The following is a 57,671-nucleotide window of genomic DNA, read 5'->3' on the forward strand; positions in this document are numbered from 1 at the left end:
CACATAAAAATATTTCATACCTTTTCGTCCAGTGTTTTGTGGGCCTGTGCCACCACAGCGGCCCCATCCACCGACGCCTCCTGATTTTTCAGACCTTTCTGCATATGTACCAGATATTCGATATTTCCTTCCGGCCCCTTGATGGGAGAAAAATCCAGATTTCGAATTCCGAATCCCAGCTCTTCTGCTGCTGCCAGAACTTTTTCAATCACTTCTTCCTGCACCTTCGGGTCCCGGACCACGCCCTTTTTCCCGACTTTTTCTCTTCCTGCTTCAAACTGCGGTTTAATCAGGCATACCAGTTCTCCCTGGTCTCTCAGCAGCTCCCTGACCGGAGGAAGGACTTTGGTAAGAGAAATAAACGAAACATCTACTGACGCAAAATCCAGTATATCTTCGATATCCTCCGGCGTCACATAGCGGATATTTGTTTTTTCCATACAGACCACCCGCGCATCCTGCCGCAGTTTCCAGGCAAACTGTCCATATCCCACGTCCACCGCATACACTTTTGCGGCCCCGTTCTGCAGCATACAGTCTGTAAATCCGCCGGTGGATGCTCCGATATCCATACAGATTTTATCTGTGAGGCTGATTTGAAACTGCTGCATGGCCTTTTCCAGCTTCAGCCCGCCCCGGCTTACATATTTCAGAGTGTTTCCCCGCACTTCAATTTCTGTTTTTACATCAAATGAAGTGCCTGCTTTGTCTTCTCTCTGGCCTGCCACAAATACGTTTCCTTCCATTATCATGGCCCTGGCCTTTTCTCTGGAGGGTGCAAGTCCGCGCTGTACCAGCAGTAAATCCAGTCTCTCTTTCATACTTATCTTCTCTCTTTCCCGTTACAGCCTTTCTGCCTGTGCAATGATTCTTCCGGTAACTGAATCAGCGTCAATGCCCAGTTCCTGCCGCAGAAGTTCCACATTTCCATGTTCCACATATACATCCTTTATGGCAATGTTCAGGATTTTCGGCAAATGCTCCGGCCCTCTTTCTGTTTGCAGATAATGGGCCGCATGTTCCCCAAAGCCTCCGCTCAGAACGTTTTCTTCCATGGTCACCAGCAGGCGGTGGGATGCTGCCAGCCTGTCCAAAAGCTCCGTGTCCAGAGGTTTTACAAAACGCACATTCACCAGCGTACACCCATACCCCTGGTTTTTCAGGTTTTCCCGTACCTGACAGGCTGTTTTTACCATACTTCCCACCGCCAGCAGTGCAATCTGGTTTTCTTCATAAATCACTTCGCTTTTTCCCCGGACAATTTCGGCCCGGTATTCTTTCATCTCTGCCCAGGCTTCGCCTCTGGGATAACGGATGGCAATGGGATGTCCGTAATTGACTGCAAATTTCACCATATCCGAAAGTTCCCATTTGTTTTTGGGTGCCATGATACTCATATTTGGAATGGATGAAAGCCAGGACAAATCAAAAATTCCCTGATGGGTTTCTCCGTCACTGCCCACAAGCCCTGCCCGGTCTATGGCAAAAGTCACCGGCAAATCCTGAATGCACACATCATGGAGTATCTGGTCATAGGCTCTCTGCAGAAAAGAAGAATACACTGCCACCACGGGTTTCATCCCGGCTGCTGCCAGCCCTGCCCCGAAAGTCACCGCATGTTCTTCTGCAATTCCCACATCAAAAAAACGCTCCGGAAACAGGTTGTGAAACCGTTTCAGTCCCGTTCCGTCTTCCATGGCCGCTGTAATGGCAGTCACTTTCTCATCGCGTTCTCCCAGTTTACGCATAACCGTGGAAAAAATGTCCGTATAGTTGGCTCTGGTTCTTTTTTTCAGGGGCAGCCCAGTCTCAATATGGAAGGGCTCCGTCCCATGAAATCTTGCCGGATGGCGTTCTGCCGGAACGTATCCTTTCCCTTTCTGGGTAAGCACATGAACCACCACAGCTCCGTCTACCCTGGAAGCGTCCCGAAATACCCGCAGCATTCCGCCAATGTCATGTCCGTCCACCGGTCCCAGATAAGTGATTCCCATATTTTCAAACAGCATTCCCGGTATCAGAAGCTGCTTGATTCCGCTTTTGGTCCTGCGAATCTGTTCCACCATGCGCTCTCCGTACACAGGTATTTTGTTCAGGGAATTGGTTACTCCGTTTTTCAGTCCCTGATAGGCGTCCGCAGTGCGCAGATTGCTGAGATGTCTGGAAAGGCCTCCCACATTTTCTGATATGGACATTTTGTTATCGTTCAGCACAATGATGAAATTTGTCTTTAGCCGCGAAGCATTATTTAAGGCTTCATAGGCCATTCCTCCGGTCAGAGCTCCGTCTCCGATAACGGAAATGACACGATAACTGTCTCCGGTCAGCTCTTTTGCCGCTGCGTAGCCCAGTCCTGCTGAAATGGAAGTGGAACTGTGTCCGGTATCAAAGCTGTCGCATCTGCTCTCTTTCCGTTTGGGAAATCCGCTCATGCCGCCAAACTGCCGCAGGCTGTCAAACCCCTCTTTTCGACCTGTCAGCAGCTTATGAGTATAGGATTGATGCCCCACATCCCAGATTATTTTGTCCTCTGGCAACCGGAAAAAAAGATGAAGGGCCATCGTAAGCTCCACCACCCCAAGATTGGATGCCAGATGGCCGCCGTGCTCCGCAACCTGTTGAATCAGAAATTCTCTGATTTCCTCTGCCAGTACCGGCAGTTCTGATTCCTCCAGTTTCTTTATATCGTTGGGTTCCTCTATTTTCTCCAATACCATAGATAATCCCCTTCCTTCTCCTGTATTGTTGCTCACTGCCTGTATCCCAGGTCATTTTTCCCGTTGTATCAGTTCCAGCATCAGACTGGTCAGAAATTCATTTTTCACCACCAGTGTACTGATTAATTCCACACTGTGTCTGGAAAGCCTTTCTACCTCCTCTTTCGCTTTCTCAATCCCCCAAAGCGTCACATAAGTCGTCTTATGATTCTTTTCGTCGCTGCCTGTGGGCTTGCCCAGAATCTCCGTGGTACTGGTCACGTCCAGAATATCGTCCTGTATCTGAAAAGCAAGGCCCAGTTCTGCGGCTGCCTGCTCCACCTGCCGCTGCTCGCTTCCGGTGGCTCCGGCCAGTATGGCCCCGATCTGCATGGAGCTTTCCAGCAGAGCTCCGGTTTTCAGCCGGTATATAAACTGCAGCATTTCTTCTGTCACAGGCCTGCCCTCCGCTTCCACATCCACGCACTGGCCGCCCAGCATTCCGTGAATACCGGATTTTTTGGCCAGAACCTGAAAAGCCTTGCCGATACGGGCATTTCCCGGCTCTGTGTCAAAGGCTTTCCCGGCAGTTTCAAAGGCATAGTTCAAAAGCCCGTCGCCGGCCAGAATTCCCATGGCTTCCCCAAACTGCGCATGGGTGGTCTTTTTCCCGCGCCGGTATTCGTCGTTATCCATGGCAGGCAGATCATCATGTACCAGAGAGTAGGTATGTATCATCTCTATTGCCGCCATAAAAGGCTCAACCACTTTGGACCTGCCGCCGAACATCCGGTATGTTTCCTGCATCAGCATGGGACGCAGTCGTTTTCCGCCTGCCAGCACGCTGTAATTCATGGCTGATATCACCGTTTTCTGCAGACCTTCCTCTTTGGGAAGATACGCTCTGATTACAGTTTCAATCTGTTCCGTCCGGACTGCAATTTCTGCTTTTATATCCATATCTGTCCTGTCCTTTCTGAAAATCCTTCCGCCACAGCCTTCCCGTCCTGAAACAGGTTTCATGGCCGTCTGTGCTTTCTTTCACAGTTCCTGTGTACTGCCTGTCTCCTGCCCAGGCCCGTCCAGAGGCCTCAGCTCTCCCTGTTCATCCAGGACAAGCATTTTCTTTTCCACATAATCTATTTTTTCATTGCAGTACCGCAGTTTATGGATACCCTGCTCATAGAGAGCAAAAGATTCCTCCAGCGTCACTTCCCGGTCCTGCATTTTTTCTATGATCTGTTCCAGTTCCTGAAAAGTTTCTTCCAGGGATGTTTCTTTTTTCTCTGTCCTGCTCATATGCCCTCCCGTTCAATTTCCATTACTTTTGCTGTTGCCTTTCCGTTCAGCATGTGAATATGCAGCATATCCCCTGGATTCAGCCTGCCTGCATCAGAAATTCCCCGGCCTGTTTCATCCGCCACAAAAGAATAACCCTGGCTTAATTTTTTCACCGGAGACAGTGCTTCCAGACGTTCCGCCGAAAGCTCCAGTTCATGTTTTTTCTGCATCAGAACATGCTCCATTCTCATGCGGAGCCTGTCCTCCAGGTCTGCCGCTGTCTGCCGCTTTTCATTCAGACGTCTCTGGGGACTCAGCAGACGGATTCTGTTTTCATACTGTCTCAGACGCTCCTTCGTCCGTTCCAGCCTGTCTGTAATTCCCCGGTTCAGCTCCAGCCGCAGAGACAGCATCATCCCTTCTAGCTCGCGGATATCGTAAACAGCCAGCTCCGCCGCTGCCGAGGGCGTGGGTGCGCGCAAATCCGCCGCATAATCTGCAATGGTGGTATCTGTCTCATGTCCCACTGCCGAAATAACAGGAACGGTACATTCAAATATGGCCCTTGCCACAATCTCTTCATTGAAAGCCCACAAATCTTCCATGGAGCCGCCGCCTCTGCCTGCAATAATCACATCCACTCCCAGCTGTTCCAGTGCATGGATGCCCTTTACAATACTGGCAGCTGCTCCCTCTCCCTGCACCTGTGCCGGATAGAGAATGGTCTGTACACAGGGATTCCTCCGGCTGCTGATATTCTGAATATCCCGAATGGCCGCTCCGGTGGGCGCTGTCACAATTCCCAAAGTCCGGATATACTTTGGAATGGGCTGCTTATACTCCGGAGCAAACATGCCCATTTCCTCCAGTTCCTGTTTGAGCTGTTCAAAACGCCGGTACAGCAGTCCCTCTCCATCCGGCAGGATTTCCCGTGCGTAAAGCTGATATTTTCCGTCCCGCTCGTAAACAGAAACAGACCCCAGCGCAATCACATTGTCCCCGTTTTTCATGGTAAACCCAAGGCCTTTCCGGTTTCCGGCAAACAGTACCCCGTTGATGGCTCCCGTATGGTCTTTCAGGGTAAAATAAATATGCCCTGACGTGTGATATTTGCAGTTGGAAACTTCCCCTTTCACATAAATCCGGTTCAGCATAAAATCCTGGTCGAACATATTTTTGATGTAGGCGTTCACCTGTCCTACGGTATACACATGTTTCGTCATACTAATTTTGCAAGAATTCCATTGACAAAGGAAGCTGAATCATCGGTGCCGTAGCTTTTGGCCAGCTCCACAGCTTCGTTGATCGCCACTCCCACAGGAACATCCTCCTCATATTTCATCTCATACACCGCAAGGCGGATTAAGGTCAGATCCACTTTTCCCATGCGGCTGGTTTTCCAGCCCTGGGCCACTTCATTGATCATCTCATCAATCCGGGATAAATGAGCCAGAATCTGTTCAAATTTATCCTGAATGTAAAGAGTATCTTTTTCTTCTTTTCTGTCCGGTTCTTCCAAAAACAACTGTAACTGCTCCGGCAGTTCTTCCGCTTCATAAAATTCTGCCCGGAACAACAGCTTAAATATCTGCTCTCTTATCTCTCTTCGGCTCATATGCTTCCTTTCACAAAACCTGCCGCCGCTGCCAGATGGCAGACTGACGGTTTCTTCAGGGCTGTACCCACGAAAAGGGTGTCTAATGACACCCTTATGATATTATATGTCTTCCTTCACTTTTCATGCAGGAACCCCGGAGGGTTCCCGCTGCCCTTTTACTGTTTCTGTTTTTCCATATTGACACTGGCAATGCGCACATTTACATGACTCACTTCCAGTCCCGTCATATTCTCAACCGCAGATTTCACCCGCTCCTGAACCTTGGTGGAAACTTCCGGAATAGCATATCCAAACCGGATATTCAGTGCAACATCCACTTTCACCACATTTTCTTTTACTTCCACCTTAATACCTCTGGAGAGGTTCTTCATGCCCAGTTTGCTTACCAGCTCATTGGTAATATTTCCGGCCATGGAACTTACGCCTTCCACCTCAGTGGCTGCCAGTCCTGCAATAATTGCAACTACTTCGTCTGCAATACGCACCTCGCCCAGATTATCGTCTTTTATCATATATGCCTTTCTGTCTTCAGCCATCATTCACGCCTCCTAAACTTATTCATTTTTTTATTATAGCAGAGTTTCCCTGTTTTGCAAAGATATTCTGCCTCTTTTATTCTTTCTTAATACTTTCGGGCACTGAAGTATACTCATAAGGTGTTGCCTGGTAGACATAATAATTCAGCCAGTTGGTATACAGGGTGTTGGCATGGGCCCGCCACTGGAGACTGGGTCGTATGGTACAGTCGTCTCCCCTGTAGTAATTCCTGGGAACCTGAATATCCAGTCCTTTGTCTCTGTCCCGTATGTACTCTGTATGGAGGGTGATTCTGTCGTACTCCGGATGTCCCATTACAAATACTTTCTTTCCTGTGGTATCCATAATCAGGAAGACGCCTGCTTCTTCCGATTCTGCCAGAATGGTAAGGTCAGGCTCTTTTTCAATGTCTTCCCGGCGCACCTGGGTATGTCTGGAATGGGGCGCCAGAAAATAATCATCAAATCCTCTGACCAGAGGAATTTTCCGGTTCCGCACCTTATGCTCAAAAAGGCCGAACATTTTCTGTTTCAGCATTTCTTTCTGAATGCCGTAGTGATAATAAAGGCCGGCCTGGGCTCCCCAGCACAGGTGCATGGTAGATGTTACGTTGGTTTCCGTCCAGGCACAGATTCTCTTAAATTCTTCCCAGTAGTCCACGTCTTCATACTCAATCTGCTCCACCGGCGCACCGGTAATGATAAATCCGTCAAATTTCCGTTCCCGGATTTCTTCAAAGGTATGATAAAATTTATTCAGATGGCTGCTGGAAGTATTGCGGGATTCATGGCTTCCCGTCATTACAAAGGTTACGTCCACCTGCAGAGGCGTATTGGAAAGTTCCCTCAGAATCTGCAGTTCTGTCTCTTCTTTTAAGGGCATTAAATTCAGGATTCCCACTTCAATGGGACGGATATCCTGATGAATGGCCCGGTTTTCATCCATGGTAAAAACATTTTCCCGCTCCAGTGTTTCTTTTGCCGGCAGGTCGCTTTGCACTTTGATTGGCATAATTTTTCCTTCTTTCTGTATTGTCCCTTTTTTGTATTCCCTGAATTATTCTGACAACATGGCAAGAAATTCTTCTTCTGATATGACTTTTATCCCCAGCTCCTGAGCTTTTGTCAGCTTGCTTCCTGCCTTTTCTCCGGCCAGCACCATGCTGGTCTTTCCGGAAACAGAGCCTGATACTTTTCCGCCCTGCTGTTCAATCAGGGCTGCGGCTTCTTTCCGCTCAAGGCCGGGCAGGGTGCCTGTAACCACAAAGGTCATGCCCTGGAACCGGCTGCCTGTTGTCTGCTGGCCTGATTCCATATTTACCCCATACTGTTCCATCCGTTCTGTAATCCGGCGGTTTGTTTCATCCCTGAAAAAATCCAGAATACAGTTTGCACTCACTTCTCCGATATCATTCACCTGCTGCAGGGATTCTTTATCTGCTTTGCCAAGTTCCTGAATGCTCTTAAATTCCTTTAAAATAGATTTTGCCGCGGCTTTTCCCACATTTGGAATACCGAATCCGGTCAGAAGCTGATACGCCTCATTTTTTTTGGATTTTTCAATGGCGTCCAGCAGCTTGTCCGTATTTTTTTCTTTTCCGATAATTCCCTGTTCAATCAGTTCTTCCCTGTGTTCTTTTAAGGTATAAATATCTGCCACATCTTTCAGGTATCCAAGACGCACCAGTTCTTCCACATATACCGTTCCGAATCCCTTAATGTCCATGGCGTCTCTGCCCACAAAATTGATAATACGCCGCTCAAGCTGGGCCGGACAGTTAGGAGACGTACATTTTATGTCTGCCGTATCTTTTTCCCGCTGAGTTTTTGCTCCGCATACGGGACAGACTTCCGGCAGACGATAAGGCTCCGTATTCTGAGGCCGTTTTTCTTTCAGCACCTTCCGGACTTTCGGAATAATTTCTCCGGATTTATATACCAGAATCCGGTCTCCAATCCGGATATCCAGTTCATCAATAAAGTCCTGATTGTGAAGGGTGGCACGGGATACCGTAGTTCCGCACAGCCGCACCGGTTCAAAAATCCCGGTGGGAGTGATTCTTCCGGTGCGTCCCACAGACAGCTCCACATTAAGAAGCGTCGTTTCTTTTTCCTCCGGAGGATACTTGTAGGCAACGGCCCAGCGGGGCACTTTGGAGGTGGCTCCCAGCTTCTCCCTGCCTGCCAGAGAATTTAATTTCACCACAGCTCCGTCAATATCATATCCCAGATTTCCCCGGTTTTCTCCAATTGCACAGATGGCTTCCCAGACTTCTTCCTTCGTCCGGCAGACACGATAGTCGTCTATTACCGGAATTTTGTTCTGTTTCAGATATTCGTATCCCTGGGTGTGGGTGGTAAGCTCCATGCCCCGGATTTGCTGAATATTAAACACAAACATGGACAGGCCCCGTTCTCTGGTAACCTTGCTGTCTAACTGGCGCAATGTACCTGCCGCACAGTTTCTGGGATTGGCAAAGGGCTTCTTTCCGTTCAGTTCCTGCATTTCATTGACTTTCTCAAAAGCCGCATTTTTCATATATACTTCGCCCCGGATTTCCAGATATTCCACGGGAACCTTTAATTTTTTCTTCACATCGGAAATGACTCCGGCATTGACTGTCACATCTTCTCCGAAATTGATGCCGTCTCCTCTGGTTACCGCCAGCTTTAATATCCCTTCTTCATAGCGCAGCGCCATGGAAAGACCGTCAATTTTATACTCCACCACAAATTCCGGATTTTCCAGCTGCTCCTGCATTTCTCCCACAAATTCTTCCACTTCTTCTCTGGAAAATACATCCTGCAGACTCAACATAGGTACATTGTGTTTCACCAGTACCCCTGCTTCCCGTTTTGCAGTCCCTCCTACTTTCTGGGTGGGAGAATCTTTGGTAACCAGATCCGGAAATTCCTGTTCCAGCCCTCTCAGTTCCCGCATCATATTGTCATATTCCTGGTCAGTGATTTCCGGACTGTCCATATTATAATAACGGTTGCTGTGATATTCCAGACATTTTCGGAGTTCCTGTACTTTTATTTCTGCCTGTGTTCTCTCCATCTTTCCCTGTCCTTTCCCTGTTTTTCCTGAGATACTGTCCCTATAAATTCCATATCGCCGCCCTGTAAGCAGGTATCACCCCGACAGCCCCTGGCCATGTTCCGCTTTTCCGTAAAAAGCCAGTTCCTGCAATTTCTCCCATTCTTCTCCGGTAACGGCCCGGTAAGCCCCTTCCTTCAAATCTCCCAGCCGAATGTTCATAATCCGTACCCGTTTCAGGTCCACAACCCGATACTGAAACTTTTCACACATTCTGCGTATCTGCCTGTTCAGTCCCTGAGTCAGAATAATCCGAAAGGTCCGCTTTCCCACCTTTTCCACCTGACAGGGCCTTGTGGTGGTATCAAGTTCTTTCAGAAAAACGCCCTGAGACATTTTCCGGATAAAATCATCTGTAACTTCCCGGTTCACTTTCACAATATATTCTTTTTCATGGAAATTCCTGCCCCGCATAATTGCATCGGCCAGTTCTCCCTGATTTGTCATCAGAATCAGACCATGGGAATTCTTATCCAGTCTGCCGATGGGATAAATCCGGGTGGGATAACCCACATAGTCCACAATGTTATCTTTTTCCCGTTTTTCCGAAGTACACACAATCCCGCCGGGCTTGTTCACCGCCAGGAGCACCGGCTCTTCTTCCGCGGATACCTTACGGGTTCCGTACATGACCTGGTCTCCCGGACAGACTTTATCGCCCATTACAGCTGTTCTGCCGTTGATGGTAACATTCCCTTTTTCTATCTGACGGTCTGCCTCTCTTCTGGAACAGATTCCCGCCTCACTGAGATATTTATTAATTCTGACTGGTTCTGACATTGATAATCCCCACACCTTTATAAAAATCTTTTTAACCGCTCTATATTTGCTTCCTCAAAATCCATCAGTTCTTCGGCCAGTTCATTGGCAAAACTTCCGGTATTTTTATTGTTATGTTTCACTTTCAGCAATTCTGCAATTCCTCTTGTATTCCCCTGTATCATCATGTCTGCCACATGAGGCGTGCTGATATTCAGCATGGTATTGGCCTGTATGGCGCCCCACAGCATTGCTTTTTCCAGACCGGACTCCCGGGGCGTCAGTCCGTGTTCCCATAATCCCGCCTCCGCTTTCCTCTCAAAATCCTGAAAACGGTTTCTCTGGGATGTCAGCTCATAGGCAAACTCCTGATTGTAAATTTTTCCCATCAGTACATCAATGGCGTTTATGGCCATGGCCGCATTCTTTCTGGTCTCTTTCAAAACATTTATCTCCTGATAATTACGCATAGTTTCCTCCTGGTCCGCTGTAACAGCCTGATATCTTCTGTTACGCTGCTTTTCCTATTAGATTGAAACATTTTGCTTTTTTTATACAGGGTTTTATTTTGTTATGAGAAGTTATGAGAAAAAAATCCTGCTTTGCAGGATTCTCCGCCTGCGGCGGGTTCCTTTGCGACACCATTCTTTTCCGCCGCAGTGCGATAATTCTTTTTTACCTTACAGGACATCCAAAGGAATTTCCTGTAAGGTAAAAAAGAGAATTACCCTTTCAGGCAATTCTCTCTGTTTTCTGTATAGTTGGTGATTGAAAATCGCCGACCCTGCCGGACATGAACATTTAATTATTCAACAGCAAATCTGTTCGGATATATCCGGTCTTTTCATTCCATTCCACCTTGGTCCAGCCTTCCGCATAACTCAGAATTACTTTGATACTGTCACCAATAGCTGTGGTTCCAACCAGTTCAGCAGACTCATTCATGGACACACGGACATTGTAACTGTTGTTGGCAGTAAGAACCGTTCCCTCCGGCACATAATTAATCTCAGGTGTGCTATCCTCCTGAGGAGCTTCCGGCTCCTGGGTATCTTCCTGAGGCGCTTCCGGTGTTTCTTCCGGCTGGCTCTCTGCAGGTGCATTTTCCTGATCTGTACCGTCAGCTTCCGCCGGTGTTTCCCCTTCCGGCTGCTCATTATTTTCTTCCGTTGCAACCTCTGTCTGGTTTTCATCCGGGTTATAGGAATCTTTCCATCCTTTGATTGCTTCTGAAACTGTTCCTGCCATTGTCTTCAGATTTTCATCTGCCTCTATGGCTGCATCATACTTGCCCTGGAATTCTGTACGGAGCTTCTGTACATCTGCTCCGCTCTCAAATTCACTGATTAACGCATCAATTTCACTTTCTGTCTCCTGTTCCTCCATCTGACGGTTGAAAGAACAGTACCGGCTGTCAATGTAACGTCTGCCATCCTCACCGGTTCTGATATAGAAGAAATCCATACCGGGAAGTCCGCCCTCTACGTTATGGAAATTCATATTAAAGGTAACAGATACCATATTGGAACCTTCATCCAGTCCCTCTTTGCTGTAACAGGTAATCTCACTGTAGCTTTCCACATACTCATTCATCATTTTAATATAGCTTTTTTCCATATCGGAAAGATTCTGTGTGACAGACTGAAGCTGTTCAATATCTCCTGCCGCATAGGCATTGTAATAAGTGGACACCAGCTCTTTTACTTCCGGCTGCACGTCCACTGTATACTCGTCTGTTTTTTCTTCCTCTCCTTCCGGAGTCTTCTCTACTTCCTCCTGCTGTACCTTCGCAGGCTCTTCCTTTCTTTCTTTTCCTTTGTTCCCGTTCAGCATTGTGACTCCTACTACTACACCCAGTGCAATTACCACTGCTCCCACGGAAATCAGTTTGCCATTTTTTTTCAGAAAATCACTTTTATTTTCAACTCCGTTTTCGGACTGTTCATTACCATCTTTATTTAAAAAATCGCTCATATCTGCTCCTTTATTTCTTATCTATATGATTCGGCTGCATTCTGTAGGAATCACAAAATGCAGCGACTAAAAGTTTCAGTGCACCCAGAGGGAATCGAACCCCCAGCCCCAGAACCGGAATCTGGTATTTTATCCGTTAAACTATGGGTGCTTTTCAGTTATTTTTCGGAACTCTGATATTGTAACACACTTTTTCTCAAAAATCAAAAGAAATTTTTCCATTTTTCAAAATTTTATTAATTTCCCCGGAAATCTCCTCCGGAGTCCTGTCGTCTGTGGTTATTATTACCTCTCCTGCCCTTTCATAATAAGGTCTTCTTTTCTCAAGCAGCTCTTCCACATATTCCACACTCATATTTTTATTCAGCACCGGACGGTCTGTTCCCTGGCATACTCTGGAAAATATGGTACGGGAGCAGGCAGTCAGCAGCACAACAACACCACTTTCTTTCATTAACCGGACATTTTCCTCCCGAAGTACCATTCCGCCTCCGCAGGATACGATTTTTCCTCTCACTGTTCCAAGTTCTCTCAGCAGTTCTGTTTCCAGATTGCGGAAATATCCTTCCCCCTGGGATTCAAATATTTCATTTATGGATTTTTTCTGCTGTCCTGCAATCTCCTGGTCCGTATCTACCAGTTCAAACCCTGTCTGTTCTGCCAGCAAACGGGAAACAGTGGTTTTTCCCGTACCCATAAATCCGATGATATATATATTCCCTTTCATGCTTTCACTCCAGATTTTCTGCTATTTTGTCAAGTATCGCGGTCAGGTCTTCCAGAGGAATCTGACCAGGTGCAGAGGTTTTCCCCAGGGTTCCAAAGGTAACACAGGAACCACTTATCTGTCCTCCAATCCGGGAGAGAATTCCTTCCTTCCCCATGGCCATGGTTATCAGAGGATAAGAGGGATATCGTTCCTTCACATGCATGGTTGCTTCCATTAAATGTAATACGTCCGTATTCTTCCGGGGCATTACCGCCAGCTTGGCCCCATCGGCTCCCAGCTCTTTCATGGCATACAGCTCCCGTTCCATTTCCTCTGTTCCCGGCGTATGAAAAAAATAATGCTGAGACGCCAGGACACGGACGGAAAACCTGTGAAGCTCCCGGATGACCTCCTCCGGAGCAGACAGTTCAGCTGTTTCCACATCCAGCACATCTCCATAACCGCTCTTTCCAATCTGATACAGCAGACGGATATATTCTTCTTCTGTAAGTTCCATCTGTCCGCCCTGTTTTTTACTGCGGAAAGTACATACCAGAATCATATCCCCGCAGATTTCAGAAAGTTCCCTGAGAATCCCTTCTGCCTCATGCCAGTCCAGAACTGCTTTTTCGTACCAGTCCAGACGCCATTCCACCATGTCTGCGCCTTTTTCTCCAATCATCCTGGCTGACGCCAGAATCTCTTCTCTGCTCTGTTCCACAATGGGGATGCAGACCAGAGGCCTTCCTTTGGGGGAAATCTCCTTTTTCTTCCTGCTTTCCTGCTGTTTTCTCATAACCGGCTCCTCTTTCTGATTACTCCGAACCTAAGTATACCCCACAAAAACAAAAGGTGCAAGTCATTGACATATTTTTTATTATCCATTAAGATACTTAATGTTACAGTTCAACTGTCCGAACCTTTTTAATATGAAATAACAGGTGATACCATGAATATGAATTATGAAATAACAGGAGCCACAAAACTGACCGCCCTTCTGGGCAGCCCGGTGGCCCACAGCATTTCTCCCCAGATGCACAATGAAGCCTTCCGGCAGCTTGGCCTTGATTATGTATATCTTGCCTTTGACGTAAAACCGGAAGATTTGAAAACCACCGTCGAGGGACTGAACGCAGCAGGAATCTGCGGGTTTAATCTGACCATGCCATTAAAAGTACATATTCTGCCTCTGTTAGACGAACTGACTCCGGCAGCCCGTCTGGCCGGTGCAGTCAACACAGTAATCGTAAAAAATCACCGCCTTACGGGCCACACCACAGACGGTGCAGGCTATATGCGTTCCATTTCTGATGAAGGCCACAATATAATCGGGAAAAAAATGACTTTGCTGGGCGCAGGAGGCGCTGCCACCGCCATCTGTGTACAGGCAGCGCTGGATGGCGTGTCTGCCATTGACATGTTCAAACGAAAAAACGACTCCTGGGACAAAACAGAAGAATTCTGCTCCCGGACAGCAGCCGAAACAGGCTGTACCATCCGGCTCAGGGATATCGGCAGGGATTACCTGCTGGCAGAAAGCATTTCTGAAAGCGCCATTCTTACCAATGCCACCAGCGTGGGCATGGCCCCGGACTGTACTTCCAGTCCCATTCCGGATGCTTCCATGCTCCGCAGGGATTTAATCGTATCAGATATCATTTACAATCCCAGAGAAACACTGTTGCTCAAACAGGCCAGAGCACAGGGCTGTACCTGCCTGAACGGCCTGTACATGCTGCTGTATCAGGGAGCTGAATCATTTCAGTGCTGGACCGGACAGAAAATGCCGGTGGAATTAATTAAGGAAAAATATTTTTCCCAGGAACCATAACATCAAAAACATGATAAAGGAGAGTACACCTATGAGTTTTACATTTTTAAAAGAGCTTCCGGCTCCCGAAGAAATCAAACAGGAATACGCTTTATCCCAACGGGCCGCTGAGGCAAAGCAGAACCGTGACCGGATGGTTCGTGATATTATCACCGGAGAATCTGATAAATTTCTGGTGATAATCGGGCCATGTTCCGCCGATAATGAAGATTCTGTCTGCGACTATATCAGTCGTCTTGGCCGGGTACAGGAAAAAGTGGCAGACCGGCTTGTTATTGTCCCCCGGATTTACACCAACAAGCCCCGAACCACCGGAGAAGGCTATAAGGGAATCGCTCACCAGCCGGACCCGGAAAAAAGACCGGATATGCTTGCCGGCCTGATTGCCATGCGTAAAATGCATATCCGCGCATTGGAAGAAAGCGGCCTTTCCTCCGCAGATGAAATGCTCTATCCGGAAAACTGGCCATATGTGGAAGATCTGCTGTCCTATGTGGCTATCGGCGCCCGTTCTGTGGAAGACCAGCATCACCGTCTGACTGTCAGCGGTTTTGATGTACCTGCCGGCATGAAAAATCCCACCAGCGGCGATTTTTCCGTAATGCTCAATTCCGTATATGCCGGCCAGCATCCCCATCACTTTGTATTCCGGGGCTATGAGGTAAGCACCACCGGAAACCCCCTCACCCATGTGGTCCTGCGGGGAGCTGTCAATAAAAGGGGCGTCTGCATTCCCAATTACCACTACGAAGATCTGGAGCGACTGATTCAGATGTATGACCAGATGGAACTCCTGTATCCCGCCGCTATCATTGACGCCAACCACTCCAATTCCAACAAACAGTATGAGCAGCAGATTCGAATTGTTAAAGAAATCATGCACAACCGCAGGATCTCTCCTGAAATCAAAAAAATGGTGAAAGGCGTTATGATTGAAAGCTACCTTGAACCCGGCTGTCAGAAGGTGGGAGAACATATTTACGGAAAATCCATTACAGATCCCTGTCTTGGATGGGAAGAATCAGAAGACCTGATTTATCAGATTGCAGAAATGAATGTATAACTGAGGGAAAAAATTTCCCATAAAAGAATCGAACCCCGTCAGCCTGCTGCGGGGTTCTCCTGTTTTCTCTATCCTCTGGGATGTGTCCTGGCATATACCTCCCGGACACGGTTCTGTGTCATACGTGCGTACATCTGTGTGGTTGAAATATCTGAATGCCCCAGCATTTCTTTCACCGAATGAAGGTCAGCGCCATTGCTGACCAGGTGAACTGCAAAGGAATGACGCAGGGTATGGGGTGTCAATTCCCCGGTAATACCGGCCTTTCTTCCGTATGCCTTCACCAGCTTCCAGAACCCCTGACGGCTCATGGCCTGCCCGGAGCAATTGGTAAACAGATACGTTCCGCCCGTTTCCGCCATGGCCGGACGCCCCTCCTGCAGATATTGTTCCAATGCCAGTTTTGCCACTGCTCCAAAAGGAACAATACGCTCTCTGCTTCCATCCCGGCAGGTAATATATTCCATCTGCATATTTACATCCGTAACCTTCAGGGATATCAGCTCTGATACCCGAATCCCGGTGGCATACAGCAGTTCTAACATTGCACTGTCCCGAAGTTCCTTGGGGCTTTTTCCCTTTGCTTCTTCCAGTAACCGAACCGTTTCTTCTCTTGTCAGTACAGCCGGCGCCTTTTTCTCCACTTTGGGAGCTTTTAAATCTTCGGCTATATCTTCTTCCATATATCCTTCTTTCTGCAAATAGTGAAAAAATGCTTTCAGGGCTGTCACACTTCTGGAAACAGTAGAAGGCTTTCTCCCCATCTTCTCCTGAAACAGAATATAGGAATTCAGTCCTGTAGCAGTAATCTGGCTTACCTGCTCAATGCCCTGCTCCTGAAAAAACTGATTCATTTTTCTTAAATCACGCTCATAGGAAACCACCGTGTTGTCAGAAGTTTTCCGAATCTCTCTCATATACTGAACAAATTTTTGAATCTCACATGTCATACCTTGCTACCTCGTCTTATGGCTTCTTATGGGCAGTTGCTTTCCTATTATAATCATATTCTGACGGAAAATCAATTCCCATTTTTTCGGATTTTTTCCCCTTTTCAGAAGCAGTACAAGATATCGTTTTTCCCTTTTTGAGGGCTTCAATATGTAGTAAAACTTCTTCAGAAAATTTTCAGAATCTGCCTGAGAATCATGGGATTCACATAGCTTTCCAGAAAAATCCCTGTCAGAAACACTGCCAGCAGTGCTCCGATAACCAGCAGTACCATTCCGTACATCAGTTTACGCTCCGGCAGGCCGCCTTCGTTTTCTCTGTAAAAGCGCCGGCGTACAAAAACCGCCGTACAGAAACAGAACCCATAAACAGGAATATAAAAAAGATACTGAGGAAAAAGCCCTCCCAAAACCAGAAGAATTCCTTTTACACCATACTTCGCAATTCCTGCAGAGAGCATAAAACCAATGGAAAATCCCTGCCAGCCCAGCACAGCCATCCCTCCTGCCATTCCAAGAGAGGTAAACAGCAGGACAAAGAGCAAAAACAGCAGCGGAAGCCGCCTTCCCACAATATAGAAAAAAAGATTTTCCCCGTTTACCTGAGCATAACGGAACTTTTCAATAAAATAGTCATTCAATACTCCTGCATTGGAAATCGTTTCATTCCCCATCAGATTTGCAGCAAAAATCCCCGCCACAAAAGACACCAGCAATGCTATTTTCATGATTTTTATCCACAGAGACTCATGTTCTGAAAGTCCTCTCTGCTGCCAGGACATACGCCACAGTTTTTTCATATACTTTCCATTCTTTTTACCGTCTTACCCTTATTTTATGCAAGTCCCTGGAAAAAAAGTATCGGCAATATACGGTTTCAGAACAGCAAGTCCCTGAAAGAATGAAAATTCACCTTCGGTATTTATTTTTATAAGCCATAATTCCCGCCACTGTCTTGCCATCCTGTATTACGCCCTGGTAAATCAGCTCACACAGTTCTTCCAGCAAATGAGGCTCCAGATCTATAAATTCCCCTTCATCCAGATGCTGTCTGGAGGGTATCAGGTTTTCCGCTACATAGACATCCACCAGTTCATTACAGAATGCCACGGTAGTCTTAAGAGACAGCAAAAATTCCAGATTATCGCAGCGATACCCTGTCTCCTCCTCCAGCTCTCTGGCAGCACATTCTATGGTTGGCTCCGTTCTGGAATCTCTGGCTCCTGCCGGTATTTCCAGGGTAAAACGCTCCAGGGCATTCCGGTACTGGCGAACCATCAGAATTCTGCCGTCAGGCAATACCGGCACTACCGCAGCAGCTCCGTTCCGATGCTCCACATAATCCCATTTTTCCACTCTGCCGTCGGGCAGCTCCATATAATCAGAATATATATCCAGAATTGCTCCCTTATGTTCCAGTACCCTTTTCTTTCTTTTTAACAATGGCTGTTTCATAAATATTATCCTCCTCGATTCAGATAAACGTCAGGTTGTATGTGAAATATCAGTTTTCAGAAACAGGATTCTCCCCTTTTCGGATGAAAAAGGACTGCATGTTTCGTTTTACATTAGAACAAAGCGGACAGGTCCGCATCAGCTCCCTGAATCCCTCATTCATGAGGGACCTGGACGGTTTGCTGCGCCGAGTGCAGTCGCTTTAGCGACTAATACCTGTTGCACGAGTGCGCATGTTACTTTTATCTTATAGGAAGGTACTTTCATACTTTAACGTGGCAAGGTCTTTCCTATAAGATAAAAAAGAATGCACTATGCGCATTCTCCGCGCGCGAGCGGATTGCGCAGCAATAAACATCACCCCCGCGAGCTGCGCATCATTTTTTTGTTCTTCTATAGGAAATCCAGAGGAATTTCCTATAGAAGAACAAAAAAGACCGCCAACAAAATGTTGACGGTCTGTATATTCAAGCTACCGGACAGCTAAACACTCCGGCTTCCGGAATCGGAAACCCTGGGGCCTGTCCCTTTACAGTAAAGTCGGGCTGTTGTAAGTTTGTCCGCCTTTGAACATTGTGTAGCTTTTATTTCGCGTAATCAGTTACACGGGATTCACGAATTACATTGACTTTAATCTGTCCCGGATATTCCAGTTCATTTTCAATCTGCCTTGAAATATCACGCGCTAACAAAATCATATCCGCATCATTGATCTGATCAGGAACTACCATAATCCGAATCTCTCTGCCTGCCTGAATAGCAAAAGACTTATCAACACCTTTAAAACCATTAGCAATATCTTCTAACTGTTTCAGTCTGTTTGAATATGTTTCCAATGTTTCTCTTCTTGCGCCCGGCCTTGCCGCTGAAATCGCATCGGCTGCCTGTACCAGACACGCAATCAAAGATTCTGCCTCCACATCTCCGTGGTGAGCTTCCACTGCATTAATCACGATTGGACTTTCCTTGTATTTTCTACATAAATCCACACCAATCTGAATATGTGAACCTTCCATTTCATGGTCAACAGATTTTCCGATATCATGGAGCAGACCGGCTCTTTTCGCCACTCTCACATCCACACCGATTTCTGCTGCCAACAATCCGGACAGCTGGGCTACTTCAATGGAATGCTTCAGTGCATTCTGTCCGTAGCTTGTACGGAACTTCATCTTTCCGAGAAGTCTTACAAGTTCCGGATGAATTCCATGCACACCAACTTCCAGTGTCGCTGCCTCCCCTTCCTCCCGAATCATGGTCTCCACTTCTTTCTGAGCTTTCTCAACCATTTCTTCGATTCTCGCAGGATGAATCCGTCCATCCACAATCAGTTTTTCCAAAGCAATACGGGCTACTTCACGCCGAACCGGGTCAAACCCGGACAGAATGACTGCCTCCGGCGTATCATCAATAATCAGATCCACGCCTGTCATTGTCTCCAGCGTCCGAATATTTCTTCCTTCCCGGCCGATGATTCTTCCTTTCATCTCATCGTTCGGAAGCTGAACTACTGAAATCGTAGTTTCTGCCACATGGTCTGCAGCACATTTCTGAATGGCTGTCACCACATATTCCTTCGCCTTCTTACCTGCTTCTTCTTTTGCCTTGATTTCCATTTCCTTGATTAATTTTGCAGTATCAAGCTTCACATCATCTTCAATCATTTTTAAAAGATAATCTTTCGCCTGTTCAGAGGTTAATCCAGAGATTCTCTCCAGTTCCTGTACGCGTTCTTCGTGCAGCCTTGTAACTTCTGCTTTCTGTCTGTTAATTTCTTCTTCCTTTGCTGCAAACCCCGATTCCTTTTTCTCGATGGCTTCTAACTTTTTATCCAGATTTTCTTCCTTCTGAATAATCCGCCGCTCGTTGCGTTGAATCTCATTTCTTCGCTCTTTGATTTCCTTATCAAGGTCATTCTTTGTCCGAATAGACTCTTCCTTGATCTCCAGCAAAGATTCACGCTTTTTGGTCTCCGCAGTTTTTACAGCTTCATCTATTATTTCTCTTGCCTTTTCTTCCGCGCTTCCGATTTTGGACTCTACTACACGCTTACGGTAGGAAATCGTCGAAAAGTAAGTAACAGGTACTGCAAAAATTAACGTAACTACTACAGCGATTAAAACTTGTGGCACAGGAGCACCTCCTTATTAAATTTTCATTGTACATATAGTAAACTTTCTTCCGTTTCTAATATGTCATATACAATAAATTACAGGAATCTTCTGCAATCTATGAACATGAATTACAACATATTGATTTTATACTTTTTTCGGCCTTATGTCAAGTAGTCTAATACATGCAAAATGTCATCCGAATGAAAACCTTTACGCATCAGAAACTGATACATCCTCTGTTTCTCTTTCAAATCTGCCTGTTCACCGGAATAGTGCTTCTTTTCCACCCATTTTAAAATCAGATCCCGTTCTGTTTCCTGCCGGTATTCTTCTTCCAGCGCCTGTTCCACCAACTCCCTGTCAATGCCCTTCCCTGCCAGCTCTGCCTGGATTTTTCTGCGGCTCTTCCTGTCCCTCTGACTGCGCACATAGTTCCTGGCATATCTGGCGTCATCCAGGTAGTGAAAACTTTTCACATACTCGATGGCATTGTCAATCAGTTCTTCTCCATACAGCCCCTGCCGGAGTTTCATTCTGAGCTGGGCTTCCGTCCGGTCCATCTTCTCCAGCAGATGCAGCGTTCTTCTTCTGGCTCTTTTCACCAGAATCTCATGGTATATCTCTTCATACTGCTCCTGGGAAAGTTCTGCTTCCTCTCTTATGTCATACCTTTTCCCTTCCCCCTTATACAGTACAAAATTCACTCCGTCTTCCAGAACAACCTGTATACGCTTTTTATCCAGCTCAGTTACCTGCAAGATCTGCATCCTGACTGTCCTTTCCCGCATCCGGCTTTTCTTCCTTCACTGTCTTTGCGCCATCCGGCTTTTCTTCTTTCACCGTCTTTCCTGTCTTTCCCGCCTTCTTCTCGTCCTTTTCCCCTTTTTCTTCCTGTTCTTCTTCCCTGGTCAGTATCTGTTCTCTCACCTTTATCTCAACTTCCCGGCAGACTTCTTCATGTTCCCGCAGATACTGCTTGGCATTTTCCCGTCCCTGCCCGATTTTCGCTCCATTATAGGCGAACCATGCACCGGATTTGTTGATAATTCCACAGTCTACGGCAATATCCAGAATATCCCCTTCTTTTGATATGCCCTGACCGAACATGATATCAAACTCTGCCTCTTTAAAGGGAGGTGCAACCTTATTCTTTACCACCTTGATTCTGGTCCGGTTGCCGATAAATTCTCCGGCCTGCTTCAAAGCCTCCACCCTTCTCACATCCAGACGAATGGAAGAATAGAACTTCAGCGCCCGGCCGCCTGTGGTGGTTTCCGGACTTCCAAACATTACGCCTACCTTCTCACGGAGCTGATTGATAAAAATGACAATACAGTTCGACTTGCTGATAACGGCCGTAAGTTTACGGAGGGCCTGGGACATCAGCCTGGCCTGCAGGCCCACATGGGAGTCTCCCATATCCCCGTCAATTTCAGCCTTGGGCACCAGAGCAGCCACGGAGTCCACAATTACAATATCCACTGCCCCGGAACGCACCATGGTCTCTGTAATCTCCAGAGCCTGCTCCCCGTTATCCGGCTGAGAAATATACAGGTTATCAATATCCACTCCTATATTTCCCGCATATACCGGGTCCAGCGCATGTTCCGCATCAATAAATCCTGCTATGCCCCCCTGTTTCTGTACTTCTGCCACCATATGTAAAGCCACTGTTGTCTTACCGCTGGATTCCGGCCCGTATACTTCAATAATTCTTCCTCTTGGTACGCCCCCTACTCCCAGGGCCAGATCCAGGCTGAGACATCCGGTAGGAACAGATTCCACATTCATATTGGCCACCGATTCCCCCAGCTTCATAATGGAACCTTTTCCGTAATCCTTCTCAATCTTCGCAATCGCAGCGTCCAGCGCCTTTAATTTATCCTCTTTTTTATCTTCTTTCGCCATTTTCATTCTCCTTCTTCACGAACTTATGTTCGTTCGATTACATAATAGTATAGTTTTTGAAAGTTGTCAACTGTTTTCCGGAAATTTTATGCTTTCATGGCTGATTTGCATCTCTGACAGGGATTATGCAGGCCACCCTGCATTTCCTGAAGAAAAAAGAACAGTTACCGTCTGTAACTGTCCTTTATTATAAGATTTATTTTTCTTTCCGTCAACCCAGGATTTTTCTGATTTCTTCCAGAGAATGGAATCCCACCGCTTTTTTTTCAATCTGTCCTTCTTTAAAGAAAATAAGGGTGGGAATACTCATAACGCCATACTTCCGGGCCAGTTCTCCCTGCTCGTCCACATTCAGCTTGCCCATCTTTACTTCCGGAAATTCTTCTGCCGCCTGTTCGATAACGGGGCCCTGCATCTGACAGGGGCCGCACCAGGTAGCCCAGAAATCCACCAATACCGGTACATCGCTGTTTAATACTTCCTTTTCAAAATTATCTGCTGTAAGTTCCAATACTGCCATCTTTTCTTCCTCCTGAATATTATTTTTTGGTAACTGTTAAAACCCCATGGAAAATAAAAACCGTGAGCCTGTTATGTTATTCTACCACACTTTTCCTGACGGCTCATCCACTTTTTGCTAAAAAACCGTTAAAAAAATTTTTCCTCCTTGAATACTTTCCCGCTTCATGTTACAGTAAATGACAAATAATATATCAAATCCAGAATAATCGAGGTTACCAGATGAATAAGAATATCAAGAGACAACTGTTCCACGATTTTGCTGTTACCATCGGACTTCTGTTTTTCACCACCGGGCTGACGTTTTTTCTGTTTTATTTCGTCTCTGAGAACCCGGCAAATATCGCCCTGTTTTATATTGTTGGAATTATCTCTGTTGCACGGTATACAAACGGGTATTTTTATGGCATTTTTGCATCTTTCCTCAGTATTATTTTTATCAATTGTTTCTTTTCCTATCCATATTTCCGGATAGATTTTACGCTTCAGGATTACCCTTTTACATTTATGTGCATGCTGACGCTTTCTTCTATTACCAGTATCACCACAACCCACCTGAAACAGCAGACAAAAATCCTTGCATTTCATGAAAAACAGCTGATGGAAGCCGAAAAAGAAAAAATGCGAGCCAATCTCCTCCGTGCTGTTTCCCATGATCTGCGTACCCCGCTGACCAGCATTCTGGGTTCTATTTCATCCATTGAGGCAGAGGGAGACAAACCCGACCCGGAGGAATGGCAGGAACTCATCCGCAATATTCACGATGATGCGGGCTGGCTCCTGAACATGGTGGAGAATCTTCTGTCTGTGACCAGGATTCAGACCGGTACTTCCCGCCTGAATACTTTTCCGGAAATTGTGGACGAAGTGGTAGCTGAGTCCGTAACCCGCATACAGAAACGATTTCCTGATGCTGAAATTGATGTAACCGTCCCTTCAGAAATCCTTATGGTTTCCATGGATGCCATGCTGATTGAACAGGTTCTGCTCAATCTCCTCGAAAATGCCATTACTCATTCCGGAAGCAGCAAACCGGTCCGCCTGATTGTGGAAAATCATCCACGGACTGTCTGTTTCCGCATTATTGATTATGGAGTAGGCCTGCAGGAAAACCAGCTGGAACATATTTTTGACGGCACTTATTCCGAAGGTTCTTCCTCAGACATACGAAAAGGTATGGGTATCGGTCTGTCTATCTGCAAGACAGTCGTTACCGCACATAAAGGCAGCATTTCTGCTGAAAATCACGCAGAAGGTGCTGAATTTCTTTTCACACTACCAAAGGAGGAAATGTAATGCACAAATTTACCGTACTTCTCATCGAAGATGAAAAAAGTATCAGCGATTTTACATCCAGGACACTGACTTCTCATAATTATCGTGTTGTCTGTGCATCCACCGGAGCAGAAGCTCTTTCCCTTGCTTCCTCTCTCTGTCCTGACATTTTTCTGCTTGACCTGGGACTGCCGGATATGGACGGTATGGAGATTATCCGCAGTCTTCGCACCTGGTCCGGCTCTCCTATTATTGTAGTTTCCGCCCGTACACTGGAAGATGACAAGGTAAGGGCTCTGGACGCCGGCGCCGATGACTATCTCACCAAACCCTTCGGCACCTCCGAACTGCTGGCCAGAATCCGCACTTCGTTGCGGCATAGCAACAAGGTGAACAGCGATAACGGACTCCCCCAGCATCCCTATCAGGCCAAAGGCCTGAAAATTGACTTTTTCAAACGCACCATTACCATCCATGAGGAAGCCGTTCATCTCACGCCCATTGAATACAAAATTGTGGCATTCCTGGCTCAGAACTCCGGCAAGGTTATGACCTATTCCGCAGTTATGAACAATGTATGGGGGCCCTATGCCGAATCTGACAACAAAATTTTAAGAGTAAATATGGCTAATATACGCCGCAAACTGGAGAAAAACCCGGCTCAGCCGGTTTATATTTTTACAGAGGTGGGCGTAGGCTACCGGATGGCCGATGATGAAGAAATTTCATAAGGTAACTCAGGTGCCGAATCACCTCTGGCCCTGCACTTCATACCATAATCAAATTAAGAAATTCTCAATTGTTTTTTTTCCGGCAATTGTATACAATAGACTTGTTATCAGTTAAAATAAAACTGGTCAGAGCCCTGCCCCGTAACGGGGCAAAAGCCAATTTTTAAAAGAAAGGCAGAGAAATATTTTATGCAGAAAAGAAGAAAGAGACGCAGGAGAAGGAGAAATCAGGAACTCCGCCTCCTCACCTGCGTAGTTGCGGTAGTCGTAATACTTGCTGTTATTGTGGGCGTCACCGGCGCTGTAAAATCCGCAAATGAGCGGGAACAGCAGAAACAGGAAGAACAGGCCCGCAAAGAACAGGAGAAAAAAGAGGCCGCTGAAAAAGAAAAAAAGAAAAAAGAAGCCGCTGAAAAGAAGGACGACCTTTCTGAGCATCCGGAAAGTGAAAGCCAGGACGAACAGGACGAACCTTTTACACTGGCTGATCTGGATAACCCGGAAGGATTTGACACCAGGCCCACGGAAAAGGGAATTGTACTGCAGAATACGCAGCTTGACCTGAACGGACTGGACACTGCCTGCCTGGACTGGGGACAGGGCGGAGACAAAGACCAGTGGAACCGGCCTGCAGGCTGTATGCAGTATCAGGAGAAATACGGAAAGTGCAATGCTCACTTTATCGTGGATGAACCGGAGAAAAAGGTAATTTACCTCACCATTGATGAGGGTTACGAATATGGCTGTTCTCCGCGGATTCTGGATACATTGAAAGAAAAAAATGTACATGCTGTCTTTTTTGTAACCAAATCTTTTGCATCCCAGAATCCTGACCTGGTTCAGCGGATGATTGACGAAGGACATGAAGTAGGCAATCACAGCGTTACTCACCCGGCCGCAGGCCTGCCCTCTCAGACCATTGAGCAGCAGACGGAAGAAGTTACCGGCAATCATAGTTATATCAAAGAACAGTTTGACTATGACATGCACCTCTTCCGCTATCCTGCCGGCAAATTCAGCGAACAGTCCGCAGCGCTTTTAAATAACCTGAATTATAAAAGCATATTCTGGAGTTTCGCCTACCTGGATTATGATGTAAATAATCAGCCTGACCCAGGAGAAAGCCTTCAGAAACTTATGGACTGCCTGCACCCCGGCGCCATTTACCTGCTGCACGCCGAGTCAGAAACAAATACACAGATACTGGGGGATTTCATCGACCAGACCAGAGCTCAGGGCTATGAATTTAAATTATTCCAGTAGGCTGTCACTGAACACAATTTTTGGGACAGCATCAGGATACCATAGCAGCGGAAAATAAAACTCAGGGCTGCGGCACACAGCCTGTATACCATATACGGATAAGACCCGTTCGGTCTGTACCATATGCTGTATACAGCAACTGTTTTGCCGCAGCCCTTTCTGTTTCCTTTTAATTTCGTCCGAATTCTGACAGTATCAGTCCCTCATTTCGATCCAGCGTCATTCCCACACTCCAGCTGTTTACAAACAGCAGCAGAGGATTCCCCTTCAGATCCTGAATTTTTTTCATATCGGAAGTTCCCGTGAGTTTTTCCATATCAATCTCTTTATTTTCAATCCAGCGGATATGTTCATAGGGAAGATTTTCCAGACGGATATCCACATTGTATTCATTTTCCAGACGGTATTTCAGCACATCAAACTGCAGAACGCCCACCACGCCCACAATAATTTCCTCCATTCCCGTATGGTATTCCTGAAAAATCTGAATGGCTCCTTCCTGAGCAATCTGGGTAATGCCTTTTACAAACTGTTTGCGCTTCATGGTGTCTAACTGCCGTACTCTGGCAAAATGCTCCGGTGCAAACGTAGGGATCCCCTCAAATTCAAACTTATTTCCTCCGGTGAGAATGGTGTCTCCAATGGAAAAAATACCAGGGTCGAACACGCCGATAATATCTCCCGCACAGGCCTCTTCCACGATTTTTCGTTCCTGGGCCATCATCTGCTGGGGCTGAGAAAGACGCATTTTTTTATTTCCCTGTACATGAAATACCTCCATGCCCGCCTCAAATTTCCCGGAACAGATTCGCATAAAGGCAATCCTGTCTCTGTGGGCCTTATTCATATTTGCCTGAATCTTGAATACAAAAGCGGAAAAATCCTGTGAAAAAGGATTGATTTCTCCCGTATCCGCTTTTCTGGGCAGGGGGGAACTGGTCATCTGCAGAAAATGCTGTAAAAAGGTTTCCACACCGAAATTGGTCAGAGCAGAACCGAAAAACACCGGAGAAAGTTCTCCTTTTGACACCAGTTCCATATCAAATTCTGCACTGGCCCCGTCCAGCAGTTCAATTTCTTCTTCCAGCACTGCCTTATAGTCCTCCCCAATCTCTGCTGCCAGAACGGGATCGTCCAGGGCAATATCCTTTTCCACTCCTTCTTTTGTACCTTTTAAGGTATCTGCAAAAGTCATGACTTTTCTGGTGTTTCTGTCAAATACTCCTTTGAAATTCTTTCCGGAGCCTATGGGCCAGTTTATGGGACAGGTGGCAATTCCCAGCTCTTTTTCAATTTCATCTAACAGTTCAAAGGTATCGTTGGCATCCCGGTCCATTTTATTGATAAAGGTAAAAATGGGAATATGCCGCATCACGCATACCTTAAACAGTTTTCTGGTCTGGGCCTCCACACCTTTGGAACCGTCAATCACCATCACAGCAGAATCAGCCGCCATCAATGTACGGTAAGTATCCTCCGAGAAATCCTGATGGCCCGGCGTATCCAGAATATTGATACAGTAACCATCGTAATTAAACTGCAGTACGGAAGAAGTGACGGAAATACCCCTCTCCTTTTCTATCTCCATCCAGTCAGATACTGCATGGCGGGCAGTGGCCTTTCCTTTCACGGAACCTGCAAGATTAATGGCTCCTCCATACAGAAGAAACTTCTCTGTCAGAGTGGTTTTTCCCGCATCCGGATGGGAAATAATGGCAAAAGTCCTGCGCTTCTCTATCTCTTTTTCTAAATCTGACAAAACAGTTCCTCCATTTCTCCAATCAGTTCACCAAAAGTTTTCAGCGCTTCCCGTATGGGTTCTTTGGTGGTCATATCCACACCGGCGTCCTTTAAAAGGTCGATGGGGGATTTACTGCATCCGCCGCTTAAAAACTTCAGATAACGTTCCACTGCCGGCTGTCCTTCCTCCAGAATCTTTTTGCTGAGAGCCATGGACGCTGCAAAGCTGGTGGCATACTGATACACATAAAAATTATAATAGAAGTGTGGAATTCTCGCCCACTCAATGGCTATTTCCTCATCGACGGTCATGTCATTTCCGTAATACTGCACATTCAGATCATAATAGAGCTTTTTCAGTGCTTCCGCTGTCAGGGCTTTTCCCTTTTCCACCATCTCATGAGTCAGAAGCTCAAATTCCGCAAACATGGTCTGACGGTACAGCGTGGTTCGGAACTGCTCCAGAAAATAATTGATAAGATAAGCCTTTTTCTTTTTATCTGTGGTATGATTCAGCAGATGGTTCATCAGCAGCGCCTCATTGCAGGTGGAAGCCACCTCTGCCACAAATATTTTATAATTACTGTCAAACACATTGTTATATTTTGCAGAATACCAGGAATGCAGTGCATGTCCCATTTCATGGGCAAGGGTAAATTCTGAATCCATATTATTCTGATAATTCATCAGTACATAGGGATGGACTCCATAACAGCCTGCTGAATAAGCTCCGCCTCTCTTATTTTCATTTTCATATTTGTCAATCCAACGGTTTTCAAATCCCTGTCTCAGCACACTTACATAATCTTCTCCCAGAACCTGCAATGCCTCCAGAATTTCCTCCTGAGCCTGTTCAAAAGAAACATGTTCTGTTTCCGGAGCCACAATGGGCGCATAGATATCATACATGTGGAGTTCTTCCACGCCCATGAGTTTTTTGCGCAGCGCCATATAATCGTGCATATAATGGATGTTTTCATGAACAGCTTCAATCAGATTGTAATACACTTCCTTCGGAACATTATTGGCGTCTACTGCTGCTTCCATGGAAGAATCATACTTTCTTGCCTTCGCATAAAAATAATTGCCTTTGGCTTTGCCTTCGTAAAGGGAGGCAAAGGTATTCTTATACTGCTCATACCGGGCATAATAAGACTGAAAGGTATCTCTGCGCACCCGTACGTCCTGACTTTCCAGCAGGGGAATAAACCGTCCGGTACTGACTTTCACCAGTTCCCCGTCTGCATCTTTTACCGACGGATTTTCAAAATCCGCATTGGTCAGAAGACCGTAGGATTTCTCCACAGCGCTGCCCATTTCCCCTGAGGCTGCCAGCAGTTCCTCCAGTTCCGGCGACAGGGTATGGTCTTTTAACCTGCGCAGATCCTCAATGGTCACTCTGTAATTGCAAAGCTCCGGTGTTTCCTGGTAAAACTGCTGAATCTTTTCTTCTTCCATCGACACGATCCAGGTATCTATGGGTGCGGTCACTGTTCCGTATTTGTGATAAATTCCCATCATTTTCCCGCTTAAGGCCTGGAAATTGTCGTCAGCTGTATCCACATCCTTATTCCGCTCTGACCAGCAGAGGCCTTTCTCCAGCAGAACTTCGGCCTCCTCCAGCTTTTTAAAATATTCCAGCAGATGTTCTCCTTTTTCTGTCAGATAATCCTCTGTAAAATCCTTTAATTCTTCCACCATCTGTTCCAGCCGGCCGGCGTCTTCCAGAAACAGTTCCGCTGAACCGTATAATTCTTCTACCGCCCAGGTATCTTCCTGTGCCACCTGACTTCTTTTTAATAATTCTTTTGCCATAATATATGATCCTCCATTTCTGTTTCAGAACCGATTATATCACATTTCCAACAATTTTTACACCCTTTGGCAATTTCCTGTAAATACATGGTCCAGATACTTTCCTGCTGCCTCCGCCAGACGGTATATCTGCTGTTCGGAAACCGCCCTTCGGTCTGACATCTGATAACGGGGGAAAAACCGGGTCACATGAAGGGGAATTTTCCTGTCTGCGGAAGCTATCCAGCGGGCTTCTTCCTCCATCTCCGCCACGCTGTCGTTCTGTCCCGGAACAATCAGTGTGGTCAGTTCCACGTGACAGGAGGCAGCCGCCTGCAAAATAAACTGCTGCACCGTATCCAGATCTCCGCCCAGCTTCCGATAAGTTTCTCTGCGAAAAGATTTCAGATCAATATTCATGGCATCCATGAACAAAAGCAGCTCCTGCAGCACATCAGGGGAGGCTGTCCCATTGGTGACCAGTACATTCTTCATGCCGGCCGCCCTGCTGAGTCTGGCTGCGTCCCGCACATACTCCCAGCCCACCAACGGCTCATTATAGGTAAATGCCAGACCCAAATTTCCTTCCCTCTGACAGGATTTTGCTCTTTTTACCAAAGCCTGCGGAGAAAGAAATACTGTCTCTGCTTCTCCTGCCCCCGCCATGGAAATCCGATGATTCTGGCAGAAGGGACATCTTAAATTACAGCCAAAACTGCCCACCGAAAGAATCATGGCACCCGGATGGAACATTTTCAGAGGCTTTTTTTCAATGGGGTCCAGTGCCAGAGAAGTAATCTGTCCGTAATTCCCACAGACAATTTTCCCATTTTCATTTTTCCTTGCACCGCACATTCCCCATTGTCCGGGCTTCAGCCGACAGCCATGGATGCACACCTGACATACCGCCTCTTTCATAAAACGGACTCCTCCTTCTTACACATGGCGTACCACTTCAAACCGCTCCAGTTCCACCTTTTCATCACTTCCAATGCCTGCCTTTCCCATGGCAATGGCCACCTGCTGCTCCACCGTATCCACACCTTCCAGATTGGGCAGTAAAAGTCCCCGGCGCCGGCCCTTTGTCACAACCAGGCCATACCGTTTCACATCCAGCTGCCCCAGGGAAGCAACCGGCTCCAGTTCTCCAAGTACGTCCACACTGATGGAAAGCTGCGCCAGTTCTTCCTCTCTGACCGGAGTAAACCTGGGGTCATGAACGGAGGCGCTGACGGCATTTTCCACGATTTCCTCCGCTATGGAACCGCGCACTGCCTGAATGGTTCCAATACATCCCCGGAGCTGTCCTGCCTTTTTTATCGAAACAAAAACACCCGCCCTGCCATGACGCATTTCCTCCGGCAGCCCTGCGGGCAGCTCAGGCTTTTTTCCCGTACGGACATAAGTTTCAATCACTTTCCGGGCAAGCCTTACATATTCATCTTCCTGTAATCTCTGTTCTCTCATTTCTTCACCTCATATGCGCAAATACCATACCCCACCCCAAAAGGCCCCTCATAAGAAAGGCGCTGAGGCGTAATTTCTTCCTGCTCCAGTGCTCCTGCCATTATGACAAAGGAACGATGACCGCATTCCCCTGCCCGCTCACAGAAAGACTCGTCGAATTTCAGCAATTCCTGAAACTTTCCTTTTCCCATGGCCTCCATCACACGACGGTCATATTCCGGCCCCTCCTTCTGATATCCGTAAGGCCCGTCCGGTTTCAGCCTGTGGGAGAGGTCTCCACTGGCAATCAGCACCATCCGCCTGTCCAGGGCTTCTGCCGTCTCCCGCAGTTTCTGTCCCAACTGATAATGCAGGGAAAAAGAAAGGCCGGACAGCCCCATCCGAACCAGCCGGTACGACCTCCAATACTGGTTCACGAAATACAATGGCACCATGGTTCCATGATCCAGCCGGCTGGTCTGCTCTCCCTCTGTGCCTGCAGGCAGTCCTGCCTTTCCTGCCTTTCTGCACAGCTGCTCCACAAATTCCGTATCATAAGCCACTTCTGTTTTCACCTGTCCTGCCTGAAACCGGCCAAAATCCCCTCTTGCACCTGTTCCCGGGGATATATGAAAATAATCTGCATACATGGTCTGATGCGGGGAAATCAGAACAATAACTTCCGGTTTTAACCGGCCGATTCTGCGCCCCACTTCATGATATGCGTCTATGGTACTCTGAATATTCCTTTCCTGTCCTCTGCCCACTTCCGGTACTATCAGCGGCGGGTGAGGAACCATAAATGCCCCTGCAATCATATCTTTCCCTCCTGAAGACTGAACAGCTTCTTTCGTATCAAAATGTAACAAACCATATGGACTGCCCCGGTCAGTACCCAGGATACCGGATAGGAAATATACAGCACCCACAGACTGCGGTGACTCTGAAATACCGTAAAAATCCAGAGAATCCGGAACCCGCAGGCTCCCAGCAGCGATACAATCATGGGCAAAACCGCATAGCCCAGCCCCCGCAGCTCTCCCACCATCACATCCATAATTCCGCACAGACAATAGGCGGTACAGATCACGGAAAGCCGCAGCAGGCCCACCTCAATGACTTTCGGGTCCGAAGAATAAATACCCAGAAGCCGGCCGCCGCACAGATATGCGCTCCAGCCCATTACAAGTCCCACAACCGTTACCATGGCCAGGCATTCCATCAGTACTTTTCCAATTCGTCTGTAATTTCCTGCTCCAAAATTCTGACTGGTAAAGCTCAGGGCAGTCTGATGGCAGGCATTCATGGACATGTAAATAAAACCTTCTATATTCTGAGCTGCTGTATTGCCCGCCATGGCCACGGAACCAAAAGAATTGACTGAGGACTGTATCAGCACATTGGACAGGGAAAATACCGTTCCCTGCAGTCCTGCCGGAAGACCGATGCGCACTATCTGCATCACCTTTTCCTTTTTCATCCGCATTTTCTGCCATTCTACCCGGCATCCCCCTTTCATACGGGTCAGACAGCGGAAAACCAGGCCTGCCGATATCACCTGGGAAATCACGGTGGCCAGCGCAACTCCGGCCACGCCCAGGTGAAATCCAATCACAAAAATCAGGTTCAGTACAACATTAATAACGCCTGCTCCGGACAGATAATACAAAGGCCGCCGGGTATCACCCACCGCCCTTAAAATGGAACTTCCGAAATTGTACAGTAAAATCACCGGCATTCCTGCAAAATAAATCCGGATATACAAAACTGCCTGGCTCAGAACGTCTCCCGGGGTTCCCATAACCACCAGAATCCGGGGCGCCACCGCCATGCCAAATACCATCAGTCCCAGGCCGCTGACCAGACTCAGCACCACGGCACTGTGGACTGTTTCACTGATATCCTGCTCTTTTCCGGCCCCGTAAAATCTTGCAACCAGCACATTTGCTCCCACAGAAAACCCGATAAACAGATTGGTCAGCAGATTAATCAGGGAAGCATTGGCCCCCACCGCCGCCAGTGCGGTACTTCCCGCAAATCTTCCCACCACCACCATATCTGCCGCATTGAATAAAAGCTGCAAAATACTGGATATCATCAGCGGGATGGCAAACAGCAGGATTTTTGAAAACAGGGGGCCGTTGCACATATCTATTTCATAAGATTTTCGTTTCATTCAGGCTTCCTCACTTCCGGATGGAAAATCTTACTGTCTTTACATTGCCTGCTTTGTCAGTAATTTTTAATACATGAGAGCCTTTTTTCGTCACAACGGTTCCGTTTTTGATTTTCTTTCCGTCCAGAACAGCCTTTTTCACACCGGAGTTTTCGTCCCGGAAGGTAATTTTTACTTTCTTTTTGTATTTTTTAGATCTGATATTTGTAGTGGGCTTTGTCTTGTCAATGGTAAATTTCACCTTCCGGGTAGCTCCTGAAAGCATTTTTACCCGCACCCGGTAAGTCCCTTCCCGGACAGCGCGGTACTCGTTGACCGGCAGACTCTCACCATTTACGCTGAAACTGATAATTACCCCGTCAGATGTGGCTTTTACCACCTTGTCTTTCCGGTAAAAACCTCCGTCTTCCACACCGCTGATGGTGCATGTCCGGATACGCGCAACCCTTTTGCTGCCCACCGCAAACAGCCTCTCATAATCTTCCAGTTCATCCAGGCAGAACTGAACGGTACGTCCATCCTCCATCACATCGCCATTTGTTACCGCAACCACAAAGGGACAGGTAATGTTCAAATCATTTTGCAGTATACGGATACCGTCCGAGGTGTAAACATATCCATCCAGATCGTCATCCGCAAAGTCATCCTGTGTATACTCTTCAAACTGTTCCTGCATTTCTGCCAGCTCTCCTGCCCACATCACCGCCTGACTGTTATTCACAACAGCAAAATCATTTGCGGTTTCCGCTGCAGACCTGTTCATCACAAGCTGGTATACATTATGCTCCTCGCTGTACAGTTCCTCTTTTCCGGCACTGACAAAACCGGCTCCTTCCATCATCTGCTGATAAGTGACGCCTTCCAGCTCCTGTGAAATCATCACTTCTTCCTCATCGGTTGTGTAAGACTTCAAAGTAATACTGGAAGAAAGATCCGGATTAATCACGATGTTTTCCTCCATTCCGCAGCCGGAACATAACAGAAAAAACATAAAAGCCGGCACCATCCGCATCATAAGTTTCTTTTTCATTTTATTTTCCTCCTTTTCTGAACATTTTCCTCCTTTTCTGAACAGTTTCTTTAAGGGCAGACCCTGCTGTCAAAACTTAACAGGCTCTCCCCCTGGATTCTCTTTTCCGTACCATTTATTCCAAAACAGGAAAGAACGGTTGCTCCGATATCGGCAAAGGTGCTCCTGGTGCCGAAATTTTTTCCTGCCGGAACGTTGGCTCCATACATTACCAGAGGTGTATATTCTCTGGAATGGTCCGTAGAAGGGGTAGACGGGTCGCAGCCATGGTCTGCTGTAATCATCAGAATATCATCTTTCCGCAGCCTGCTCAGAAGTTCCGGCAGCCGCTCGTCAAAATAGGTCAGGGCCCTGGCATATCCGTCCACATCATTTCGATGGCCGTAAAGCATATCGTAATCCACCAGATTCACAAAGCACAGCCCTTCAAATTCCCGCTCCATCCATTTAAGGGTTTTCTCAATTCCATCGGCATTTCCTGTGGTTCTCACGGAATCTGTCACACTTTTTCCGGCAAAAATATCAAAAATTTTCCCTATGCCCAGCACTTCCCGGCCTGTCTCTTTCAGCTGGTCTAACATGGTAACAGCCGGAGGTTCCAGAGAAAAATCGTGGCGCCTTACGGTACGCCGGAAATTTCCCGGTTCTCCTTCAAAAGGTCTTGCAATCACCCTTCCCACTCCGTGAACTCCCGTCAGCAGTTCTCTGGCTGTCTGACAGTATTCATACAATGTTTCCACCGGAACCACAGCTTCATGGGCCGCCACCTGAAAAACGGAATCAGCAGAAGTATATACAATCAGATTTCCCGTTTTCATGTGCTCTTCTCCGTAATCTCTGATAACTTCCGTGCCGGAATAAGGCTGGTTGCAGAGTACGCCTCTCCCTGTCCTCCTCGAAAATTCTTCTGTGATTTCCGCAGGAAACCCCTCCGGATAGGTGGGCAGGGGCTGCCGGGAAATCACGCCTGCAATCTCCCAGTGCCCGATGGTGGTATCTTTTCCTCTGGAAGCCTCTGCCATTCTGGCAAAAGCACCCAGGGGAGCCTTAACCGGCTCCCCAATGTCTGCTCCATCAATATTAAATAATCCCAGTCCGGCCATATTGGGCATGGAAAAATACCGGCTTTTGGAAGCTGCTTTCAGCGTATTGCTTCCTTCGTCCCCAAACGCCGCCGCGTCCGGCATTTCTCCGATCCCCACACTGTCCAGTACAATCAAAAAAATTCGTTTTCTTAATTCTTTCTCTGACACATTATCACCTGCTCTCCTTTGTTTTCTGCAGAATCAGGACATTGCAAACACTTTTCTGACAATATTACTGTAAGTATTATAACAAATTACCCTGCAAAGTGCAAAGGCTTTCCTGGCAGTCTGCCGAAATATCTCCGAAAAACGTTACTGTTCACAGGTACTCTGTGCCCGTAATTATTCCTCTCCCGCCGGCTCCTGCGTGCTTCCTTCCGGAGTCTCTGCTCCTGCTCCTTCCGTCTGGCCTGTTCCGGCATCTGTGCCTGCACCGTCCCCTGACTCTGCTGATGTTCCTGTTCCTGTGGAAGAATTCTGAATGGGCGTGATAATAATATTTTCCGCTTCCACATTGGTTTTACGTTTTACGATATCTTCCACCTGAGCCCGCTTTGCATCCGTTACTTCTCCCATGTTCAGAACCACATCTGCTTTACCGTCGGTGATACTTACCACCACATCTGTAAATCCCTTTGCTTCCAGCAGCATTTCCGCAGCCGCCTCACGCTCTGCAATATCTGTCATGTTAATCATGGCATTGATGGCTTCCTGCTTCTGTTCTTCGCCGATGGCTGCATTATTGATGATTTCCAGAAGAGACGCTTTATTCTGGGAACGCACCTGTTCCCGGTTCAGCTTTACTTCGGAAGCAAAATTCACATTATTCACACCGCTGCTGGTCAGTACCGCCTCACCGGGATTATCCACATTGTCGCTCTGTCCGTTTGCCTTTGCAATATCCTCTCCGGTCTGAATCCCCAGAGCCGCATCCTGTGCGTCTGCAGAAGTTTCCTCGCTGGCCTCTGTGTCCGTAAAAATATCCTCTGCACTGTACATATCTTCGTCGGATATTTCATATGTAGTTTCTTTTGTGTCCGCACTGGCCTCTTTGGCCACGTCGCTGTCGCTCTGACTTCCGGTATACTGCAGATAGCCCGCTACCGCAATCATAAGAGCCAGAGCTGTAATGATAATCTGGTTCTTTTTAAATACTTTCTTCAAAACTGATACCCTCCTGTCAATTCATCTTAACTACCTTAATTTTATGTACTTCCACCGGAAATAATGCTAAAACTGCATCGGAAATATTTTTCGCCACTTTTCCGTTCCCGCCTCCCTCTGCCACTACCAGCACCCCCTCCACCGCCGGCACAGATTCCTTTGCAATGAAGGGCTGTCCCTCGTTTCCTGATTCTTTCACAAATACTGTCTCCTCCTGATACTGGCTTTCATATGTGTTTCGTTTTACTTCTCCTTCTTCGGTGACTTCCTGGCTGTTCCGGGATATATCTTTTTCCAGAACCTGCTCCCCATTATCCTGCAGGGTAATCATAACCTCCACTTTCCCGACCCCTTCCATGGCCGTCAGAATTTCCTCCAGCTTCCGCTCCAGCTCCTTTTCATAACCGCTGTAATTTGCGGCCGGCTGTTCCACTCCGCTTTCCTTTCCCTGAGAAAGTTCCGTTTCCTGCTGTTTTTTCTGTTCTGTGGGCAGCGCAATAACCAGAAGAAGCACTCCCGCCAGACCCCCGATTAAAAGCTGATTTTTGGGGATTCCCTTTAATTTTTCCGGAGAAAACCACTCTTTTTTCTTCATTCTTTTCATCCTCCCTGCAGGGCAATTTCAATCTGCCCCTCTTCTAACTGATAAAATTCCATCAGTTCTTTCCGGAATTCCTGTACCTTTGCACTGTCTTCTGCTTCCGTCCCGGAACTCTTTTCTCCCAGAGAAAACTCATCTTCCCGGTCATGCTTAAGCTCCATGGTGACGGACTCCACCTGATATTCTCCGGACAGATGTACCTCCGTCCGCAGGGAATTTAACTGTTTTCTGGCCGCCATCCCGTTAATATCCATGGCAATGGCCCGCTCATATTCCCGCATATAGATCTTTTTCTGACTCTGTTCCAGATATTGCGTATCCATTTTCAGATTGTCAAGTTCCTGAAAAAATCTGGTCTGACTGATTTTCTGCAGAATCAGTTCTTCTTTTCCAAGCAGGGACAGTACCGGATTCATCACCAGTATGACCAGCAGCATACCGGTAAAAAAACGCACATATTTCCGATAATTTTCCTTTGGAAGCAGGTGAAGTATAACTGTAATAAAAATATAAAAGCATATGATATTTTTTATCCATCCGTAAATAATATCCATAGCATGTTCCTTTCCGTAAACATATCCGTCTCAATGGCTGCAGCTAATAGCGGAACGTCGTGGCCGCCGTAATCATGGCCACAGCTACCAGAAACATCATGGTAGTGGTCACCACCACTTTTCCCAGCAGCCTGCCGCTCTCTCCCGCACTGCTGATACAGCCTGTCATCCGCCTGTCCGACACCGGCTGCATTACAGCTGCCAGCAGTTTATACAGAAAAGTCATGACGCCCACTTTAATCAGAGGCCCGGCACAGAGTACCAGCAGCACCAGCACGGCCGCCAGTCCGATCCCGTTTTTGATGATAATTCCGGAACCTACCATAATTTCCGTCACCGCATTGACGGAAGCCCCAAGGCCCGGCAGCATTCCTGCTGTTTTGGCAATCAGGTTGCTTTTAAACGTGTCAATCACCGGGGTCAGCAGATTCTGCACCACATTGATCCCAACCACAACAGTAAACAGCAGTTTCATCACCCAGACAATACCGGACTTTAAGAGTTCTGTCATCCGGGAAAGAAAATCTTCCTCCGTAAGGTAATTCATCAGCTCCAGCACCATATAAATCTGTACCGCCGGAAGTATCATTACCCGCAGCAGCCATTCCATTGCGTAAATCAGCAGAAAAGTCATGTCATAAAATCCTGCTGCAGTGGTAATCTGGCCGGAAAATGTCATGCTCATGGTAAACGTGGGGATCATCACTTTCAGAAAAACCATCATTTCATCAATGACCTGGGCAGACACATCCCGGAGAATAAAAAACGATTTCATCAGAAGGACAAACAGCAGCATATAGACCAGATAAAAGCTGAGTTCTGTGACCGCGGGATTTTCAAATACGTCTGCGAAATTACAGAGAATGGCAAATACAAAACACAGCAGCATAATCTGAACCAGTGTGCCCCGAAAGGCTGCAACTTCCGCAAATACCGCTTCTGCAATCTCTTTCAGTATCCATCCCCTGTCCGGTTCTTCCCCGTCAGTCAGCTTCCGGACCAGTTCCTGAAAATCCAGATGCCGGGTGCTCTCCTGCCCCTTCAATACGGAGTCTATCTCTGAAAAATCCAGTTCCGCAAGGTAAGAATCCAGTGTATCCTCCAGTTCCTGCGCCTCCTTTCCTGTCTCTTCATGATAAAATTCCTCCGATTCTTCCTGTCTTTTTGCTCCGTAAGCATCTTCCTGTTCCATATTGTAAAATCCTTTCGTCTCTTCCGTCTTCTGCGCACCGTAAACCTCCCCGCAGGCCAGAAAAAACCACCAGAAAAAGCAGAGAATACACAGCCATACTTTTTTTCCCAATCTCATCACCCAAACCTTTTCAACTTAAAAACTCCCCGATGGTCTCCAGCAGCACCAGAAGCACCGGCATACTGATTACCAGAATGGACAGTTTTCCAAACATCTCAATCTGGCCTGCCACTGTCTGATACCCCGCATCTTTGCAGAGGTTGGAGGAAAACTCCGCCACATAGGTAATTCCAATCATTTTGATCAGGATTGCCAGATAGCCTGAATCCAGTTTCACATAATCCTGCATCCGGCTGATTACGGACAGCACCAGTTCCAGTTTAGACATGATAAAATAAAAAATGCACAGTGACACGCCCAGAGTGGCAAACAGCTCATATTCTTTTTTCTGCTCTTTCAGCATAATTCCCAGCAAAGTTCCCACAATACCAAGAACTGCAATTTTTAAAATATCCATTTTCTGCTCCCGCACCTTTTTGCATTTCCGTATTTTTGATACGTTCTGCTTCCTGTTTCACAGGGCAAACAGATTCTTCATGGTTTCAAATAACTCATAGATATAAGGCACAATCCAGAACAGCACAATCAAAAGTCCTGCCAGGCTGGTCAGAAAGGCATGTTCTTCCCTTCCGCTGTGCTTTAACACCTGACTCAGCACAGTAACCAGTATTCCAACCGCTGCAATTTTAAAAATCAAACTTATACTCATAGTTTCCTCCGCACCGCTAAATCAGCAGAATTACCAGAAACAGGCCGCAGGTCAGGCTTAAGATTCTGGCTACCTTCTGCCTGTCCTCCAGTTCTTTTTGGGCTTTCCGGAGCAGTCCTTCGGTCTGCTCCATATAAAGTTCCAGATTCTTTAACTGCATCCGGGTATCCAGATATCCAAAATTCTCCCCTGCCCGTTTGAAAAGCCCAAGTTCTTCTCTGGTAAAATAAAAGTTACCTGCCTCCTGGTCCACCAGCCTGCTCCAGAATGTTCCCATGCTGTCCTCTGTCCCGTCCAGTCCCTCCGCCGCTTTCAGCAGAAAGGAAGAAAAGGGTTCTTTTCCCTGGGAAGCCACCTGCCGAAATGCTTCTTTCAAAGGTGTTCTGGCATAGGAAATTTCTCCCCGGAGCATCAGCAGCATTTCCTTCATGCCTGCCAGCTGTACCACATGCTCCCGAAGTTCTTCATTCAATTTCCATCCATACAAAAAAGATGCTGCAATTACCAGAAGGCTTCCTGCCAGTTTTAACATAATTTTTCAAGTTTTCCATTGTATACGGAAAACCTTCTCTCCCCTTTCTCTCCCGGACTTAAAAACACAAAACGCTCAAAAAATTCCCGCTCCAGCCACTGGGAAAAATACATTTTTTCCCTCAGTTCTCCCATGCTGCCCACATGCATGGTACCCAGAATCCGACAGCCGCAATGAAGAGCTTCTTCCACCGCCAGGCAGTCCTCCCTGCTGCCCAGCTCATCCACTGCGAGAATCCTGGGAGACATGCTGCGTACCAGAAGTCGCATCCCCTCTGCCTTTGGGCAGGCATCCAGCACATCTGTCCGCATTCCCAGATCATTCTGAGGCATTCCCAGAAAACTGGCTGCCAGTTCGCTTCGCTCGTCCACCACTCCCACTTTCTGTCCCGGAAGCTGCGGCGTCCCCTCTGACAACAATCGGATACAGTCCCGGAGCATGGTGGTCTTCCCCACTCCAGGCGGTGACAGTATCAGTGTATTGTAAATACTTCCCTCCTGTACCAGCCATGGAATTATTCTGGCGGCACATCCTTTTTTCTGTCTTGCCACACGGACATTCAGGCTGTATATATTGCGGATGGTAAGGATTTTTCCATGTTCACAGACCGTTTTCCCCACCACGCCAATTCTGTGCCCGCCCTCTATGGTGAAAAATCCGCTGCGGATTTCTTCTTCCAGCGCATACATGGAATACTGGCTCATCCTGGCCAGTGTTTCTTTCATATCCTGCTTCGTCCAGATATAGCTGTTTTTGGAACATCTCTGAATTGTCTGTCCGTCTCTGCCCCAGTACCACTCTCCGCCCTGGTCCAGCACCATCACAGGCTGTCCCGTACGCAGCCGGAATTCTTCCGGCTCTCTGCCTTCCTCAAAACTTCTCCGGCAGAGTTCTTTCAATGGTCCGGGAACCACACTGATAATCTCCTCCATAAGTTGTCCTCCTCGCTTCCTGATTTCATATATATGTACAGGCCTGGGGAAATATGACTGTGACCTGATATAACAAAATCTTTCTGCAAAAGAAAAAATAATGCGCATAGCGCATTCTCCGCGCGCGAGCGGATTGCGCAGCAATAAACATCGCCCCCGCGAGCTTCGCATCATTGTTTTTTCTTCTACAGGAAATCCAGAGGAATTTCCTGTAGAAGAAAAAACCAGCAGAAAAACCCTGACTGGTTTTCCTGCTGATTTCTTAATTGCTGCTTTTCTGTTTATATGCGGTTCCCCACTCCATCATGGCATCCAGAACCGGCTTCAGGCTGTAACCTGTTTCCGTAAGAGTGTATTCCACCCGCGGCGGCACTTCTGGAAATACCTTTCGCGTAAGCAGGCCGCATTCTTCCATGGAGCGCAGGTTTGCTGTTAAAACTTTCTGAGATATATCTCCAACAGATTTCTTCAATTCCCCAAATCGTTTTGTACCGTCCAGCAAATCACGGATAATCAGCACCTTCCATCGGTCACTGATAAGCATTAAGGTAGTTTCCACCGGACAGGCAGGTAAATTTTTTCCCATACAAATCCCCATTTCTTCACAATCGTTTCTTTCCGGTAACTATGGCACATAAAAGTGCGTACTTTACCTTTTGTCCCTACGGCACTATTATAATCCTGCAGGCGGGAAAAGACAATCTGCAAAAATAAAAATCAGGAGGACCAAAATTATGAAAATCGCAGTAATCTGTGCAAATGGAAAAGTTGGAAAATTACTCGTAAAAGAAGCCGCTGCAAGGGGGATTGACGTCACCGCAGTTGTGCGCGGGGAAAATCAGTCAGCAGCCTCTCATGTTATCAGAAAAGACCTGTTTCACCTGACCCCTTCCGATCTGGAGGACTTCGACGTGGTCATTGATGCCTTCGGAACATGGACACCGGAAACTCTTCCGCAGCACAGCACTTCTCTGAAGCATCTCTGTGATCTGGTAAAGGACAGAGAAACAAGGCTTCTTGTAGTCGGCGGTGCAGGCAGCCTGTATACAAACCCGGAACATACCATGCAGGTAATGGACAAAGCTGACTTTCCGGAAATATTCCGTCCCCTGGCTTCCAGCATGGGTCAGGCACTTGATGAACTTCGCACCAGAACAGACGTAAAATGGACTTACCTCAGTCCCGCCGGAGATTTTCAGCCGGAAGGCCCCCGAACCGGAAAATACATTCTGAGCGGTGAAGAACTGACCTTAAACTCCAGAGGTGAAAGCGTTATCAGCTACGCTGACTATGCCATTGCCATGATTGATGAAGCATTAAACGGAATTCATATTCAGCAGAGAATTTCTGTTGTGACCGAATAATTTTCCCAACCGCACTAAAATCTTTATGATATCGGCAGGAATCTTTTGGAGGTGACTTTTCATGGATGTCAAAAATGCAGTAATAACATCTGCTCACAGAGACCCGGAATATATGCTGGAAATCAAAAATCTCAGGCAGAAAATCCAACATGCTGAGGCCATTCTGATTGGGGCCGGAGCAGGACTGTCTGCATCTGCAGGTTTTACTTATTCCGGAAAACGTTTTGAGGATCATTTTTCAGACTTCATGGAAACTTATGGTTTTCAGGACATGTATTCGGCAGGCTTCTATCCCTATGAGACACCGGAGGAATACTGGGCATACTGGAGCCGCTATGTATATATCAACCGTTACCGGAATCCACCGGAAACTGTTTATCATGATTTATACAGTCTGATACAGCACAAAGATTACTTTGTTCTGACCACAAACGTGGACCATTGTTTTCAAAAATCCGGTTTTGATAAGCAGAGACTGTTTTATACTCAGGGTGATTATGGACTGTGGCAGTGTTCCAGGCCCTGCCACAATAAAACATACGACAATGAAATCATCATCAGTAGAATGGTTTCTCTGCAGCAGAACATGCGCGTTCCATCTGAATTAATCCCCCACTGTCCCTTCTGCGGCGCACCCATGTCCATGAACCTGCGATCCGACAGCACCTTTGTGGAAGATGAAGGCTGGCATGACGCGGCAGGCCGGTATCAGGACTTTTTACACCGCCAGGAAAACAGAAACATTCTGTATCTGGAACTGGGCGTTGGAAATAATACACCTGGAATTATCAAATATCCATTCTGGCAGATGACATACCACAATCCCAATGCCTTTTATATATGCATCAATCTGGCAGAGACCTGCGTTCCGGCAGAAATTAAGAAGCAGTCCATTTGTATTGCCCTTGATGCCGGAACCATCCTGAAACAGCTGGCAGCAGACACTTTCACTCCTTAGTGTGACAGTATACTTCCTGTAAAAAACAATAAAAGAACTCCATGCATCTGTTACCAGATACATGGAGTTCTTTTTAATTCTTAATTATATTTACGCTTTCTTGCCGCTTCGGATTTCTTCTTGCGTCTTACGCTTGGCTTTTCGTAATGTTCTCTCTTACGAATTTCCTGCTGAATACCAGCTTTTGCACAGTTTCTTTTGAATCTGCGTAAAGCGCTATCCAAAGTCTCGTTTTCTTTTACGATTACATTTGACATAGTCTCACACCTAACCTCCCTCCAGTTGCGTATTGTGCATATTCAACTGTTTGGGTCATTTTATTGCACTGCTATTAATTATAACAGATATTTTATGGAAGTCAACTGTTTTATGGAAAACTTTGTTACTAAAAATATTCGGATTTCTTTCCACATCATTACGATGGGTATCCCGGCTTATTTTCCATAACAGCAATGCTGTTATACCTGACCCTCCAGAACAGTTTTCACTTCTGCTATGGCATCCGGGATTCCAGATGGGTTCTTTCCTCCCGCCTGAGCCATATTGGGACGTCCGCCTCCGCCTCCGCCTACTTTTCCTGCAATAGCCTTAATCAGATTTCCTGCATGGGCTCCCTGCTTCATGGCTCCGTCTGTAGCCATGGCAATCAGGCTCACTCTGCCTTCTTTTTCAGAAGCAAGAACCACCACGCCTTCGCCCAGTTTTTCCTTCAACTGGTCGCCCAGGTCACGCAGCCCGTTCATATCCACGCCGGAAACACTGGCTGCAAGGAGTTTCACGCCTTTTACGTCCACTACCTGGTCCATAACATCGCCCAGAGCGTCCCTGGCTGCCTGGCTCTTTAAGGATTCATTTTCACTTTGCAGCCCTTTCAGCTCCGCCATTAAATGTTCCAGTTTTTCCACCAGCCCTGACGGACTGGCTTTTACTGTTTTTGCAGCCGCATAAAGGGTTTCTTCCATTCTGTCATAGTATTCAAATACTGCTTTGGAAGTCAGTGCCTCAATTCGGCGCACTCCGGCTGCCACTCCGGATTCAGAAACAATTTTAAAAGCACTGATACTGCTGGTATTTTCCACATGGGTTCCGCCGCACAGTTCCACGGAAAACTCTCCCATTTTCACTACCCGGACGGAGTCACCATACTTCTCACCGAACAGTGCCATGGCGCCTGTCTGTTTGGCTTCCTCAAGGCTCATCACCTCTGTCACCACTGGCAGAGCAGAAGCTATTTTCTCATTTACAACAGCTTCTGTCCGGGCAATTTCCTCCGGCGTCATGGCTGCAAAATGAGAAAAATCGAAGCGAAGCCTGTCCGCATTTACATCTGAACCATGCTGCTCCACATGGGTTCCCAGCACTTCCCGGAGTGCTTTCTGAAGCAAATGGGTTGCACTGTGGTTTCTGCGGATCAGTCCACGTTTTTCTGAATCCACAGACAGTTCCACCCTGTCTCCTCTCTTAAACATTCCGACAGTTACCACGCCCACATGGCCGATTCTGCCGCCCCGCAGATGAATGGTATCTTCCACACGGAATTCATTTTCTCCTGCACGGATGATACCTGTATCCGCATTCTGTCCGCCCATGGTGGCATAGAAAGGAGTCTCTTTTACAATTATGGTTCCCTGGTCACCGTCTGACAGTGCTTCTGTCAGTTCCGTCTCTGTGGTGAGCACCGTAATCTCAGAATGGTGTACCAGGCGGTCATATCCCACAAATTCAGAGGTGACGGAAACATCAATTTCATCGTACACAGTGGCATCCGCACCCATATAATTCGTTTCTTTTCTCGCATTTCTGGCCTTGCTGCGCTGCTCTTCCATACAGGTCCGAAAACCTTCTTCATCAATGGAAAATCCTTTTTCTTCCAGAATTTCCTGCGTCAGATCCAGCGGAAATCCGTAGGTGTCATACAGTTTAAACGCATGTTCTCCCGACAGTACCGTGGTTCCGGCACCTTTCATTTCTTCCTGCATTTCTGACAGAATGCTTAACCCCTGATCAATGGTTTTGTCAAATTTTTCTTCTTCCTGAGTCAGCACCTTAAAGATAAATTCTTTCTTCTCTTCCAGTTCCGGATAACCGTCTTTGCTCTCATCAATCACGGTTGCGCTCAATGTGGCAAGAAATCTGCCGCTGATGCCGAGAAGTCTGCCATGGCGGGCTGCCCGCCGGATCAGACGCCGCAGTACATAACCGCGTCCTTCATTAGAAGGCATAATTCCATCAGAAATCATAAAGGTCGCAGAACGCATATGATCTGTAATCAGACGAACAGACACGTCATCCATGGCGTCTGTCTGATATGTCTTACCGGACACTTCACATACTTTGTCCCGGATAGCTTTCATGGTATCAATGTCAAACACGGAATTCACATCCTGTACCACTACTGCAAGACGCTCCAGTCCCATGCCTGTATCAATATTTTTAGTGGCCAGTTCTTCATAATTGCCATGACCGTCACCGTCAAACTGGGTAAACACGTTATTCCATACTTCCATGAAACGGTCGCATTCACAGCCTACTTTGCAGTCCGGGCTGCCGCAGCCATAATTTTCTCCCCGGTCATAATAAATCTCAGAACATGGTCCGCAGGGTCCTGCCCCGTGCTCCCAGAAATTATCGCATTTTCCATTTTCATCACGGTAAAAACGGGTAATCTTCTCTGCCGGAACCCCCACTTCTTTCGTCCAGATATCAAATGCCTCATCATCTTCCCCGTAAATGGAAGGATACAGACGCTCCGGCTCCATGCCAATCACTTCCGTCAGAAATTCCCAGCTCCAGGCAATGGCTTCATGCTTAAAATAGTCTCCAAAGGAAAAATTTCCCAGCATTTCAAAAAAAGTAAGATGTCTTGCTGTTTTTCCTACATTTTCAATATCTCCGGTCCGGATACATTTCTGGCAGGTGGTCACCCGTTTCCGGGGTGGAATTTCCTGTCCTGTAAAATACGGCTTTAAGGGCGCCATTCCCGCATTGATCAGCAGCAGGCTGTTGTCATTGTGGGGTACCAGGGAAAAACTTTTCATTGCCAGATGTTCCTTGCTCTCAAAAAATTCCAGATACATCCTGCGCAGTTCATTTACTCCATACTTCTTCACAACCAATTTCCTCCACTGTCTATTTCTCTTTCGCTGTCAGCTCTTCTGCCGCAGTTTTCACATCTTTTCTGTCACGCAGTTTTTTTCCAAAAAAGATCCCGCATCCGGCTACTGCCGTCATCAGAATAAATTTTACTGCTGTCTGTATAAAACTGGCTATAAATGCCATAAGAACACCTCCTGTCAATCTGCCATATACCTTTCACCCTCAGGCGCCTGTTCACACAGCCGCCTGCAGCGGGCTGTGTTCGCCCTCAGGTTTCCTCAGGGCATATAATATCATATGAACCGCAGTTTTTCAAGTATCCTCCAGTAAATGGTCTCCATCTGCAGCGGAAGTCGCCAGTTCATCACAGCGTTCGTTCATCACATGTCCGTCGTGGCCTTTAACCCAGATAAATTTCACCTGATGCGGCGCCATAGCCTGCAGCAGTTCCTGCCAGAGGTCTGTGTTTTTGACCGGTTTTCCGTCTGACTTCTTCCAGCCCTTTTTCTGCCAGCTGCCAATCCAGTTCTGGTTAAAGGCGTCCACAACGTATTTGGAATCCGAATACAGCTCCACCTGACAGGGTCTTGTCAGTTCCTGCAGGCTGCGGATTACCGCCATCAGTTCCATACGGTTGTTGGTGGTTTTCCGGTATCCTGCGGAAATTTCTTTCTTATATAATTTTCCTGAGGCGTCCAGATATGTCAGAACCGCTCCGTAACCTCCCGGACCGTCAGGATTGCCTCTTGCCGCTCCATCTGTGTATATTTTTACTTCCATGTGTTTCCTCCGATTTTATATTTCTTTCAGCACAATTTCCTGATTCTCCCGTTCCATACAAAGAATCCGTTCCCTGTCTTTCTGATTTTCCGGAAGGTTCCTGTATTCCTGAACCAGTTCATAATGTTTCCACATATGCATGGGTACAATGTATTCTGCCTGCACATGTTCTCTGAAATAATCAATCCCCAGATATCGGTCTTCTTCCTGTCTTGGGTCCATTACCACAAAAGCCAGATCAATTTTCCTGCCTGAAATCAGATTTATCTGCTCCTTATAGGTCTTTTCCTGATAATCATTGTCTTTCTCCGGCTCCCCTTCCCATCTCCACCAGTTCAGATCTCCTGCATGGTAAACAGTCTTTCCGTCCGCTGTTACCAGGAATGCTACGCCGCTGTCTGTGGACAGCAGTGTTTCTATGGTAATATCATCTATATGGTAAAGTTCTCCCGGCTTCACATATGTGATACTTTCCTTTATCGTTTCCTCCAGACCAGACCGGCGCAGAAAAGAACTGCCCAGTTTTCTCTTTATCTCTTTTGCAAAAATATAGCGGATATTGGGATATTTTTCTTTCCATTTCAGCACTTCCACGTCAAAATGGTCTCCGTGCTCATGACTGGCAAACACATAAACAGGCATGTCCGCCGGAAATTCCGGCATTTTTCCACAATATACACAGGAAGGAATATAATCTCCCCTGTAATAATCAAATACAAATGCCCGGCCTCCTGTTTCCACACAGAACGCACTGTGGTGAATATATGTAATTTTCATGTTTTCCTCCATTCTGTTTCAAATATACTGTAATCTGCTTCTTAATTATACTGAATTTTTCGGAAAATGTATAGCAGAAAAGCTGATAAATCTCTGCGCCGGGTTCCCGGTTTTGTTCATTTCCCGGAATTCTGATTTCCCATAGACTTTCCTTTCCCCGTATGGTATACTACAGGAAATATTCAGAAAGGAGGAGTCACATGACAAATACTGAATTATTGCAGGCACTGTATGATGATATGCAGACGGTAAAAGAAAACGTTTCTTCTCTTGACAGAAGAGTTTCTTCTCTTGAAAAAGACATTGCAAAAATACCATCTCTTGAAAAGAAAATCAATGAAATCAGTCTTACGCTTGAAAATGAAACAAACCGCAATATCAAAATCATTGCAGAAGGCCATCTCGATTTATCCAGAAAATTAAATGAATCCATAAAACTCAGCAGCGAAGTCAAAGCCGAACAGGAACTTCACAGCATTTATATCAATGCATTTAACAGACAGTTAAAAGTATTCTGATCAGATAATCATATCTGAAGAACACCTTTCACAGAGGCCCACCGAGTCTCTTCAGCAAAACAGGGACACTGGCCCTGCCATCGTGTCCCTGTTTCTTATACCAATACCATTTTCGCCGGACAAAAGAAACTCTTTCATATAAAATACCATTTTCGCCAGGCAAAAGCATTTTTTTATATAATGATGCACACCAGTCCCCCATTGCTGTCATTGACAATTTTCTGCATGGTATCCTGCAGCTTCACCTGGCTTTCATCATCCATCATGGTAATCTTACTGCGGATTCCGTCTTCCACCAGCTCACCGATGGATTTCCCGAAAATATTAGTCTGCCAGATCCCTTCCTCCTGCTCCCTGGAAGTCTTGATATATCCAATTAAATCCTGGGCCTGTTCTTCACTTCCGATGATCGGCGCTATCTCCGTTTCCACATTTGCCTTGATCATGTGAATGGAAGGCGACTGTGCCTTGATTTTCACGCCGAATTTATTGCCATGGCGAATCAGCACCGGCTCCTCGATTTCAATATCTGTAAGCTGAGGCGTTACCACACCGTAGCCTTTCTGCTTCACCGCTTCCATGGCACTTCCTACTTTATCGTACTCTTTTTTCATGGCAGACAGTTCCCGGATCATGGAAATCAGCTGATATTCTCCGGAAATGGGAACACCTGTCAGTTCACTCATGTTTTCATAATAATATTTCTGGTCTATATCAAACACAATCTGGACACACCCCCGCGACAGTTCCACCTTATCCAGTTTCATCCTTCGCACATATTCCCCTTCCGGCACCAGTTCCGTATTCCGCACATCCCTGGCATAAGTGAATTTCTTTAATATCTGCATGGCATTCTGAATAATATTTTCTTTTATCTTATGAGTATTATCCAGCATTTCCACCCATTTCGGCAGGAAGAAATCCACCCGTTCGATGGGAAATTCATAGAGAATCCCTTCCAGAATACGAAAAATATCATCTTTTCTAAGCTGCTCACAGTTCACCGGAAGGGTGGAGACTCCATATTTCTCCGTCAATTCTTCTGCCAGTTTCTGGCTTTCCGCTCCATAGGGTTTCTGGGTATTCAGCAGTAAAATAAAAGGTTTCCCTATTTTTTTCAAACCTGCAACGGTTTTTTCTTCCGCAGGGATATAGCTTTCCCTTGGAAGTTCTGTAATGGAGCCGTCAGTGGTAATCACAATTCCGATGTTGGAATGCTCCCTGATTACCTTCTGGGTGCCGATTTCTGCCGCCTGTGTAAAAGGAATCTCATAATCAAACCAGGGCGTTTTCACCATTCGTTCCGCGCCCTCTTCCATATGCCCGGTTGCCCCGTCCACCATGAATCCCACGCAGTCAATAAGCCTGACATTAACCTCAAGATCCTCATTAAGTCTGATTTTTGCAGCCTCTTTCGGTACAAATTTCGGCTCTGTAGTCATAATGGTTTTTCCCTGAGCCGACTGGGGCAGCTCATCGGTTGCCCGCTCTCTGCTATGTACGTCCTCCATTTCCGGCAGTACCATTACATCCATAAACCGTTTGATAAAGGTGGATTTCCCTGTTCGCACAGGCCCCACCACCCCGATATAGATATCTCCATTCGTCCTGGCACTGATATCTTTGTAAATATTATATGTACCTGTATTAATATTTTCCATAAAAAAACCTCCTGTTCTACTGTTATCAGTATATGCAGGAAGTTTGCATGGAATGCTATAAATTGTACAAAGATTAAAGTAAAATAACCGGCCTATTTTATAACCTTCAAAACCCCCGGCAGACATTCATACCGCAGACGCACCGGATCTCCCAGATCTTCTCCATCCGTATGGCCGGTCAGGGGTTCCTGCAGCCACAGCGTACAGGATTCGCAGTCAGCCAGTTCAATTCCCTGAAAACCCACATGCTTTCCTCTGAGCAGGGTAAACAGAAGAAACAGGGCCCGCAGCTTTTTTATTCCATGGATATAACAGACCGATAACTTTCCGTCCTGGTCTGAAGCAGACGGAGCCATGGGAAGGCCTCCGCCCTCACATCTGTGATTCATCACCGCCATACAGATCAGCCCGCGGATTCGCTCTTTCTCTCCGTCATCAAACTGGAGACTGGCCTGAACGTCCGGCAGTTCCGCCAGCGTCAATATAGTCTGAATGAAATAAGACAGCCTCCCCAGATGGAGCCTGTTTAAAAAAACTTTCATTCCGGCCGCATTCACACGTCTGCAGACTTCCGCATCCATACCAATCCCCGAACTGATCGTAAAGTATGCACTTTTTTCCAGATTCCTGCCCCAGTATACTTTTCCCATATCCATTTCATACAGTTCCTGAGACTCCAGAATCCGTTTCAGGGCAGCCAGCGGGTCTTTTGGAAGACCCAGCCCTCTGCCCAGATCATTGCCGGAACCCGTGGGAATATAGCCAAATCGTATACCGGCAAAATCCCGGATTCCGTTCACCACTTCATTTGCCGTACCATCGCCGCCCACCACCACAAGAGAAATCACTTCTTCCTGATATTTCTCCGTCAGTTTTTCCGCCAGTTCTCCGGCGTGGCCTTTATATTTTGTGAGGAAGGCCCGGTAAGCCACCTTCCTCTCTTTCAGTTCTGCCTCCAGTCTCCTCCAGATTTTTCTGCCTTTCCCGGTTCTGGAAGCAACATTTACAATAAAATAATACATATCCTGTCTGCTTTCTCTGCTGACTTTACTCAGCAGCTCCGGCCTGCTTCGGCGCTCTGCCATACAGCTCCACCTGTTTGCAAATGCGCCTCACCAGTTTGCTGTCAACAGCTCCCGGTTTCATACGCCACATCCAGTTACAGCCCAGGGTGGAAGGGGTATTCATCCTTCCCTCACTTCCAATTCCCAGTAAATCCTGCATGGTCACTATGGCAGTATCGCTGACACTGGACCAGACGCCCCGCATTACCCCCCAGTGATACCCCTCGTCTTTATTCAGATTCAGGTAATCTTTTGCAAAGGCCACACAGGGTCTGGGCGCGGTCTTCATCCATCCCAGAATAGTATCATTATCATGGGTTCCTGCATAGACTACTGAATTGTTATTGTAATTATGGGGCAGATAGTCTCCGTCCTCTCTGCTGTCAAAAGCAAACTGAATCAGCTTCATGCCCGGATAGCCGGATTCCTCCAGCATTTCATGAACCGCCTCTGTCAGGAATCCCAGATCCTCTGCAATAATATCCAGTCTGCCCAGTTCCTTTTCAATGGAACGGAACAGTTTAATACCAGGGCCTTTCCTCCACTCTCCGTTTTTGGCTGTTTTATGTCCGAACGGAATGGCATAATAAGATTCAAATCCACGGAAATGGTCGATACGCACCACATCAAACAGTTTTGACATCTTATCCAGCCGCTTCTTCCACCAGCGGTAATCATCCTGTTCCATCACATCCCAGCGAAACAGCGGATTGCCCCACAACTGACCGTCATCGGAAAATGCATCCGGAGGACATCCCGCCACATCAATGGGCACCAGATTCTCATCCAGATAAAACTGAGAAGGATTCGCCCATACGTCCGCGCTGTCCATGGCCACATAAATAGGCACATCTCCGATAATGCGGATTCCCTTATCATTTGCATATGTTTTCAGACTGTTCCACTGTTTATAAAAAAGATACTGCAGCACTTTCCAGAACTCTGTCTCTTCTTTCAGATCCTCTCCGGCTTTCTGCAGCGCTTCTTCCCTGCGCAGCCTCAGATCTTCTTCCCATTCGCTCCAGGCAGCTCCCTCGTGGGCGTCTTTGAGCGCCATAAACAGTGCATAATCGTCAAGCCAGTCTTCCTGATTCTGACAGAACGCTTCATAGTCCTCCGGTATATTTTTCTGAAACCGGTCAAATGCCTTATGTAACAGTTCATAACGGTTTACATAGAGGATCCCGTAATCTACCCTGGTAATATCCTTTCCCCACTCATAGGACTGGCATTCCTTTCTGGTGAGGAGCTTTTCTTTACAGAGTTTTTCCAGATCTATAAAATAGGGATTCCCTGCAAAACTGGAAAAAGACTGATAGGGAGAATCTCCGTAACTGGTAGGGCAGATCGGCAGCACCTGCCAGTAACTCTGCTCTGCTTTCACCAGAAAATCCACAAACTTTTCCGCCTCTTTTCCCAGAGTTCCAATCCCGTAGGGAGAGGGCAGAGATGAAATATGCATTAAAACTCCACTACTACGCATCACGCGTACCTCCTGTTGTCAAATCTGTTTACTGCCGCCCGGTTTTCCTGCCTCAGTTCTCCCGGGCGGCCGCATCTATCGTTTTTACACTTTCCCCCTGTACCAGATGAAATGGTATAATTTCATGTACGGGCACAGGTTCCATGTCTATATTCTGTAATAATATTTCCACACTCCTTACCGCCAGAACCTGATACTGCTGCTGAATGGTGGTAAGTTTCGGATTGTAATACTCCGCCATGGTAATTCCGTCAAATCCCATGACAGAAATATCTTCCGGCACCCGGCGGCCGCTGTCAATAACAGCTCTGATTGCCCCCACAGCCGTCACATCACTCATGGCAAACACTGCGGTGATGTCTGTTGCCTTCTCCAGAAGACGTTTCATGGCCCCATAAGCACTTTCATAAGAGAAACTTGCTTTTTCATAGTACTTATGTTCCTCAAAAGGAACCTGATGTTTCTGAAAACTTCTGACACATCCGGAATATCTCTGTTTACTGGTATGGGACAGTGAAAAATCACCTCCCAGTATTCCGATCTTCTTATGCCCCTGCCTGATCAGATGATCTATGGCGAATTCTCCTGCCGCTTCATCATCTGTGGCCACACTGGATAAATTATCAAATCCCAGAGCTGCCCCCTGGTTGGTAACCAGGACGCATGGGACATTTATTTTCTGAAATGACTGCTCAAAGAATACGGGATTGCCTCCCAGAAACAGCATGCCCCGCGGCTTGTGTTCCCGGCAGACAATCGCAGCCTCTTCCACTTCGTTATCATTTTCATCAATATAATTGATGCTCACCGTATACCTGGTGGCCTCCACTTTTTTCTGTATGGCCTCCACAATACTGGCAAAAAGCATATTGGAAGTACCTTTCACCAGCACTGCGATGGTCTTACTGCTGTTTTGTTTCAGATGTTTGGCATTGTTATTGGGCACAAAATGACGTGCTGCCACGATTTCCGTAATTCTCTTTTTCGCCTCCGGACTTACGTCTCTGCGGTTGTTCAGCACTCTGGACACGGTGCTCACCGAATATCCGGATTCTCTTGCAATATCTTTGATGGTCAACATATCATTTTTCACCTTATCTTAAAGTCTAGCCTTTTACCGCGCCTGCCACAACACCTTCAATGATGTGTTTCTGACATGCCATGTAAAATACGATAATCGGGATAATCGCCAGCACCAGCATAGCCATCATGGCTCCCATATCCACAGAACCATATCCGCCTTTCAGATACTGAATGGCAATGGGAATGGTTTTCCAGCGTTTGATATCCAGTACCAGGTATGGAAGCAGATAGTCATTCCAGATCCACATCGCCTGAAGAATTGCCACAGTAATACAGGTAGGTTTCAGAATTGGAAATACAATCTGGAAAAATGTCTGAATGGGCGTACAGCCGTCAATCATGGCAGCTTCCTCAATTTCCAGCGGAATACTCCGCACAAAACCACAGAACATAAACACTGCCAGGCCGGCTCCAAATCCCAGATATACTAATATAATACCAACCGGGCTGGATAAATGCAACATATTTGCTAATTTTGACAGCGTAAACATTACCATCTGGAATGGTACAATCATGGAAAACAGGCATAAATAATACATTCCGGAAGAAAATTTAGATTTCACCCTGGATATGTACCATGCACACATAGAAGTACATAAAATAATAACCGCTACCGAAAATACAGTGATAAACAGAGAATTTTTAAATGCGTCAAAGAAATGGATTTTCTCCATTCCATTGGCATAATTATCCCATTTTACAAACATTTTGTCTGTGGGAATATCAAAAGGTTTCCGACTGATATAAACTTTCTTTTTAAAAGAATTAATCAGTACCAGTAAAATCGGAAATACCCATGCAACAGAAAGTAAACTGAAAAATATGGTATAAATCCATCCGTGTTTTGCTTTTCTTACACCCATTACTGCTGCACCTCCTTACGTCTTGTAAGATAGTTCTGTCCAACTGCAATCAACGCTACCAGAATAAAGAATATAACAGCTTTTGCCTGGCCTACGCCCTCAAATCCTGACCGTCCATAGAACGTGTTGAAAATGTTCAGTGCCAGCAGTTCCGACATGTTGGAAGGTTCTCCATTAGTCAGCGCCAGGTTCTGGTCAAAGAGCTTGAATCCGTTGGTCAGTGTCAGAAATGTACAGATGGTAATGGAAGGCATTACCATTGGAATGGTTACATTCTTTAAAATCTGAGCATTGGTGGCACCGTCAATTTTGGCTGCCTCAATCAGCTCGCCCGGAATATTCTGAATACCGGAAATATAGATAATCATCATATATCCAATCTGCTGCCAGCACATCAGAATAACCAGTCCCCAGAAGCCATACGCTGAATTATAGGTCAGTGTTTTCTGGAAATGCGCCAGAATACCGTTTAACAGTAACTGCCAGATATATCCAAGAACAATACCGCCGATCAGGTTCGGCATGAAAAATACGGTTCGGAAAATATTTGTTCCCTTAATTCCCTTTGTTAAAAGCATCGCGATTGCAAATGCCAGTACGTTAATCAATAACACGGACACAACAGTAAATGCGGCAGTATACCAGAGTGCGTGCCCAAATGTTTTGTCTGTAAATATTTTAAAATAATTACTGATACCTACAAATTTTGCATCGGTAACTGTTGTAAACTTGCAAAATGATAAATAGATACCCATAAGAAAAGGAACTATGAATCCAATTGTAAATGCTACCAGAGTCGGCAGTGCAAAAACAGGAAAATATTTTTTAAGTGATTTTTGCATAAATTACCTCCCACGTTCTGAAAATGGGGGTGGCGCTTACCACCCCCGTATTTCTTTTTCTATATGTTCTGCAGTGAAATCTTATTCGCTTACTGCCTGAACTTCTGCTGCCCATCCGTCAACAAATGCTGTTTTTACTGCATCCCATTCGCCCGTGCCCTGTGCATACTCAAGCAATGCGCTTCCAACACCGTTTTTCCAGTTTTCAGAAGGCATTGTGGTGAAGCACCATGCAACCGTAGCGTGTCCTGCGTCAATGTCTTCCTGAGAAGCTGCTACCAGCGGATTTGCCGGCTGATATTCATCGGTAAAGGTGGAGAACGGAGTTACAAATCCCATTTCATCCCGGAAAGAAGTACGTCCTTCGTCAGATGTGATAACCCATTCTACAAATGCCAGTGTTGCGTCGATATCTTCCTGAGAAGCATTTTTGTTTACACACCAGTAGTTTTCAGAACCGGTGCAGAGTCCCTGATTTTCTTCTCCTTCTGCTCCGATGTAAATCGGCAGCATACCGAGGTCTTCATCTGCTACTTCGTTATCTTTGATGTCATTGTAAGCCCATGTACCATTCTGATAGAATACTGCTTCACCCATTGCAAATTCTGCCGCTGCGTCTTCACCGGTCATGCTGGACAGCATGGTAGATTCTACGGTAGAGTCTGTAATGTACAGATCCCACATATTTTTATAATTGTCAAGATAGGTTCCCTTAATTGCGTCAGTAGTCTCAATGTTATCCGCCTGATATTCATAATAAATCGGAATATTTGCCAAATGGGTCTTGAATCTCCAGTCAGAAGAGGAATCCATACCTGCAGAAGTAAATGCACCGTTGATTCCCAGGTCGTCTTTCTTTGCCTGAATATCATCTGCTACTTCTTTTAATTTTGCAAAACTGTTGATTTCAGAAGCGTCTTTGATTTTAGCTCCGTCCATTGCACAGTAGTCAGCCAACAGTTTCTTGTTATAAATCAGACCATATGTTTCAATAACGTATGCAATACCCTGCACTTCGCCGGAATCAGCAATCAGTGCAAAATCATCGCTCTTTAAGTTCTTGTAAAGTGCGCTGTCCTTTAAGTCATAGCAGTAATCTGCCCAGGAAGCAAGTCCTACCGGTCCGTTTACCTGGAACAGGGTGGGAGCTTCTTCTTTTGCCATCTCAGATTTCAGAGTGGACTCATAAGTTCCGGAAGCTGCTGTCTCTACCGTTACAGGAACACCTGTCTGCTCGGTGTAAGTCTCTGCCAGAGCTTTCCACTGATCTGCCTGCTCCGGTTTGAAGTTCAGATAATACACAGCGCCGTCCCCGCTGGCTGCCTGGCTGTCATCCTTGCTTTCTTCCTGGCTGTCATCCTTGCTCTCTTCTGTGGTGCTTCCATTGTTATCAGAAGCGTCCTTGTTTCCGTTGTTGCTTCCGCAGCCGGTTACCATAGTTGCTGCCATCGCTGCTACCAGCATCAATGATACTAATTTCTTCTTCATCTTACATCCTCCTGTTGTTTTGTTTTTTGAAAACTTTCCTGGAATCTTTACCGGTAACCTTTCCGGTAACTTTCCCGGTAACGTTTTCATCTGATGTGGTCAGTATACCTCCATTCGCAAAAAAATGCAACATCATTTTTAACTTTCGTTGTTACTTTGTAGATTATATACAGTTTTGCATGTTGATTTTTGTAGGATTTTAACAACAGAGAAAAGCAGATTTGGAAAAATGAGGGTCAGAACGCACTTTTATGATTTAATGTGACAGGTTGTTTCCTGTAAGATAAAAAAGAATGCACATTCTCCGCGCGCGAGCGGATTGCACAGCAATAAACATCGACCCCGCGAGCTGCGCATCATTGTTTTTTCTTCTACAGGAAATCCAGAGGAATTTCCTATAAGAGAACAAAGCGGACAGGTCCGCAGGGGCTCCCTGAATCCCTCACCCATAAGGGACCTGGACGGTTTGCTGCGCCGAGTGCGGTCGCTTTAGCGACATCTTCTATTCGCACGAGCGCGCATCATTGTTTTTTTCTTCTACAGGAAATCCAGAGGAATTTCCTGTAGAAGAAAAGAGCTGACATGCCCCGGCATTATCAGCTCTTTTTCTGTATCTCTTTATCAGTAGTAAACCACTCCATACTGTGCATAAAAATTCATACAGTATTCCAGAATTCCCATGCCTGCCGCAAAACAGGCCAGAAGGAATACAAGGAAAATAGCACCTTTATCATATTTAAGAATTTCCTCCTGTTCCTCTTCCCGCTTCATATTGGAGGCAATAAGCTCTCCGCCCAGAGCAATGAGAATCAGGGGCCACAATTTCATGATAATTTCCAGAGACAGGGGCGGATAAAACATATGCACCATAAATAAAATTCCAAAAAATATCATCAG

At 46.5% G+C, this 57,671-nt stretch carries 60 protein-coding genes and 1 tRNA gene (2 of these 61 running past the window's edge); 8 read left to right on the forward strand and 53 right to left on the reverse strand.

Annotation, left to right across the window (positions count from 1 at the left end; all coding sequences use genetic code 11):
• The 16 genes from C805_RS24405 to aroD all read right to left on the reverse strand — a co-directional run.
• Positions 1-18, reverse strand: partial view of an NAD(+)/NADH kinase gene (locus tag C805_RS24405; RefSeq protein WP_016216737.1) — the start only. The gene continues 840 nt to the left of window position 1, outside the view; only the first 18 of its 858 coding nucleotides appear in the window; it begins with the start codon at positions 16-18; its stop codon lies beyond the left edge, outside the window.
• On the reverse strand, positions 15-821 hold the full coding sequence (locus C805_RS24410) for a TlyA family RNA methyltransferase (RefSeq protein WP_016216738.1): 807 nt from the start codon (positions 819-821) through the stop codon (positions 15-17). Before C805_RS24410 ends, C805_RS24405 begins: the two co-directional genes overlap by 4 nt.
• A 21-nt stretch (positions 822-842) precedes the next feature.
• The gene (gene dxs, locus C805_RS24415) at positions 843-2,717 is read right to left on the reverse strand and encodes a 1-deoxy-D-xylulose-5-phosphate synthase (protein WP_016216739.1); all 1,875 of its coding nucleotides are present in this window, start codon (positions 2,715-2,717) and stop codon (positions 843-845) included.
• Between the two features lie 51 nt (positions 2,718-2,768).
• Positions 2,769-3,656 carry a polyprenyl synthetase family protein gene (locus tag C805_RS24420; RefSeq protein WP_016216740.1) on the reverse strand — a complete coding sequence of 296 codons (888 nt, stop codon included), beginning with the start codon at positions 3,654-3,656 and terminating at the stop codon, positions 2,769-2,771.
• Between the two features lie 81 nt (positions 3,657-3,737).
• On the reverse strand, positions 3,738-3,995 hold the full coding sequence (gene xseB / locus C805_RS24425; protein WP_016216741.1) for an exodeoxyribonuclease VII small subunit: 258 nt from the start codon (positions 3,993-3,995) through the stop codon (positions 3,738-3,740).
• Positions 3,992-5,200, reverse strand: coding sequence for an exodeoxyribonuclease VII large subunit (xseA, locus tag C805_RS24430; protein ID WP_016216742.1), 1,209 nt, complete (start codon positions 5,198-5,200; stop codon positions 3,992-3,994). Before xseA ends, xseB begins: the two co-directional genes overlap by 4 nt.
• Positions 5,197-5,592: a transcription antitermination factor NusB gene (nusB, locus tag C805_RS24435; protein WP_016216743.1), complete on the reverse strand. Its 396-nt coding sequence runs from the start codon at positions 5,590-5,592 to the stop codon at positions 5,197-5,199. The genes xseA and nusB overlap by 4 nt, the downstream gene beginning before the upstream one ends.
• Positions 5,593-5,750: 158 nt before the next feature.
• On the reverse strand, positions 5,751-6,131 hold the full coding sequence (locus C805_RS24440; protein ID WP_031201913.1) for an Asp23/Gls24 family envelope stress response protein: 381 nt from the start codon (positions 6,129-6,131) through the stop codon (positions 5,751-5,753).
• Between the two features lie 76 nt (positions 6,132-6,207).
• A complete protein-coding gene (metA, locus tag C805_RS24445) occupies positions 6,208-7,143 on the reverse strand; it encodes a homoserine O-acetyltransferase MetA (protein ID WP_016216745.1) in 936 nt (311 codons plus the stop codon).
• A 45-nt stretch (positions 7,144-7,188) separates the two neighbouring features.
• Entirely contained in the window at positions 7,189-9,192 is a 2,004-nt protein-coding gene (ligA, locus tag C805_RS24450) for an NAD-dependent DNA ligase LigA (RefSeq protein ID WP_016216746.1), read from the reverse strand.
• Positions 9,193-9,267: 75 nt separating this feature from the next.
• Entirely contained in the window at positions 9,268-10,011 is a 744-nt protein-coding gene (locus C805_RS24455; RefSeq protein ID WP_016216747.1) for a pseudouridine synthase, read from the reverse strand.
• Positions 10,012-10,028: 17 nt separating this feature from the next.
• Positions 10,029-10,460: a hypothetical protein gene (locus tag C805_RS24460; RefSeq protein ID WP_016216748.1), complete on the reverse strand. Its 432-nt coding sequence runs from the start codon at positions 10,458-10,460 to the stop codon at positions 10,029-10,031.
• 331 nt (positions 10,461-10,791) lie between these two features.
• Positions 10,792-11,964, reverse strand: a complete 1,173-nt coding sequence (locus tag C805_RS24465) for an SH3 domain-containing protein (RefSeq protein ID WP_016216749.1) — start codon at positions 11,962-11,964, stop codon at positions 10,792-10,794.
• Between the two features lie 79 nt (positions 11,965-12,043).
• Positions 12,044-12,115 (reverse strand) — tRNA-Arg (locus C805_RS24470).
• A 45-nt stretch (positions 12,116-12,160) separates the two neighbouring features.
• Positions 12,161-12,691, reverse strand: a complete 531-nt coding sequence (locus C805_RS24475; RefSeq protein ID WP_016216750.1) for a shikimate kinase — start codon at positions 12,689-12,691, stop codon at positions 12,161-12,163.
• A 4-nt stretch (positions 12,692-12,695) separates the two neighbouring features.
• A complete protein-coding gene (gene aroD / locus C805_RS24480) occupies positions 12,696-13,469 on the reverse strand; it encodes a type I 3-dehydroquinate dehydratase (RefSeq protein WP_016216751.1) in 774 nt (257 codons plus the stop codon).
• 159 nt (positions 13,470-13,628) lie between these two features.
• Here aroD and aroE point away from each other — a divergent pair, with 159 nt between their 5' ends.
• Positions 13,629-14,504, forward strand: coding sequence for a shikimate dehydrogenase (gene aroE, locus C805_RS24485; RefSeq protein ID WP_031201918.1), 876 nt, complete (start codon positions 13,629-13,631; stop codon positions 14,502-14,504).
• 31 nt (positions 14,505-14,535) lie between these two features.
• Positions 14,536-15,567 carry a 3-deoxy-7-phosphoheptulonate synthase gene (locus C805_RS24490; RefSeq protein ID WP_016216753.1) on the forward strand — a complete coding sequence of 344 codons (1,032 nt, stop codon included), beginning with the start codon at positions 14,536-14,538 and terminating at the stop codon, positions 15,565-15,567.
• 68 nt (positions 15,568-15,635) lie between these two features.
• Here C805_RS24490 and xerD read toward each other — a convergent pair whose 3' ends face one another.
• From xerD to trxA, 7 genes are all read right to left on the reverse strand, one after another.
• The gene (gene xerD / locus C805_RS24495; RefSeq protein ID WP_016216754.1) at positions 15,636-16,517 is read right to left on the reverse strand and encodes a site-specific tyrosine recombinase XerD; all 882 of its coding nucleotides are present in this window, start codon (positions 16,515-16,517) and stop codon (positions 15,636-15,638) included.
• 167 nt (positions 16,518-16,684) lie between these two features.
• Positions 16,685-17,317, reverse strand: a complete 633-nt coding sequence (locus tag C805_RS24500; RefSeq protein WP_016216755.1) for a stage II sporulation protein M — start codon at positions 17,315-17,317, stop codon at positions 16,685-16,687.
• A gap of 109 nt (positions 17,318-17,426) precedes the next feature.
• Positions 17,427-17,972, reverse strand: coding sequence for an NUDIX hydrolase (locus C805_RS24505; protein WP_016216756.1), 546 nt, complete (start codon positions 17,970-17,972; stop codon positions 17,427-17,429).
• A 584-nt stretch (positions 17,973-18,556) separates the two neighbouring features.
• Positions 18,557-20,068, reverse strand: a complete 1,512-nt coding sequence (gene rny / locus C805_RS24510; RefSeq protein ID WP_371197687.1) for a ribonuclease Y — start codon at positions 20,066-20,068, stop codon at positions 18,557-18,559.
• A gap of 179 nt (positions 20,069-20,247) precedes the next feature.
• The gene (locus C805_RS24515; protein ID WP_196811108.1) at positions 20,248-20,844 is read right to left on the reverse strand and encodes a regulatory protein RecX; all 597 of its coding nucleotides are present in this window, start codon (positions 20,842-20,844) and stop codon (positions 20,248-20,250) included.
• The gene (gene recA / locus C805_RS24520; protein WP_016216759.1) at positions 20,831-21,994 is read right to left on the reverse strand and encodes a recombinase RecA; all 1,164 of its coding nucleotides are present in this window, start codon (positions 21,992-21,994) and stop codon (positions 20,831-20,833) included. The genes C805_RS24515 and recA overlap by 14 nt, the downstream gene beginning before the upstream one ends.
• Positions 21,995-22,205: 211 nt before the next feature.
• Positions 22,206-22,514: a thioredoxin gene (gene trxA / locus C805_RS24525; RefSeq protein WP_016216760.1), complete on the reverse strand. Its 309-nt coding sequence runs from the start codon at positions 22,512-22,514 to the stop codon at positions 22,206-22,208.
• Between the two features lie 221 nt (positions 22,515-22,735).
• On the opposite strand from trxA, the gene C805_RS24530 reads away from it, so the two are divergent.
• From C805_RS24530 to C805_RS0107095, 3 genes are all read left to right on the forward strand, one after another.
• On the forward strand, positions 22,736-23,809 hold the full coding sequence (locus tag C805_RS24530) for a sensor histidine kinase (protein ID WP_016216761.1): 1,074 nt from the start codon (positions 22,736-22,738) through the stop codon (positions 23,807-23,809).
• The gene (locus C805_RS24535; protein WP_016216762.1) at positions 23,809-24,519 is read left to right on the forward strand and encodes a response regulator; all 711 of its coding nucleotides are present in this window, start codon (positions 23,809-23,811) and stop codon (positions 24,517-24,519) included. The genes C805_RS24530 and C805_RS24535 overlap by 1 nt, the downstream gene beginning before the upstream one ends.
• A gap of 189 nt (positions 24,520-24,708) precedes the next feature.
• Positions 24,709-25,782, forward strand: coding sequence for a delta-lactam-biosynthetic de-N-acetylase (locus C805_RS0107095; protein WP_016216763.1), 1,074 nt, complete (start codon positions 24,709-24,711; stop codon positions 25,780-25,782).
• A gap of 169 nt (positions 25,783-25,951) precedes the next feature.
• On the opposite strand, the gene C805_RS24540 is transcribed toward C805_RS0107095, so the two are convergent.
• The 17 genes from C805_RS24540 to C805_RS24615 all read right to left on the reverse strand — a co-directional run bounded on the left by C805_RS24540 (position 25,952) and on the right by C805_RS24615 (position 41,383).
• Positions 25,952-27,541, reverse strand: a complete 1,590-nt coding sequence (locus tag C805_RS24540) for a peptide chain release factor 3 (protein WP_016216764.1) — start codon at positions 27,539-27,541, stop codon at positions 25,952-25,954.
• Positions 27,529-29,337: an oligoendopeptidase F gene (pepF, locus tag C805_RS24545; protein WP_016216765.1), complete on the reverse strand. Its 1,809-nt coding sequence runs from the start codon at positions 29,335-29,337 to the stop codon at positions 27,529-27,531. The genes C805_RS24540 and pepF overlap by 13 nt, the downstream gene beginning before the upstream one ends.
• 57 nt (positions 29,338-29,394) lie before the next feature.
• The gene (gene amrS, locus C805_RS24550) at positions 29,395-30,234 is read right to left on the reverse strand and encodes an AmmeMemoRadiSam system radical SAM enzyme (RefSeq protein ID WP_016216766.1); all 840 of its coding nucleotides are present in this window, start codon (positions 30,232-30,234) and stop codon (positions 29,395-29,397) included.
• 18 nt (positions 30,235-30,252) lie between these two features.
• Positions 30,253-30,783, reverse strand: a complete 531-nt coding sequence (amrA, locus tag C805_RS27670) for an AmmeMemoRadiSam system protein A (RefSeq protein ID WP_016216767.1) — start codon at positions 30,781-30,783, stop codon at positions 30,253-30,255.
• Positions 30,780-31,580 (reverse strand): AmmeMemoRadiSam system protein B, encoded by an 801-nt coding sequence (gene amrB / locus C805_RS27675; RefSeq protein WP_016216768.1) that lies wholly within the window; start codon positions 31,578-31,580, stop codon positions 30,780-30,782. Before amrB ends, amrA begins: the two co-directional genes overlap by 4 nt.
• The gene (locus C805_RS24560) at positions 31,577-32,938 is read right to left on the reverse strand and encodes an MATE family efflux transporter (protein WP_016216769.1); all 1,362 of its coding nucleotides are present in this window, start codon (positions 32,936-32,938) and stop codon (positions 31,577-31,579) included. Before C805_RS24560 ends, amrB begins: the two co-directional genes overlap by 4 nt.
• 10 nt (positions 32,939-32,948) lie before the next feature.
• Entirely contained in the window at positions 32,949-33,968 is a 1,020-nt protein-coding gene (locus C805_RS24565; protein WP_016216770.1) for a hypothetical protein, read from the reverse strand.
• Positions 33,969-34,018: 50 nt separating this feature from the next.
• Positions 34,019-35,221 (reverse strand): phosphopentomutase, encoded by a 1,203-nt coding sequence (locus C805_RS24570; RefSeq protein ID WP_016216771.1) that lies wholly within the window; start codon positions 35,219-35,221, stop codon positions 34,019-34,021.
• Between the two features lie 174 nt (positions 35,222-35,395).
• A complete protein-coding gene (locus C805_RS24575) occupies positions 35,396-36,217 on the reverse strand; it encodes a SpoIIIAH-like family protein (protein WP_016216772.1) in 822 nt (273 codons plus the stop codon).
• A gap of 16 nt (positions 36,218-36,233) precedes the next feature.
• Positions 36,234-36,812, reverse strand: a complete 579-nt coding sequence (locus tag C805_RS24580; RefSeq protein ID WP_016216773.1) for a stage III sporulation protein AG — start codon at positions 36,810-36,812, stop codon at positions 36,234-36,236.
• A gap of 5 nt (positions 36,813-36,817) precedes the next feature.
• Entirely contained in the window at positions 36,818-37,372 is a 555-nt protein-coding gene (locus tag C805_RS24585; RefSeq protein WP_016216774.1) for a stage III sporulation protein AF, read from the reverse strand.
• Between the two features lie 43 nt (positions 37,373-37,415).
• Complete coding sequence (locus C805_RS24590; RefSeq protein WP_022751505.1) at positions 37,416-38,681, reverse strand: stage III sporulation protein AE; 1,266 nt, start codon at positions 38,679-38,681, stop codon at positions 37,416-37,418.
• A gap of 13 nt (positions 38,682-38,694) precedes the next feature.
• Positions 38,695-39,081, reverse strand: a complete 387-nt coding sequence (locus C805_RS24595) for a SpoIIIAC/SpoIIIAD family protein (RefSeq protein ID WP_016216776.1) — start codon at positions 39,079-39,081, stop codon at positions 38,695-38,697.
• A gap of 57 nt (positions 39,082-39,138) precedes the next feature.
• Positions 39,139-39,333 (reverse strand): stage III sporulation protein AC, encoded by a 195-nt coding sequence (gene spoIIIAC / locus C805_RS24600; protein ID WP_016216777.1) that lies wholly within the window; start codon positions 39,331-39,333, stop codon positions 39,139-39,141.
• 16 nt (positions 39,334-39,349) lie between these two features.
• Positions 39,350-39,865, reverse strand: a complete 516-nt coding sequence (locus C805_RS24605; protein WP_016216778.1) for a stage III sporulation protein AB — start codon at positions 39,863-39,865, stop codon at positions 39,350-39,352.
• Complete coding sequence (gene spoIIIAA, locus C805_RS24610; RefSeq protein WP_016216779.1) at positions 39,859-40,797, reverse strand: stage III sporulation protein AA; 939 nt, start codon at positions 40,795-40,797, stop codon at positions 39,859-39,861. Before spoIIIAA ends, C805_RS24605 begins: the two co-directional genes overlap by 7 nt.
• Before the next feature lie 262 nt (positions 40,798-41,059).
• Positions 41,060-41,383 (reverse strand): winged helix-turn-helix transcriptional regulator, encoded by a 324-nt coding sequence (locus C805_RS24615; RefSeq protein ID WP_016216780.1) that lies wholly within the window; start codon positions 41,381-41,383, stop codon positions 41,060-41,062.
• 148 nt (positions 41,384-41,531) lie between these two features.
• Between C805_RS24615 and C805_RS24620 the strand changes: the two genes are divergently transcribed.
• Both C805_RS24620 and C805_RS24625 read left to right on the forward strand, forming a co-directional pair.
• Positions 41,532-42,161 carry an SDR family oxidoreductase gene (locus C805_RS24620; protein ID WP_016216781.1) on the forward strand — a complete coding sequence of 210 codons (630 nt, stop codon included), beginning with the start codon at positions 41,532-41,534 and terminating at the stop codon, positions 42,159-42,161.
• Between the two features lie 61 nt (positions 42,162-42,222).
• Positions 42,223-43,119: an SIR2 family NAD-dependent protein deacylase gene (locus C805_RS24625; RefSeq protein ID WP_016216782.1), complete on the forward strand. Its 897-nt coding sequence runs from the start codon at positions 42,223-42,225 to the stop codon at positions 43,117-43,119.
• A gap of 80 nt (positions 43,120-43,199) precedes the next feature.
• Here the strand turns inward: C805_RS24625 and rpsU are convergent, their stop codons facing one another.
• The 5 genes from rpsU to C805_RS24645 form a co-directional block, all read right to left on the reverse strand.
• A complete protein-coding gene (gene rpsU, locus C805_RS24630) occupies positions 43,200-43,376 on the reverse strand; it encodes a 30S ribosomal protein S21 (RefSeq protein WP_004054229.1) in 177 nt (58 codons plus the stop codon).
• A gap of 201 nt (positions 43,377-43,577) precedes the next feature.
• A complete protein-coding gene (alaS, locus tag C805_RS24635) occupies positions 43,578-46,196 on the reverse strand; it encodes an alanine--tRNA ligase (protein ID WP_051135878.1) in 2,619 nt (872 codons plus the stop codon).
• Between the two features lie 52 nt (positions 46,197-46,248).
• The gene (locus C805_RS26860; RefSeq protein ID WP_016216784.1) at positions 46,249-46,398 is read right to left on the reverse strand and encodes a hypothetical protein; all 150 of its coding nucleotides are present in this window, start codon (positions 46,396-46,398) and stop codon (positions 46,249-46,251) included.
• Between the two features lie 129 nt (positions 46,399-46,527).
• Positions 46,528-46,995 (reverse strand): ribonuclease HI, encoded by a 468-nt coding sequence (rnhA, locus tag C805_RS24640; protein WP_016216785.1) that lies wholly within the window; start codon positions 46,993-46,995, stop codon positions 46,528-46,530.
• A 15-nt stretch (positions 46,996-47,010) separates the two neighbouring features.
• Positions 47,011-47,772, reverse strand: a complete 762-nt coding sequence (locus C805_RS24645) for an MBL fold metallo-hydrolase (RefSeq protein WP_016216786.1) — start codon at positions 47,770-47,772, stop codon at positions 47,011-47,013.
• 200 nt (positions 47,773-47,972) lie between these two features.
• Here C805_RS24645 and C805_RS24650 point away from each other — a divergent pair, with 200 nt between their 5' ends.
• A complete protein-coding gene (locus C805_RS24650) occupies positions 47,973-48,290 on the forward strand; it encodes a hypothetical protein (RefSeq protein WP_016216787.1) in 318 nt (105 codons plus the stop codon).
• A gap of 173 nt (positions 48,291-48,463) precedes the next feature.
• On the opposite strand, the gene spoIVA is transcribed toward C805_RS24650, so the two are convergent.
• The 8 genes from spoIVA to C805_RS24690 all read right to left on the reverse strand — a co-directional run.
• Complete coding sequence (gene spoIVA / locus C805_RS24655) at positions 48,464-49,951, reverse strand: stage IV sporulation protein A (RefSeq protein WP_016216788.1); 1,488 nt, start codon at positions 49,949-49,951, stop codon at positions 48,464-48,466.
• 92 nt (positions 49,952-50,043) lie between these two features.
• A complete protein-coding gene (locus tag C805_RS24660; protein WP_016216789.1) occupies positions 50,044-51,036 on the reverse strand; it encodes a diacylglycerol/lipid kinase family protein in 993 nt (330 codons plus the stop codon).
• Complete coding sequence (malQ, locus tag C805_RS24665) at positions 50,999-52,501, reverse strand: 4-alpha-glucanotransferase (protein ID WP_371197686.1); 1,503 nt, start codon at positions 52,499-52,501, stop codon at positions 50,999-51,001. The genes C805_RS24660 and malQ overlap by 38 nt, the downstream gene beginning before the upstream one ends.
• 49 nt (positions 52,502-52,550) lie before the next feature.
• Positions 52,551-53,579: a LacI family DNA-binding transcriptional regulator gene (locus tag C805_RS24670; RefSeq protein ID WP_016216791.1), complete on the reverse strand. Its 1,029-nt coding sequence runs from the start codon at positions 53,577-53,579 to the stop codon at positions 52,551-52,553.
• Between the two features lie 25 nt (positions 53,580-53,604).
• Positions 53,605-54,444: a carbohydrate ABC transporter permease gene (locus tag C805_RS24675; RefSeq protein ID WP_016216792.1), complete on the reverse strand. Its 840-nt coding sequence runs from the start codon at positions 54,442-54,444 to the stop codon at positions 53,605-53,607.
• The gene (locus C805_RS24680) at positions 54,444-55,286 is read right to left on the reverse strand and encodes a carbohydrate ABC transporter permease (RefSeq protein WP_016216793.1); all 843 of its coding nucleotides are present in this window, start codon (positions 55,284-55,286) and stop codon (positions 54,444-54,446) included. The genes C805_RS24675 and C805_RS24680 overlap by 1 nt, the downstream gene beginning before the upstream one ends.
• Positions 55,287-55,367: 81 nt before the next feature.
• A complete protein-coding gene (locus tag C805_RS24685) occupies positions 55,368-56,774 on the reverse strand; it encodes an ABC transporter substrate-binding protein (RefSeq protein WP_016216794.1) in 1,407 nt (468 codons plus the stop codon).
• A gap of 621 nt (positions 56,775-57,395) precedes the next feature.
• On the reverse strand, positions 57,396-57,671 hold the 3' portion of the coding sequence (locus C805_RS24690; RefSeq protein ID WP_016216795.1) for a LiaI-LiaF-like domain-containing protein. The gene runs 39 nt beyond the window's last position; 276 of the gene's 315 nt are visible here — the last part of the coding sequence; its start codon lies beyond the right edge, outside the window; its stop codon occupies positions 57,396-57,398.

Source organism: Eubacterium sp. 14-2 (assembly GCF_000403845.2).
Lineage (GTDB): Bacteria > Bacillota > Clostridia > Lachnospirales > Lachnospiraceae > Petralouisia.

Coding starts and splice junctions, on each gene's coding strand:
- C805_RS24460 (WP_016216748.1), bottom strand. CDS start 10,460: ATGCGTAATTATCAGGAGATAAATGTTTTGAAAGAGACCAGAAAGAAT.
- C805_RS24505 (WP_016216756.1), bottom strand. CDS start 17,972: ATGAAACAGCCATTGTTAAAAAGAAAGAAAAGGGTACTGGAACATAAG.
- aroE (WP_031201918.1), top strand. CDS start 13,629: ATGAATTATGAAATAACAGGAGCCACAAAACTGACCGCCCTTCTGGGC.
- C805_RS24685 (WP_016216794.1), bottom strand. CDS start 56,774: ATGAAGAAGAAATTAGTATCATTGATGCTGGTAGCAGCGATGGCAGCA.
- ligA (WP_016216746.1), bottom strand. CDS start 9,192: ATGGAGAGAACACAGGCAGAAATAAAAGTACAGGAACTCCGAAAATGT.
- C805_RS24605 (WP_016216778.1), bottom strand. CDS start 39,865: ATGTTAAAACTGGCAGGAAGCCTTCTGGTAATTGCAGCATCTTTTTTG.
- C805_RS24565 (WP_016216770.1), bottom strand. CDS start 33,968: ATGAAAAAGAAACTTATGATGCGGATGGTGCCGGCTTTTATGTTTTTT.
- C805_RS24670 (WP_016216791.1), bottom strand. CDS start 53,579: ATGTTGACCATCAAAGATATTGCAAGAGAATCCGGATATTCGGTGAGC.
- C805_RS26860 (WP_016216784.1), bottom strand. CDS start 46,398: ATGGCATTTATAGCCAGTTTTATACAGACAGCAGTAAAATTTATTCTG.
- xerD (WP_016216754.1), bottom strand. CDS start 16,517: ATGACATGTGAGATTCAAAAATTTGTTCAGTATATGAGAGAGATTCGG.
- metA (WP_016216745.1), bottom strand. CDS start 7,143: ATGCCAATCAAAGTGCAAAGCGACCTGCCGGCAAAAGAAACACTGGAG.
- C805_RS24455 (WP_016216747.1), bottom strand. CDS start 10,011: ATGTCAGAACCAGTCAGAATTAATAAATATCTCAGTGAGGCGGGAATC.
- C805_RS24585 (WP_016216774.1), bottom strand. CDS start 37,372: ATGGATATTATTTACGGATGGATAAAAAATATCATATGCTTTTATATT.
- amrA (WP_016216767.1), bottom strand. CDS start 30,783: ATGAGAGAACAGAGATTACAGGAAGATGAATATGTAAGGCTTGCCCGG.
- C805_RS24680 (WP_016216793.1), bottom strand. CDS start 55,286: ATGCAAAAATCACTTAAAAAATATTTTCCTGTTTTTGCACTGCCGACT.
- dxs (WP_016216739.1), bottom strand. CDS start 2,717: ATGGTATTGGAGAAAATAGAGGAACCCAACGATATAAAGAAACTGGAG.
- C805_RS24500 (WP_016216755.1), bottom strand. CDS start 17,317: ATGAAAAAACTGTGGCGTATGTCCTGGCAGCAGAGAGGACTTTCAGAA.
- xseB (WP_016216741.1), bottom strand. CDS start 3,995: ATGAGCAGGACAGAGAAAAAAGAAACATCCCTGGAAGAAACTTTTCAG.
- recA (WP_016216759.1), bottom strand. CDS start 21,994: ATGGCGAAAGAAGATAAAAAAGAGGATAAATTAAAGGCGCTGGACGCT.
- rpsU (WP_004054229.1), bottom strand. CDS start 43,376: ATGTCAAATGTAATCGTAAAAGAAAACGAGACTTTGGATAGCGCTTTA.
- amrS (WP_016216766.1), bottom strand. CDS start 30,234: ATGAAAGAGGCGGTATGTCAGGTGTGCATCCATGGCTGTCGGCTGAAG.
- C805_RS24675 (WP_016216792.1), bottom strand. CDS start 54,444: ATGGGTGTAAGAAAAGCAAAACACGGATGGATTTATACCATATTTTTC.
- aroD (WP_016216751.1), bottom strand. CDS start 13,469: ATGAGAAAACAGCAGGAAAGCAGGAAGAAAAAGGAGATTTCCCCCAAA.
- spoIVA (WP_016216788.1), bottom strand. CDS start 49,951: ATGGAAAATATTAATACAGGTACATATAATATTTACAAAGATATCAGT.
- C805_RS24650 (WP_016216787.1), top strand. CDS start 47,973: ATGACAAATACTGAATTATTGCAGGCACTGTATGATGATATGCAGACG.
- C805_RS24440 (WP_031201913.1), bottom strand. CDS start 6,131: ATGGCTGAAGACAGAAAGGCATATATGATAAAAGACGATAATCTGGGC.
- C805_RS24465 (WP_016216749.1), bottom strand. CDS start 11,964: ATGAGCGATTTTTTAAATAAAGATGGTAATGAACAGTCCGAAAACGGA.
- spoIIIAC (WP_016216777.1), bottom strand. CDS start 39,333: ATGAGTATAAGTTTGATTTTTAAAATTGCAGCGGTTGGAATACTGGTT.
- C805_RS24535 (WP_016216762.1), top strand. CDS start 23,809: ATGCACAAATTTACCGTACTTCTCATCGAAGATGAAAAAAGTATCAGC.
- C805_RS24645 (WP_016216786.1), bottom strand. CDS start 47,772: ATGAAAATTACATATATTCACCACAGTGCGTTCTGTGTGGAAACAGGA.
- C805_RS24620 (WP_016216781.1), top strand. CDS start 41,532: ATGAAAATCGCAGTAATCTGTGCAAATGGAAAAGTTGGAAAATTACTC.
- C805_RS24615 (WP_016216780.1), bottom strand. CDS start 41,383: ATGGGAAAAAATTTACCTGCCTGTCCGGTGGAAACTACCTTAATGCTT.
- C805_RS24420 (WP_016216740.1), bottom strand. CDS start 3,656: ATGGATATAAAAGCAGAAATTGCAGTCCGGACGGAACAGATTGAAACT.
- rnhA (WP_016216785.1), bottom strand. CDS start 46,995: ATGGAAGTAAAAATATACACAGATGGAGCGGCAAGAGGCAATCCTGAC.
- spoIIIAA (WP_016216779.1), bottom strand. CDS start 40,797: ATGGAGGAGATTATCAGTGTGGTTCCCGGACCATTGAAAGAACTCTGC.
- C805_RS24410 (WP_016216738.1), bottom strand. CDS start 821: ATGAAAGAGAGACTGGATTTACTGCTGGTACAGCGCGGACTTGCACCC.
- C805_RS24490 (WP_016216753.1), top strand. CDS start 14,536: ATGAGTTTTACATTTTTAAAAGAGCTTCCGGCTCCCGAAGAAATCAAA.
- C805_RS24475 (WP_016216750.1), bottom strand. CDS start 12,691: ATGAAAGGGAATATATATATCATCGGATTTATGGGTACGGGAAAAACC.
- C805_RS24595 (WP_016216776.1), bottom strand. CDS start 39,081: ATGGATATTTTAAAAATTGCAGTTCTTGGTATTGTGGGAACTTTGCTG.
- C805_RS24580 (WP_016216773.1), bottom strand. CDS start 36,812: ATGAAGAAAAAAGAGTGGTTTTCTCCGGAAAAATTAAAGGGAATCCCC.
- C805_RS24560 (WP_016216769.1), bottom strand. CDS start 32,938: ATGAAACGAAAATCTTATGAAATAGATATGTGCAACGGCCCCCTGTTT.
- xseA (WP_016216742.1), bottom strand. CDS start 5,200: ATGACGAAACATGTGTATACCGTAGGACAGGTGAACGCCTACATCAAA.
- C805_RS24590 (WP_022751505.1), bottom strand. CDS start 38,681: ATGAGATTGGGAAAAAAAGTATGGCTGTGTATTCTCTGCTTTTTCTGG.
- trxA (WP_016216760.1), bottom strand. CDS start 22,514: ATGGCAGTATTGGAACTTACAGCAGATAATTTTGAAAAGGAAGTATTA.
- C805_RS24660 (WP_016216789.1), bottom strand. CDS start 51,036: ATGGCAGAGCGCCGAAGCAGGCCGGAGCTGCTGAGTAAAGTCAGCAGA.
- pepF (WP_016216765.1), bottom strand. CDS start 29,337: ATGGCAAAAGAATTATTAAAAAGAAGTCAGGTGGCACAGGAAGATACC.
- C805_RS24530 (WP_016216761.1), top strand. CDS start 22,736: ATGAATAAGAATATCAAGAGACAACTGTTCCACGATTTTGCTGTTACC.
- alaS (WP_051135878.1), bottom strand. CDS start 46,196: ATGTATCTGGAATTTTTTGAGAGCAAGGAACATCTGGCAATGAAAAGT.
- C805_RS24625 (WP_016216782.1), top strand. CDS start 42,223: ATGGATGTCAAAAATGCAGTAATAACATCTGCTCACAGAGACCCGGAA.
- nusB (WP_016216743.1), bottom strand. CDS start 5,592: ATGAGCCGAAGAGAGATAAGAGAGCAGATATTTAAGCTGTTGTTCCGG.
- C805_RS0107095 (WP_016216763.1), top strand. CDS start 24,709: ATGCAGAAAAGAAGAAAGAGACGCAGGAGAAGGAGAAATCAGGAACTC.
- amrB (WP_016216768.1), bottom strand. CDS start 31,580: ATGATTGCAGGGGCATTTATGGTTCCTCACCCGCCGCTGATAGTACCG.